Source organism: Pseudomonas sp. XS1P51 (assembly GCF_054897845.1).
In genome coordinates, this window is sequence record NZ_CM142707.1 from 4,732,358 (window position 1) to 4,790,028 (window position 57,671).

The 57,671-nt window shown below is 59.7% G+C and carries 47 protein-coding genes and 1 pseudogene (2 of these 48 running past the window's edge); 15 read left to right on the plus strand and 33 right to left on the minus strand.

Translation table 11 applies throughout. From position 1 onward, the window contains the following. From mdoH to hutC, 17 genes are all read right to left on the minus strand, one after another. Nucleotides 1-1,874, minus strand: the 5' portion of a protein-coding gene (gene mdoH, locus ACYZUD_RS21940) for a glucans biosynthesis glucosyltransferase MdoH (protein ID WP_462020116.1). 697 nt of this gene lie to the left of the window's left edge; the window shows 1,874 of its 2,571 coding nt (coding positions 1-1,874); it begins with the start codon at nucleotides 1,872-1,874; the stop codon falls past the left edge of the window. Continuing rightward, a complete protein-coding gene (locus ACYZUD_RS21945; RefSeq protein WP_462020117.1) occupies nucleotides 1,867-3,678 on the minus strand; it encodes a glucan biosynthesis protein G in 1,812 nt (603 codons plus the stop codon). Before ACYZUD_RS21945 ends, mdoH begins: the two co-directional genes overlap by 8 nt. A gap of 321 nt (nucleotides 3,679-3,999) precedes the next feature. Beyond that, entirely contained in the window at nucleotides 4,000-4,437 is a 438-nt protein-coding gene (gene dtd / locus ACYZUD_RS21950; RefSeq protein ID WP_008149496.1) for a D-aminoacyl-tRNA deacylase, read from the minus strand. Further along, a complete protein-coding gene (gene pip, locus ACYZUD_RS21955) occupies nucleotides 4,434-5,405 on the minus strand; it encodes a prolyl aminopeptidase (protein ID WP_462020118.1) in 972 nt (323 codons plus the stop codon). The genes dtd and pip overlap by 4 nt, the downstream gene beginning before the upstream one ends. A gap of 104 nt (nucleotides 5,406-5,509) precedes the next feature. After that, on the minus strand, nucleotides 5,510-6,427 hold the full coding sequence (locus ACYZUD_RS21960) for an alpha/beta hydrolase (RefSeq protein WP_462020119.1): 918 nt from the start codon (nucleotides 6,425-6,427) through the stop codon (nucleotides 5,510-5,512). 196 nt (nucleotides 6,428-6,623) lie between these two features. Further along, a complete protein-coding gene (locus tag ACYZUD_RS21965) occupies nucleotides 6,624-7,571 on the minus strand; it encodes a choline ABC transporter substrate-binding protein (RefSeq protein ID WP_462020120.1) in 948 nt (315 codons plus the stop codon). Between the two features lie 234 nt (nucleotides 7,572-7,805). After that, entirely contained in the window at nucleotides 7,806-8,609 is an 804-nt protein-coding gene (gene hutG, locus ACYZUD_RS21970) for an N-formylglutamate deformylase (RefSeq protein WP_462020121.1), read from the minus strand. 10 nt (nucleotides 8,610-8,619) lie between these two features. After that, entirely contained in the window at nucleotides 8,620-9,825 is a 1,206-nt protein-coding gene (gene hutI / locus ACYZUD_RS21975) for an imidazolonepropionase (RefSeq protein ID WP_462020122.1), read from the minus strand. 101 nt (nucleotides 9,826-9,926) lie between these two features. Continuing rightward, the gene (gene hutH, locus ACYZUD_RS21980) at nucleotides 9,927-11,459 is read right to left on the minus strand and encodes a histidine ammonia-lyase (protein ID WP_462020123.1); all 1,533 of its coding nucleotides are present in this window, start codon (nucleotides 11,457-11,459) and stop codon (nucleotides 9,927-9,929) included. A gap of 125 nt (nucleotides 11,460-11,584) precedes the next feature. Then, nucleotides 11,585-13,108 (minus strand): histidine ammonia-lyase, encoded by a 1,524-nt coding sequence (hutH, locus tag ACYZUD_RS21985; RefSeq protein WP_462020124.1) that lies wholly within the window; start codon nucleotides 13,106-13,108, stop codon nucleotides 11,585-11,587. Between the two features lie 140 nt (nucleotides 13,109-13,248). After that, on the minus strand, nucleotides 13,249-14,079 hold the full coding sequence (locus ACYZUD_RS21990; protein ID WP_462020125.1) for a quaternary amine ABC transporter ATP-binding protein: 831 nt from the start codon (nucleotides 14,077-14,079) through the stop codon (nucleotides 13,249-13,251). Further along, the gene (locus ACYZUD_RS21995) at nucleotides 14,076-14,927 is read right to left on the minus strand and encodes an ABC transporter permease (RefSeq protein WP_438658885.1); all 852 of its coding nucleotides are present in this window, start codon (nucleotides 14,925-14,927) and stop codon (nucleotides 14,076-14,078) included. The genes ACYZUD_RS21990 and ACYZUD_RS21995 overlap by 4 nt, the downstream gene beginning before the upstream one ends. A gap of 70 nt (nucleotides 14,928-14,997) precedes the next feature. Further along, a complete protein-coding gene (locus ACYZUD_RS22000) occupies nucleotides 14,998-15,966 on the minus strand; it encodes an ABC transporter substrate-binding protein (protein WP_462020126.1) in 969 nt (322 codons plus the stop codon). 228 nt (nucleotides 15,967-16,194) lie between these two features. After that, nucleotides 16,195-17,883 carry a urocanate hydratase gene (hutU, locus tag ACYZUD_RS22005; protein WP_462020127.1) on the minus strand — a complete coding sequence of 563 codons (1,689 nt, stop codon included), beginning with the start codon at nucleotides 17,881-17,883 and terminating at the stop codon, nucleotides 16,195-16,197. 448 nt (nucleotides 17,884-18,331) lie between these two features. Beyond that, a complete protein-coding gene (locus ACYZUD_RS22010; protein ID WP_462019512.1) occupies nucleotides 18,332-19,303 on the minus strand; it encodes an IS110 family RNA-guided transposase in 972 nt (323 codons plus the stop codon). Nucleotides 19,304-19,578: 275 nt separating this feature from the next. Beyond that, complete coding sequence (locus ACYZUD_RS22015) at nucleotides 19,579-20,148, minus strand: HutD/Ves family protein (protein WP_462020128.1); 570 nt, start codon at nucleotides 20,146-20,148, stop codon at nucleotides 19,579-19,581. A 10-nt stretch (nucleotides 20,149-20,158) separates the two neighbouring features. Next, nucleotides 20,159-20,869, minus strand: coding sequence for a histidine utilization repressor (gene hutC, locus ACYZUD_RS22020; protein ID WP_462025090.1), 711 nt, complete (start codon nucleotides 20,867-20,869; stop codon nucleotides 20,159-20,161). Between the two features lie 146 nt (nucleotides 20,870-21,015). Between hutC and ACYZUD_RS22025 the strand changes: the two genes are divergently transcribed. Then, nucleotides 21,016-22,380 carry a formimidoylglutamate deiminase gene (locus ACYZUD_RS22025; RefSeq protein ID WP_462020129.1) on the plus strand — a complete coding sequence of 455 codons (1,365 nt, stop codon included), beginning with the start codon at nucleotides 21,016-21,018 and terminating at the stop codon, nucleotides 22,378-22,380. Between the two features lie 130 nt (nucleotides 22,381-22,510). On the opposite strand, the gene ACYZUD_RS22030 is transcribed toward ACYZUD_RS22025, so the two are convergent. Further along, complete coding sequence (locus tag ACYZUD_RS22030) at nucleotides 22,511-23,080, minus strand: lipocalin family protein (protein ID WP_462020130.1); 570 nt, start codon at nucleotides 23,078-23,080, stop codon at nucleotides 22,511-22,513. 31 nt (nucleotides 23,081-23,111) lie between these two features. Next, nucleotides 23,112-23,366, minus strand: coding sequence for a hypothetical protein (locus tag ACYZUD_RS22035; protein WP_462020131.1), 255 nt, complete (start codon nucleotides 23,364-23,366; stop codon nucleotides 23,112-23,114). A 418-nt stretch (nucleotides 23,367-23,784) separates the two neighbouring features. Here ACYZUD_RS22035 and ACYZUD_RS22040 point away from each other — a divergent pair. Then, nucleotides 23,785-24,636: pseudogene (locus ACYZUD_RS22040) on the plus strand (cache domain-containing protein); the annotation flags it as partial. Nucleotides 24,637-24,777: 141 nt separating this feature from the next. Beyond that, the gene (locus ACYZUD_RS22045) at nucleotides 24,778-25,542 is read left to right on the plus strand and encodes a methyl-accepting chemotaxis protein (protein WP_462025091.1); all 765 of its coding nucleotides are present in this window, start codon (nucleotides 24,778-24,780) and stop codon (nucleotides 25,540-25,542) included. A gap of 117 nt (nucleotides 25,543-25,659) precedes the next feature. Here the strand turns inward: ACYZUD_RS22045 and ACYZUD_RS22050 are convergent, their stop codons facing one another. The 5 genes from ACYZUD_RS22050 to ACYZUD_RS22070 all read right to left on the minus strand — a co-directional run bounded on the left by ACYZUD_RS22050 (nucleotide 25,660) and on the right by ACYZUD_RS22070 (nucleotide 35,205). Beyond that, nucleotides 25,660-26,262 (minus strand): DUF924 family protein, encoded by a 603-nt coding sequence (locus ACYZUD_RS22050; RefSeq protein ID WP_462020132.1) that lies wholly within the window; start codon nucleotides 26,260-26,262, stop codon nucleotides 25,660-25,662. Between the two features lie 3 nt (nucleotides 26,263-26,265). Next, on the minus strand, nucleotides 26,266-27,276 hold the full coding sequence (locus ACYZUD_RS22055; RefSeq protein ID WP_462020133.1) for a class 1 fructose-bisphosphatase: 1,011 nt from the start codon (nucleotides 27,274-27,276) through the stop codon (nucleotides 26,266-26,268). A 272-nt stretch (nucleotides 27,277-27,548) separates the two neighbouring features. Next, nucleotides 27,549-28,913 (minus strand): DUF3999 domain-containing protein, encoded by a 1,365-nt coding sequence (locus tag ACYZUD_RS22060; protein ID WP_462020134.1) that lies wholly within the window; start codon nucleotides 28,911-28,913, stop codon nucleotides 27,549-27,551. Beyond that, the gene (locus ACYZUD_RS22065) at nucleotides 28,910-32,482 is read right to left on the minus strand and encodes a DUF2339 domain-containing protein (RefSeq protein ID WP_462020135.1); all 3,573 of its coding nucleotides are present in this window, start codon (nucleotides 32,480-32,482) and stop codon (nucleotides 28,910-28,912) included. The genes ACYZUD_RS22060 and ACYZUD_RS22065 overlap by 4 nt, the downstream gene beginning before the upstream one ends. 272 nt (nucleotides 32,483-32,754) lie before the next feature. Beyond that, nucleotides 32,755-35,205, minus strand: coding sequence for a glycogen/starch/alpha-glucan phosphorylase (locus ACYZUD_RS22070; RefSeq protein WP_462020136.1), 2,451 nt, complete (start codon nucleotides 35,203-35,205; stop codon nucleotides 32,755-32,757). Nucleotides 35,206-35,464: 259 nt separating this feature from the next. Between ACYZUD_RS22070 and ACYZUD_RS22075 the strand changes: the two genes are divergently transcribed. Next, nucleotides 35,465-35,905 carry a YkgJ family cysteine cluster protein gene (locus ACYZUD_RS22075; RefSeq protein WP_462025092.1) on the plus strand — a complete coding sequence of 147 codons (441 nt, stop codon included), beginning with the start codon at nucleotides 35,465-35,467 and terminating at the stop codon, nucleotides 35,903-35,905. Nucleotides 35,906-36,126: 221 nt separating this feature from the next. Here ACYZUD_RS22075 and typA read toward each other — a convergent pair whose 3' ends face one another. Together typA and thiI are read right to left on the minus strand one after the other, a co-directional pair. Then, on the minus strand, nucleotides 36,127-37,944 hold the full coding sequence (gene typA, locus ACYZUD_RS22080) for a translational GTPase TypA (protein WP_462020137.1): 1,818 nt from the start codon (nucleotides 37,942-37,944) through the stop codon (nucleotides 36,127-36,129). Nucleotides 37,945-38,083: 139 nt separating this feature from the next. Then, the gene (gene thiI, locus ACYZUD_RS22085) at nucleotides 38,084-39,538 is read right to left on the minus strand and encodes a tRNA uracil 4-sulfurtransferase ThiI (RefSeq protein WP_462020138.1); all 1,455 of its coding nucleotides are present in this window, start codon (nucleotides 39,536-39,538) and stop codon (nucleotides 38,084-38,086) included. 330 nt (nucleotides 39,539-39,868) lie between these two features. Between thiI and glnA the strand changes: the two genes are divergently transcribed. The 5 genes from glnA to ntrC all read left to right on the plus strand — a co-directional run bounded on the left by glnA (nucleotide 39,869) and on the right by ntrC (nucleotide 45,448). Beyond that, nucleotides 39,869-41,275 carry a glutamate--ammonia ligase gene (gene glnA / locus ACYZUD_RS22090; protein ID WP_010464555.1) on the plus strand — a complete coding sequence of 469 codons (1,407 nt, stop codon included), beginning with the start codon at nucleotides 39,869-39,871 and terminating at the stop codon, nucleotides 41,273-41,275. A 297-nt stretch (nucleotides 41,276-41,572) separates the two neighbouring features. After that, nucleotides 41,573-42,082 carry a DUF4124 domain-containing protein gene (locus ACYZUD_RS22095; protein WP_462020139.1) on the plus strand — a complete coding sequence of 170 codons (510 nt, stop codon included), beginning with the start codon at nucleotides 41,573-41,575 and terminating at the stop codon, nucleotides 42,080-42,082. Further along, nucleotides 42,079-42,699, plus strand: coding sequence for a DUF4124 domain-containing protein (locus tag ACYZUD_RS22100; RefSeq protein ID WP_462020140.1), 621 nt, complete (start codon nucleotides 42,079-42,081; stop codon nucleotides 42,697-42,699). The genes ACYZUD_RS22095 and ACYZUD_RS22100 overlap by 4 nt, the downstream gene beginning before the upstream one ends. Before the next feature lie 230 nt (nucleotides 42,700-42,929). Continuing rightward, entirely contained in the window at nucleotides 42,930-44,015 is a 1,086-nt protein-coding gene (glnL, locus tag ACYZUD_RS22105) for a nitrogen regulation protein NR(II) (protein ID WP_462020141.1), read from the plus strand. After that, nucleotides 44,012-45,448 (plus strand): nitrogen regulation protein NR(I), encoded by a 1,437-nt coding sequence (gene ntrC, locus ACYZUD_RS22110; RefSeq protein WP_462020142.1) that lies wholly within the window; start codon nucleotides 44,012-44,014, stop codon nucleotides 45,446-45,448. Before glnL ends, ntrC begins: the two co-directional genes overlap by 4 nt. 553 nt (nucleotides 45,449-46,001) lie before the next feature. On the opposite strand, the gene ACYZUD_RS22115 is transcribed toward ntrC, so the two are convergent. Next, nucleotides 46,002-46,442: a hypothetical protein gene (locus ACYZUD_RS22115; protein WP_462020143.1), complete on the minus strand. Its 441-nt coding sequence runs from the start codon at nucleotides 46,440-46,442 to the stop codon at nucleotides 46,002-46,004. Between ACYZUD_RS22115 and ACYZUD_RS22120 the strand changes: the two genes are divergently transcribed. Continuing rightward, nucleotides 46,441-46,896, plus strand: coding sequence for a tRNA (cytidine(34)-2'-O)-methyltransferase (locus tag ACYZUD_RS22120; RefSeq protein WP_007949025.1), 456 nt, complete (start codon nucleotides 46,441-46,443; stop codon nucleotides 46,894-46,896). The genes ACYZUD_RS22115 and ACYZUD_RS22120 overlap by 2 nt on opposite strands. Nucleotides 46,897-47,028: 132 nt before the next feature. Here ACYZUD_RS22120 and secB read toward each other — a convergent pair whose 3' ends face one another. Genes secB through ACYZUD_RS22135 form a run of 3 tightly spaced genes read right to left on the minus strand, consistent with a single transcriptional unit; the run spans nucleotide 47,029 to nucleotide 48,225 of the window. Next, nucleotides 47,029-47,514 (minus strand): protein-export chaperone SecB, encoded by a 486-nt coding sequence (gene secB / locus ACYZUD_RS22125; RefSeq protein WP_007949026.1) that lies wholly within the window; start codon nucleotides 47,512-47,514, stop codon nucleotides 47,029-47,031. Between the two features lie 41 nt (nucleotides 47,515-47,555). Then, the gene (gene grxC, locus ACYZUD_RS22130; protein ID WP_008149430.1) at nucleotides 47,556-47,810 is read right to left on the minus strand and encodes a glutaredoxin 3; all 255 of its coding nucleotides are present in this window, start codon (nucleotides 47,808-47,810) and stop codon (nucleotides 47,556-47,558) included. A 1-nt stretch (nucleotide 47,811) separates the two neighbouring features. Next, nucleotides 47,812-48,225 (minus strand): rhodanese-like domain-containing protein, encoded by a 414-nt coding sequence (locus ACYZUD_RS22135; protein ID WP_462020144.1) that lies wholly within the window; start codon nucleotides 48,223-48,225, stop codon nucleotides 47,812-47,814. Nucleotides 48,226-48,378: 153 nt separating this feature from the next. Here ACYZUD_RS22135 and gpmI point away from each other — a divergent pair, with 153 nt between their 5' ends. The 4 genes from gpmI to ACYZUD_RS22155 all read left to right on the plus strand — a co-directional run bounded on the left by gpmI (nucleotide 48,379) and on the right by ACYZUD_RS22155 (nucleotide 53,571). Further along, nucleotides 48,379-49,908: a 2,3-bisphosphoglycerate-independent phosphoglycerate mutase gene (gene gpmI, locus ACYZUD_RS22140; RefSeq protein ID WP_462020145.1), complete on the plus strand. Its 1,530-nt coding sequence runs from the start codon at nucleotides 48,379-48,381 to the stop codon at nucleotides 49,906-49,908. 241 nt (nucleotides 49,909-50,149) lie between these two features. Further along, nucleotides 50,150-51,442: a murein hydrolase activator EnvC family protein gene (locus tag ACYZUD_RS22145; RefSeq protein ID WP_462020146.1), complete on the plus strand. Its 1,293-nt coding sequence runs from the start codon at nucleotides 50,150-50,152 to the stop codon at nucleotides 51,440-51,442. A 31-nt stretch (nucleotides 51,443-51,473) separates the two neighbouring features. After that, a complete protein-coding gene (locus tag ACYZUD_RS22150; RefSeq protein WP_462020147.1) occupies nucleotides 51,474-52,793 on the plus strand; it encodes a S41 family peptidase in 1,320 nt (439 codons plus the stop codon). A 1-nt stretch (nucleotide 52,794) separates the two neighbouring features. Then, complete coding sequence (locus ACYZUD_RS22155; RefSeq protein ID WP_462020148.1) at nucleotides 52,795-53,571, plus strand: divergent polysaccharide deacetylase family protein; 777 nt, start codon at nucleotides 52,795-52,797, stop codon at nucleotides 53,569-53,571. Between the two features lie 144 nt (nucleotides 53,572-53,715). On the opposite strand, the gene ACYZUD_RS22160 is transcribed toward ACYZUD_RS22155, so the two are convergent. Continuing rightward, a complete protein-coding gene (locus tag ACYZUD_RS22160) occupies nucleotides 53,716-54,471 on the minus strand; it encodes a substrate-binding periplasmic protein (protein ID WP_462020149.1) in 756 nt (251 codons plus the stop codon). Between the two features lie 215 nt (nucleotides 54,472-54,686). Between ACYZUD_RS22160 and ACYZUD_RS22165 the strand changes: the two genes are divergently transcribed. Further along, the gene (locus ACYZUD_RS22165; RefSeq protein ID WP_462020150.1) at nucleotides 54,687-56,216 is read left to right on the plus strand and encodes a trypsin-like serine peptidase; all 1,530 of its coding nucleotides are present in this window, start codon (nucleotides 54,687-54,689) and stop codon (nucleotides 56,214-56,216) included. A 36-nt stretch (nucleotides 56,217-56,252) separates the two neighbouring features. Here ACYZUD_RS22165 and hisF read toward each other — a convergent pair whose 3' ends face one another. Both hisF and hisA read right to left on the minus strand, forming a co-directional pair. Further along, on the minus strand, nucleotides 56,253-57,023 hold the full coding sequence (gene hisF, locus ACYZUD_RS22170) for an imidazole glycerol phosphate synthase subunit HisF (RefSeq protein WP_007972752.1): 771 nt from the start codon (nucleotides 57,021-57,023) through the stop codon (nucleotides 56,253-56,255). Between the two features lie 9 nt (nucleotides 57,024-57,032). Further along, nucleotides 57,033-57,671 carry the 3' portion of a 1-(5-phosphoribosyl)-5-[(5-phosphoribosylamino)methylideneamino]imidazole-4-carboxamide isomerase gene (gene hisA, locus ACYZUD_RS22175; protein ID WP_008149420.1) on the minus strand. Its footprint extends 99 nt past the window's final position, so the window shows 639 of its 738 coding nt (coding positions 100-738); the start codon falls outside the window, past its right edge; the stop codon is at nucleotides 57,033-57,035.

The window sequence follows — 57,671 nt, forward strand, 5'->3', positions numbered from 1 at the left end:
CGCACCGGCGCCAGCAGCATAGAGAACAGCATCTCCAGCAGCATCGACAAGGTCACCTTGAACTTGCCGCCGAACTCTTTCGCGCCCTTGGCCCAGATCAGGATGATGCTCAACAGCTTCGGCAGGAACAGCAGCACGATGGTGGTCGAGAACAGCGCGATCGCCTTGTCCGGGTGCCATTGTGGCCACAGCGGATAGAGCTGGCGCGGTTCGAGGAAGTACTGCGGTTCCATCAGCGTGTTGACCGCCAGCAGCGCTGTCGACAGGACCAGGAAGAAGAACCACAACGGCGCCGACAGGTAAGACATCACGCCGGTCAGGAACACCGCACGGTGCACCGGGTGCATGCCCTTGACCAGGAACAGACGGAAGTTCATCAGGTTGCCGTGGCACCAGCGACGGTCACGCTTGAGTTCGTCCAGCAGGTTCGGCGGCAGTTCTTCGTAGCTGCCCGGCAAGTCGTAGGCAATCCACACGCCCCAGCCGGCACGGCGCATCAGCGCAGCTTCAACGAAGTCGTGGGACAGAATCGCACCGGCGAACGCGCCTTTACCGGGCAACGGCGCCAGGGCGCAGTGCTCGATGAACGGCTTCATGCGGATGATCGCGTTGTGACCCCAGTAATGGGATTCACCCAACTGCCAGAAGTGCAGACCGGCGGTAAACAGCGGACCGTACACACGCGTCGCAAACTGCTGCATGCGTGCATACAGCGTGTCCATGCCCGACGCACGCGGCGCGGTCTGGATGATCCCGGCGTCCGGCGTGGCTTCCATCAAGCGCACCAGACTGGTCAGGCATTCACCGCTCATCACGGAGTCAGCGTCGAGCACGACCATGTACTTGTAGTCACCGCCCCAGCGACGGCAGAAGTCGTCGAGGTTGCCGCTTTTGCGTTTTACGCGACGGCGACGGCGGCGATAGAAAATCTTGCCGAAGCCCTTGGCTTCGCGGCAGACGTCCAGCCAGGCCTGCTGTTCGGCAACACAGATATCGGCGTCGTTACTGTCGCTGAGGACGAAGAAGTCGAAACGATCCAGGTCCCCCGTGGCCGCAACCGACTCGAAGGTCGCCCGCAGACCGGCAAACACCCGTGGCACGTCTTCGTTGCAGATCGGCATTACCAGTGCGGTACGCGCGTCCTTGGCGATCGGCTCAACGCCGGCACTTTTACCGGAAATGCGGTATTTGTCGTGGCCGGTGAGCAACTCGAGGAAGCCCATCAACGCCGTCCAGAAACCAGCCGATACCCAGCAGAACAGAATCCCGAACAGAATCAGGATGCTGGTCTGCAGCGCATACGGCAGGACTTGCGTAACGGTTTGCAGGAACGGCTGATGCAGGACCTCATTCAGGTCGACGAACGACCAGCCCTGATACGGCATGATGCCTTTCATGTACCAGCCGGCGACGATGGTTTGCCCGAGCATCAGTACCAGCAGGATGTAACGTCGGATCGAACCTACGGTGCGCCAGCGGGCCGCCGGCAGCACGTTCTCATCCTTCGGCGGAGCCGGTGGGTTGGTGCGACCGGTCAGACGACGCCAGCCACGCACCAGAATGTTGGTACGCCACGGCTCCGGCACGACCTTGGTCCGGCGGATCGGCGGCGTTGCCTTGAGGCAAACGCGACCGTTGGCGTCGAGTGCCAGCATTTCGGCGTCTGCCAGTTCTTCGGCGGAGCTGAGGGTCAGACGCTTGCCCACCGAAGCCTGGGCGGCTTCGGTCGGAGCGTCGAACGTCGAGGACGACAGGCGTTCGTGCAATTCGCTGAAGGATTTGCAGCCCGCGAGTTCCGCGCGCTGCTCGTCGGTCATCGGCAAATGCGCCAGATACTCCGCAAGAGTTTCTGGCTGTACTTGAGAATTACTCATCGGCAGGCAACTGATAGCTCCAGGTCTCGGTCAGGACTTCTTCAGTCGCTGCCGATTCCGGTGTGGCAGGGGCCGCTTCGGCAGCAGCTAGCTGCTTGGCGTCTTTATTGGCCTCCTTGGCATCTGCAACGGGTTTGGCGTCAGCCTGCTTGGCCTCGGCTTGCTTGGCTTCCTTGTCCGCTTTCTCTTGTTGTCTGGCGGCAACCTTGTCGGCCTTGGCGACAGCCGAGCTGGACGCTGGCACCGAAGACTTGGCCAGGTCGGCAGGCAGGATGTTCTGGACCAGTGCAGCACGCATCTCGGTGGATTTGCCCGGGTCCTTGATCTTCATGCGCAGGGTCAGGCGCCAGCCTTTGGTATCAGGGTTGTAGCGCACGCTGTTCTCGACCAGCTCGGCATTGTCGCCAACGCTGACCTGGCTGCGAACGTCTGCATCTGCCGGCAATGCCGCCAGGGACGGGCCTTCGAAGTCCACCAGATAGGCAACGCTGCCATCCGGCTGACGGATCAGGTTGGACTGTTTAACGTCACCCGTGGAGCGCAGGGTCTGTTTGACCCATGCGCTGTCCGGAGCGTGAAGCGCGGCTTCGTCGATGGTCCAGTGCATGCGGTAGCCGAATTCCAGCGGCTGGCCAGGCTCGGGCAGTTTTTCCGGGCTCCAGAAAGCAACGATGTTGTCGTTGGTTTCGTCGGCAGTCGGAATTTCGACCAGGTCTACAGAACCCTTGCCCCAATCGCCTTTTGGCTCGATCCAGGCACTTGGGCGCTTGTCGTAGCGGTCGTCGAGGTCTTCGTAGTGGCTGAAGTCACGACCACGCTGCAGCAGGCCGAAGCCGCGCGGGTTCTCGATCGAGAAGTTGCTCACCGCCAGGTGCTTCGGGTTGTTCAACGGACGCCAGATCCACTCGCCGTTGCCGGCGTGGATCGACAGACCGCTGGAGTCGTGCAGTTCGCGGCGATAGTTCAGCACTTTCGACGGCTGGTTGGCGCCGAACAGGAACATGCTGGTCAGCGGCGCAACGCCAAGCTTGGTGACCTTGTCACGCAGGAACATCTGCGCCTTGACGTCGACAATGGTGTCGCTGCCCGGACGCACGGTCAGGCGGTAGGCACCGGTGGCGCGTGGCGAATCCAGCAGCGCGAAGATCACCAGGTGCTTGTCACCCGGTTTCGGCTGTTGAATCCAGAACTCACGAAAACGCGGGAATTCTTCGCCGGACGGCAACGCGGTATCGATGGCCATGCCACGAGCGGACAAGCCATAAGTGTGACCCTTGCCGACGACGCGGAAGTAACTCGCGCCGAGCATGGTCATGATTTCGTCTTGCTTGTCGGCCTTGTTGATCGGGTACAGCACACGGAAACCGGCGTAACCCAGTTGTTCGGTGGCTTTAGGATCGAATTTCAAGTCGCCGAAATCGAAACGACTTGGGTCGTACTTGATCTCTTCGACGGTGTTAGCCGTGATTTCGTTGATTTTCACCGGCGTATCGAAATGCATACCCTGGTGATAGAACGACAACTTGAACGGGGTTTTCTGATCGGCCCACTCGGCTTTTTCGGTCAGGAAACGAATTTTTTGATAGTCCGCGAATTTCATCTCACGGAATTCGTTCGGCAGGTTACTGCGCGGAGCTTCGTATTTCTGCCCGGCCAGCTCTTTTGCCTTGACCGATACATCATCCAGACTGAATGCCCAAAGCTGGCCGGCGCTGAGCAGGCAGAGCAGTGCAGAGCCCGCTACCAGAGCGCTTCGGAACCGTTTGGCAGACAATTTTGGTGCATTACAGGGACTAACAATCACGAGCAACCCTCGCCGAAAACAGATCAAAAAACCAACGGCCAGTTAAAGGGCCTGTGAGGTGTGCGGCGTAAAAAAACCGCTCCTACAAACCACTCTTGCCAAGTTGGCGAGCATTGTTCCGACTCCGATGGGGCTAAATGATTCCCCAAACGGTCCAGGACAAGTCTCTACCTAAGTCAAAATGGACCAACGAACGCTGATCCCCGTAGCGCGCGATTATCTAGTAGGCCGCGTTACAACGCATCAGGGGTAACAAAGTATTTATCGCGAAAAACCCCTGTTTTCAGTCGAAAAGGGCTTAAAAAGATGTTTCAAGCACTTTCAGGTCTGTAACAGGAAGGTTACCGGGCCATCATTGACCAGGTGCACCTGCATATCCGCGCCGAATCTACCTGATGCCACAGTGCCATGCACCTGTTTCGCTTTGCCTAATAGATAGTCGAAAAGTTCCTCGCCCAGGGCCGGAGGGGCCGCGGTCGAAAAACTCGGGCGCAACCCGCTTTTGGTGTCGGCGGCCAGGGTGAACTGAGAGACCAGCAGCAACCCGCCACCCACATCTGCCAGGGACAGATTCATCTTGCCCTCGGCGTCACTGAACACACGATAGTTAAGCAGCTTCTGCAGAAGTTTGTCGGCGCTGGCCCGAGTGTCCTCGGGCTCGACCGCAACCAGTACCAGCAAACCCTGATCGACTGCGCCAACCACCTCCCCCGCTACCTCGACTCGCGCGCCACGCACGCGCTGCAACAGGCCCTTCATGCTTCTTCAGGGGACAGATCGAGCAGGCGCCGGGCCATCAGATCGGCGGCGCGCACCAATGCATCGGTAATGCCCGGTTCAGAGGCGGCATGGCCGGCGTCACGGATGACCTGCAATTCACTGTTCGGCCAGTTCTGATGCAGTTCCCAGGCGTTATCCAACGGGCAGATCACGTCATAGCGACCGTGGACGATCACGCCGGGCAAATGGGCGATCTTGCCCATGTCGCGAATCAACTGGTTCGGCTCGAGGAACGCATTGTTGGTGAAGTAGTGACATTCGATGCGGGCGATGGACAGCGCACGCTGAGGCTCGGAGAAACGATCGACCACCAGCGGGTTCGGACGCAGGGTCGCGGTCCGGCCTTCCCAGGTGGACCAGGCTTTGGCCGCATGCATCTGGGCGATCTGATCGTTGCCGGTCAGGCGCTTGTGGAAGGCGTGAAGCAAGTCGTCGCGCTCATCCAGCGGGATCGGCGCGATGTAGTCCTGCCAGTAATCAGGGAACAGACGGCTGGCGCCCGCCTGGTAGAACCACTCGATTTCCTGCGGACGGCAGAGAAATATCCCGCGCAGTATCAGACCGTGCACGCGTTCCGGGTGGGTTTGCGCGTAGGCAAGTGCCAGGGTGGAACCCCACGAACCGCCGAACAACACCCATTTGTCGATGCCCAGGTGCTTGCGAATCCGCTCAAGGTCGGCAACCAGATCCCAGGTGGTGTTGTTTTCGAGATTGGCGTGGGGCGTGGACCGTCCACAACCGCGCTGGTCGAAGGTCACAATGCGATACAGGTTCGGATCGAAATACCGACGGCTCTGGGCATCACACCCGGCGCCGGGGCCGCCGTGGATGAACACCACCGGCAAACCTTCCGGTGAACCGCTTTCGTCGACGTACAGCGTGTGGGTTTCATCGACGGCCAGATCGTGCCGGGCGTGAGGTTTGATCTGCGGGTACAAAGTCTGCATTGCGCGCTCCGTAAGGGGTCGAGGTCATCCCTGGGGGGACTTCTATTATTCTGCCGTCCGGCATCATAAACCCGAATTACGCCAATGAGCATGCCCTTGCAGAGTCAGAGTTTTGCCATCAGATATCCGAGCAGCGTTTCATAGAGTGCATCGACCTCGGCAACCTGGCCCCGAGCCCGCAGACAGCCGTGGACCAGCCCTTCCCCGTAATAAAGCGTCGCGGCCACGCCCGCGGCGTTCAGTCGCTCAGCGTAGAGCACGCCGTCATCGCGCAGCGGATCGAATTGCGCCACCGCGATCAACGCCGGGGGCAGTCCGCGGAGATCTTCGGCCAGCAACGGCATCGCATAGGCGCCCGGCTGTCGGGTGCCGCGCAAATACAAGGCGTGATAACAGTCCAGATCACTGCTGCTGAGCAGCGGGGCGTCGGTGCACTCGCTGCGTGAAGCCAGACGGTGATCGCCACCAAGGCCCGGATAGATCAGGACCTGCGCAGCCGGCAATGGCTCACCCGCGTCGCGCAATGCCAGACAAAGCGCAGCAGCGAGATTGCCACCGGCGCTGTCACCCGCCACCAGCGTTCGCGCCGGGTCTAGCCGAAACGGTCCGGTGCGCAGGGCTCGCCAGACCTTCAGGCAGTCATCGAACGCCGCCGGAAACGGCTGCTCCGGCGCCAACCGATAATCGACGGCAATCACCAACACACCCAGCGTTGACGCCAGTTCGGCGCAGATGAAGTCGTGGGAGTCCAGGTCCCCCACCACCCAACCGCCGCCGTGCATATACACAATGCACGGGCAACCGCCGGTCGGCGGCGTAACCGGCGGTTGATAAGACCGCACTGGCACGCCAGCCAATTCGAAATCGACCACGTAAAGCCCGGCGGGACGTGGCGGGGTGAACGCCCGGCACATATCGCTGTAGGCCTGACGCAACCCCGCGAGGCTGCTATCGGTGCTGTTGAAGCTGACGGTTTTCTCGATGAACGCCGTCATCTTTTCGGAGAGCGGATAAGGAGCCATGGGTCTGGTGCCGGTCAGTTCAGAGGATGTCGTTTGGAAATGCGGCTTTTGTGGTGAGGGGGCTTGTCGGAACACCGCATCGCCCCGCTGGGCCGCGAAGCGGCTCCAAAATATCGGATTGAGCCGGGATTTTGCGAGCGCTGCGCACCCGAACGGGGGCAAGCCCCCTCGCCACAATGATCTCGTTCGCCCTCGGTCAGTTTTTCAAACTGGCCTGAACGGTTGCGACGCCATCCTTGCCATCAAAACTGGTGACACCGGCGAGCCAGCGTTGCAGATCCTCGGGATGATCACGCAGCCACTGTTTGGCAACCTCCTGCGGCGTCTTGCGCTCCATGATCGGCACCATCAGCTGGCTTTCCTGCGCGGCGGTGAAGGTCAGGTTTTCCAACAGGCGGTTCACGTTCGGGCAACGCTCGGCGTAGTCCGGCGCGGTGACGGTGGAGACGGTCGCGGCACCTTCGTTCGGCCCATAGACGTCTTCGCTGCCGGTCAGGTAGGCGATTTTCATGTTGATGTTCATCGGGTGCGGAGTCCAGCCGACGAACACCACGAACTCCTTGCGATTCACCGCACGCTGCACGGCGGCAAGCATGCCGGCCTCACCGGACTCGATCAGTTTGAAGTCCTTCAAGCCAAAGTGATTGGTCTCGATCATGGTTTTGATGGTGGTGTTGGCACCGCTGCCCGGCTCGATGCCATAGATCTTGCCCCCGAGCTTGTCTTTGAATTTGGCGATGTCGGCGAAGGTTTTCAGGCCCGCCTCCGCCACGTACTCAGGCACGGCGAGGGTCGCCTGGGCGTCGGCCAGGCTTGGTTTTTCCAGGACTTTCACTTGATTGGCGGCCAGGAACGGCGCGATGTTTTTGTCCATCGCCGGTTTCCAGTAACCGAGGAAGATGTCCAGGCGCTTGTCGCGGATACCGGCGAAGATGATTTGCTGTACGGCGCTGGTTTGCTTGCTTTCGTAGCCAAGGCCGTTGAGCAGCACATCGGCCATGCCGCTGGTGGCGATGACGTCGGTCCAGTTGACCACGCCCATGCGCACGGCCTTGCAGGAAGCGTCGTCACTGGCCAGCACACTGGTGCTCAGAAGAGCCGTGCCGCAGAGGATTGAGAGACAGCGGGTGAACAGTCTTTTCATCGGGATGATCTCGTGCGGCAGCAGATTATTGTGGGCTCGGTGTCTTTGTGCACCGTGCCCAGAACATTACGCAGCGTCGAGAGGGTAAAAGCGAACTGTAGCGACCGTGTTTTGCACGGTAGCGACTAAAAGATCGCAGCCTTCGGCAGCTCCTGCAAGACCGTGTTTCAACGCAAGTCGTGTGTCTGGCGCAAGCCCAATGTAGGAGCTGCCGAAGGCTGCGATCTTTTGATCTTATTCCCCGTAACGCTGCCGCCCCCACGCCAGCAGCCCTAGCAGCAATTCCCTGAGCACCACCTGAGTCGGCGCCGCGAGGTCAGGGCGATAACGGAACGGCTCAAACTCTTCCATATAAGTGCACTGGCCCAACTCCAGTTGCACGGCGTGGATGTTTTGCGCCGGGTTGCCGTAGTGCCGAGTGATGTGGCCGCCCTTGAAGCGACCGTTCAGCACATGACTGTAATCGGTGTGCTTCGCGCAGATTGCTTCCAGCTGAGTGGCCAACTGAGGATCGCAACTGGCGCCGTTGAAGGTGCCGAGGTTGAAGTCCGGCAGTTTGCCGTCGAACAGGTGCGGGATGATCGAACGGATCGAGTGCGCATCGAACAGCAGCGCGTAGCCGAACTCGGCTTTCAAGCGCGCCAACTCGTTCTGCAACGTGCTGTGGTATGGCGTCCAGACCTGCTCAAGATAAGTCGCCCGTTCCGCCGCAGAGGGCTCCATTCCTTCGCGGAACAACGGAATGCCGTCGAACAGCGTCGCCGGGTACAGGCCGGTGGTCGCGCCAACATACAAAGGTTTGTCGTCGGACGGGCGGTTCAGATCGATGACAAACCGCGAGTACTCGGCAGCCAACGTACTGGCGCCCAGTTCGGCGGCGAACTCATAAAGCGTGGGGATGTGCCAATCGGTGTCCGGCAAGCTTTTCGCGTCGGGGATCAACCCCGCTTCTACCGCCGGGGTCAGGCGCAGGCCAGCATGGGGCATGCTGATCAGCAGCGGCACGCGGCCTTGTTTGAAGTTCAGAACCTTATCCACAACTGCTCTCCTAAACGCTCGTTTCGACGCCGTGACGCACGACGCGTTTTTCCAGATCACCGCCCAGCCAGTACGACAGGTCGGCCGGGCGATCGATTTGCCAGACGACAAAATCCGCGACCTTGCCGGCTTCCAGCGAACCGTGAGTCTCGGCCATGCCCAATGCGGTGGCGGCATGAATCGTCGCGCCCGCCAGGGCTTCTTCCGGGGTCATGCGGAAACAGGAGCAGGCCATGTTCAACATCAGGCGCAGCGACAGCGCCGGTGAGGTACCAGGGTTGAGGTCGCTGGCGATGGCAATTTTCACGCCGTGTTTGCGCAGGGCATCCATCGGTGGCAATTGGGTTTCCCGCAGGAAGTAGAAAGCGCCGGGCAATAACACCGCGACGGTGCCGGACTTGGCCATGGCCATGGCGTCGTCTTCGGTCATGAATTCCAGGTGATCGGCCGACAGTGCGTGGTAACGCGCCGCCAGACTCGAACCGTGCAGGGACGACAACTGCTCGGCGTGCAGCTTCACCGGCAAGCCCAGTTCCTGTGCGGTGATGAACACCCGCTCGACCTGCGCCGGCGAAAACGCCAGGTATTCGCAGAACGCATCCACCGCATCCACCAGCCCTTCAGCGGCCAGGGCCGGGAGCATGTCGGCGCAGATGTGGTCGATGTAGTCGTCGGCACGGTCGGCGTATTCCGGGGGCAACGCGTGAGCAGCCAGGCAGGTGCTGCGCACACTGACCGGCAATTCGGCGCCGAGGCGGCGGATGACCCGCAGGATCTTGCGTTCGCTGGCCAGGTCGAGTCCGTAGCCAGATTTCATTTCGACAGTGGTCACGCCGTCGCGCATCAGGCTTGTCAGACGCTTGGCGGCGCTGGCGAACAGCTCATCTTCAGTCGCCGCACGGGTGGCGCGCACGGTGCTGGCGATGCCGCCACCGGCTGCTGCGATTTCCGCGTAGCTCACACCCTGCAAACGCTGTTCGAATTCACCGCTGCGATTACCGCCGAACACCGTGTGGGTGTGGCAGTCGATCAGGCCCGGGGTAACCCAGGCCCCTTTCAAATCATTGACGGCCGGGTACTCGCCCGCCGGCAGTTCAGCGCGTGGGCCGATCCACTCAATGTGCGCACCGGACGTCACGATGGCCGCATCCTCGATGATCGAGTAGACGCCTTGCGCCATGGTTGCGACGTGGCAGTGTTGCCAGAGAGTTTTCATCCCGAATTCCTCGTCTTGTTCAATATCGATTCGCGAGCAGGTTCGCTCCCGCAGAGGTTACGCAATCCAATGTGGGAGCGAGCCTGCTCGCGAAGGGGCCATTACAGGCTAGGCAGCAACTTCGTCGACACCAGTTCATTCAGGCAACGCGTGGCCAACAGCTCAGTCGCCGCATTGATGTCCGGTGCAAAGAAGCGGTCCTTCTCATAGAACGGCACTTCGGCACGCAGGATCGCGCGAGCCTTCTCCAGTTTCGGCGAGGTCTTGAGACCGTCGCGCAGGTCCAGCCCCTGAACTGCCGCCAACCACTCAACGGCCAGAACACCACGAGTGTTTTCGGCCATTTCCCACAGACGCTTGCCAGCCGCCGGCGCCATGGACACGTGGTCTTCCTGGTTGGCCGAAGTCGGCAGGCTGTCCACCGAATGAGGGTGGGACAGCGCCTTGTTTTCACTGGCCAGTGCCGCCGCCGTCACCTGGGCGATCATGAAGCCGGAGTTCACGCCGCCATTGGCCACCAGGAACGGCGGCAGTTGCGACATGTGCTTGTCCATCATCAGCGAGATACGGCGCTCGCTCAGGGAGCCGATTTCGGCGATGGCCAGGGCCATGTTGTCAGCCGCCATGGCCACCGGTTCGGCGTGGAAGTTACCGCCGGAGATCACATCGCCTTCAGCGGCGAAGACCAGCGGATTGTCGGAAACGGCGTTAGCTTCAACGGCTAGCACTTCGGCGGCCTGACGGAACTGGGTCAGGCAGGCGCCCATGACTTGCGGCTGGCAGCGCAGGGAGTAGGGGTCCTGGACCTTTTCGCAGTTCTCGTGCGAGTCGGACACCTCACTGCGTTCGCCCAGCAGATCGCGGTAAGCGGCAGCGGCGTCGATCTGGCCTTTCTGGCCACGAGCGGCGTGAATCCGTGCATCGAACGGCGAGCGCGAGCCCAGCACGGCTTCGACCGTCAGGGCACCCAGCGCCACGGCACCGGCGAACAGATCTTCGCCTTCGAACAGACCACGCAACGCATAAGCGGTGGAAACCTGAGTACCGTTGAGCAGCGCCAGACCTTCTTTCGCGGCCAGCGTCAGCGGTGTCAGACCGGCGACTTTCAGCGCTTCGGTCGCTTCCATCCATTCGCCTTTATAGCGAGCCTTGCCTTCGCCCAGCAGCACCAGCGACATATGGGCCAATGGCGCCAAATCACCGGAGGCACCGACCGAACCTTTCAATGGAATGTGCGGGTAAACCTCAGCGTTGATCAGGGCGATCAGCGCGTCGATGACCACGCGACGAATGCCGGAGAAACCACGGCTCAGGCTGTTGACCTTGAGCACCATGACCAGTCGAACCAGCGCATCGCTGATCGGCTCGCCGACACCGGCGGCGTGGGACAGCACCAACGAGCGCTGCAGGTTTTCCAGGTCTTCGCTGGCGATGCGGGTCGAGGCCAGCAGGCCGAAACCGGTGTTGATGCCGTACGCGGTGCGGTTCTCGGCGAGGATCTGTTCCACGCAGGCGACACTGGCTTCGATCTGCTTTGATGCACTGTTGTCGAGGGTGATTTTGACCGGCTGCTGATAGATATCACGCAGTTGGGCAAGGCTCAGTTGGCCGGGAATCAGGTTTAGCGCAGTCATTTTGTGCTCCTTTTGAGAGTTTTCTTCTTAAATGAAGAGTACTCACCAGACGCTCCGGAGATGTCCGTTGTCCGTCGCGTCTCACTTTTGGGGAGCCGCGCCTTGGCACGCTGGTGTTGTGGAAATCAGTTCAGGTTCGGTAAAGCCGTGTGCAGCAAATTCGAATCTTTCAAAACCCCGGCAGCCGCAGCGATATCCGGTGCCAGCCAGCGGTCCTGATCGTAGGCAGGGACACGCTCGCGCAGCAGACGCCACGCGGTATCGGTGCCCGCGCCGAAGCGTTGCTCTTTGAGGAATTCAAACGCCTGAGCCGCCAGCAGGTACTCGATGGCGAGGATTTGCGTGCAGTTTTCCAGCGCGCGATGCAGCTTCAGCGCGGCGTTGGTGCCCATGCTCAGGTGGTCTTCCTGCAGGCCCGACGTGACGTAGTTGTCGAGCACTGCCGGTTGCGCCAACTGACGGTTTTCCGCACACAGCGAAGCGGCGACGTACTGGACGATCATCATCCCGGAATTCACCCCCGGATTGGCCACCAGAAACGCCGGCAGAGCACTGACGTGCGGGTTGATCAGACGGTCGAGGCGACGCTCGGCGATGGAGCCGATTTCGGCCATGGCGATGGCCAGCAAGTCAGCGGCCAGCGCGACCGATTGGCCGTGCGGGTTGGCCTGGGACATCACGCGATAGTTGTCCGGCGTGCCCAGCAGCAACGGGTTATCGGTGCAGCCATTGAGCTCGGTTTCGATCTGTTGAATCGCGTGCGCCAGCTGATCCCGTGCAGCGCCATGGACTTGCGGGATCGAACGAATGCTCAGCGCATCTTGCGTGCGGATGCCTTTGCTCGAAGCGATCACTTCACTGCCATCGAGCAACGCCCGCAGGTTGATACCCACCTGCTGCATGCCAGGATGCGGCTTGAGCGCGATGATCTCGGCATCGAACGCCGCGATCTGGCCGCGCTGGGCTTCGAAGCTCATGGCGCCGATCACGTCGGCCCATTGCACCAGACGCGTCGCATCGGCAATCGCCAGGCAGCTGAGGCCGCTCATGCATGGTGTGCCATTGACCAGGCACAAACCGTCTTTGGCACCAAGTTGAACCGGTTGCAAACCTTCTTCGGCCAAGGCCTGTTGCGCAGAAACGATCTGCCCGCGGTAGCTGACATTGCCGACACCCAGCAGCGCGATGCCGATGTGCGCCATGTGGGTCAGGTAACCGACCGAACCCTGGGACGGCACCTGCGGGGTGATACCGCAATTGAGCAGCGCCAGCAGGGCTTCGACCACCCGACGGTGAATGCCGGATTTGCCTTGGCTGTAGTTGCGGATCGCTGCGCACATGATCGCGCGGGTCTGCTCGTCGGCCAGTGGCGCGCCAACGCCACAGGCGTGACTGAGCAAGGTGTTGCGCGACAATTGGCTGAGTTGTTCGTCCTTGAGCGAGACGTTGCACAACGCACCCAGGCCGGTATTGACGCCATAGGCGCGTTCGCCGCTGACGACAATGCGCTGGACGATCGCCTGTGCATTCTCGATACGCGCCCAGGTCTGAGGCGACAGCTCAAGTTGCGCGCCATGACGGGCTACCGCGACCACATCCTGCCAACGCAAAGGGGCGTCGGCGATTACGATTTTTTCAGCCTGGGACATCTTTGACCTCGTGCGTACCACTTGAATATTGATGCAGCATCAGCAGCGCTATCGCGAGCCGGCTCGCTCCCACAGGGGTACGCATTCCAATGTGGGAGCGAGCCGGCTCGCGATGAGGCCAGCACAATCACCGCAAACCTTTAAACCACCGCCGCCCGCCGCTGTACGAACCGATCGACATACTCATCTGCCGGCGAATGCAGAATCTCTCGCGGCGTACCCACCTGAATCAGGCGGCCATCCTTGAGGATCGCAATGCGATTGCCAATGCGCACAGCCTCGTCGAGGTCGTGGGTGATGAAAACGATGGTCTTGTGCAGGGTCTTTTGCAGCTCCAGCAACTGGTCCTGCATTTCGGCGCGGATCAACGGGTCGAGCGCGCTGAAGGCTTCGTCCATCAAGATGATGTCAGTGTCCGCCGCCAATGCGCGAGCCAGGCCCACACGCTGGCGCATGCCGCCGGAAAGCTGATGCGGGTACTTGTTTTCGTAACCCTTGAGGCCCACGGTGTTGATCCAGTGCAGCGCACGTTCGGCGCACATTTGCTTGGTCTCGCCGCGCACCTTCAGGCCGTAGGCGACGTTATCCACCACGGTTTTGTGCGGCAGCAGGCCGAAGCTCTGAAACACCATGCTGATCTTGTGCCGGCGAAATTCGCGCAGGGCTTCCATGTCGTATTGCAGGATGTCCACGCCGTCCACCAGGATCGCGCCGCTGGTCGGGTCGATCAGGCGATTGAAGTGGCGCACCAACGTGGATTTGCCGGAACCGGACAGGCCCATGATCACGAAGATCTCGCCGGTGCCGATGCTCAGGGACAAATCGTTCACGCCGACCACGCAGCCGGTTTCGGCCAGCACCTGGTCCTTGGTTTTGCCCTGGCCAATCATGCCCAGCGCGTCCTTGGAACGGTTGCCGAAAATCTTGAAGACGTTTTTGACTTCGATCTTGCTGATGGCTTCGTTGCTCATTTGCTCACCTCATGCCGTGGCCGACCATACGCCTGAGTAATGCGGTCGATGACCACTGCCAGAATCACGATCGCCAGACCCGCCTCAAGACCGCGTCCAACGTTGAGGGTCTGAATCCCCACCAACACGTCTTCACCCAGGCCACGTGCACCGATCATCGAGGCAATCACTACCATCGACAGGGCCATCATGGTGGTCTGGTTGATCCCGGCCATGATGCTCGGCAGGGCCAGCGGCAGTTGCACGCCGAACAGTTGCTGCCAGCGGTTGGCACCGAAAGCGTTGATCGCTTCCATCACTTCACCGTCGACCTGGCGAATGCCCAGATCGGTCAAGCGGATCAGCGGCGGCGCGGCGTAGATCACGGTGGCGAAAATCGCCGGGACCTTGCCCAGGCCGAACAACATCAGCACCGGGATCAGGTATACGAAACTCGGCATGGTCTGCATGATGTCCAGCAACGGCATCAGCACCGAACGCAGACGATTGCTGCGCGCCGAGAGAATGCCCAGCGGAATGCCGATCAGCACCGAAATGACCGTCGCTACCATCATCAGCGCCAGGGTCTGCATCAGCTTGTCCCAGAGGCCGACTGCGCCCACCAGGAACAGCAGGCCGACGATCACCGAAGTGGTCACGATTTTACGGGTCGCGTGCCAGGCCACGCCCGCCACGATCGCCAGCATCAGCCACCAGGGCGCCGCACGCAGCAACCCTTCAAGATTGACGATGGCCCACAACAGGGTGTCGGAGATATGCCGGAACACGTCGCCGTAGTTGGTGACCAGCGAATCGACCCAACTGTTGACCCAGTCGGCGATGGAAAAGGTAAAGCTTTCGGGAAACATAAGAGACTCTCAATCAAGGGGTTGCGATCAAGCATCCGACTGCCGCGGAGGGCAGTCGGAGAGGCTTGACCTACAAGGCCGCGTCGATCTTTTTGGCTGCGTCTTCGCTCACCCATGCGTGCCAGACTTCAGGATGTTCCTTGAGGAAGATTTTCGCCAGTTTTGGCGACTCGATCCGCTCTTTGGCCATGCGCCCGAGGTTCTGGTTCAGCAGGTCGATTGGCAGGTTGACCTTTTCCAGCACGGCCACCAGTTCCGGGGCTTGCTCGTGGAAGGTCTTGGACAGGCCGACCTTGATGGTCACGCGCTTGTCCACGCCTGGTTTTTCTTCGAGTTTGACCAGGTCAACCTGGCCCATCAGCGGGGTTGGCGACCAGTAGTAGAACAGGATCGGCTCGCCACGCTTGTAGCTCGACAGTACAGCCGCATCCAGCGCCGGGCCGGTGCCTGGGCGGAAGTTGGTGTAGCTGCTTTCCAGGCCGTAGCTTTTCAGCATTTCGCTGTTGTCGAGCTCACAGGTCCAACCGGCCGGGCAGTTGTAGAAACGGCCCTTGGATGGCTCTTCCGCGTCCTTGAATACAGCCGAATATTTGGCCAGGTCAGCAATGTTTTTCAGGTCCGGCGCCTTGGCTTCCAGCTTGCGCTTGGCGTCGCCTTCGATCACGTAGCGCGGCACGTACCAGCCTTCGACAGCACCCACGACAGGCGCGCCGACACCGACGACCTTGCCGGCCTTCTCGGCCTTGTTCCAGACTTCGCTGCGGCCGACCCACTCTTCGGCAAACACTTGGATGTCATTGCTGCTCAGGGCGTTTTCCATGGTGATGGAATTGCCCGGCAGGCTGTCGGTCTTGCAATCGTAGCCTTTCTCCAACACGACTTGCAGCACGTCGGTCAGCAGCATGGCGCTTTCCCAGTTCAGCCCGGCGAATTTCACCGGTTTGCCCGACTCGCACCAACCGGCGGCCTGAGTGGCACCGGCACTGGCCAGCAGGCCCATGGAAAGCAATGTGGTCAGCAGGGTCTTGTTCGATTTCATTGTGTGACGCTCCTAATCATGAATTGGCTTACGGCAGTCAAGAGGCATCCAGCCCTGTCCACGTCCAATCAGGCCTGCGCAACCGCGCGACCAGCCCCGCTTGTTGTTAGGTCTGCAACATCGTGACCTCTGTAGGAGCTGCCGCAGGCTGCGATCTTTTGATCTTCGGTGCCGGTGATGGCGCCAAAAGATCGCAGCCTGCGGCAGCTCCTACAGCGGCCTTTTCTCCTATTTGCCGGTAATCATCGGCAGGTTCAGCCCTTGCTCTTTGGCGCAGTCGATTGCGATCTGGTAACCGGCATCGGCGTGACGCATGACACCGGTCGCCGGGTCGTTGTGCAGGACGCGAGCGATACGCTCGGCTGCTTCGTCAGTGCCGTCGCAGACAATCACCATGCCCGAATGCTGGGAGAAGCCCATGCCGACGCCGCCGCCGTGGTGCAGGGAAACCCAGGTCGCGCCGCTCGCGGTGTTCAGCAGAGCGTTGAGCAGTGGCCAGTCGGACACCGCATCGGAACCGTCCTGCATCGATTCGGTTTCGCGGTTCGGGCTGGCTACCGAGCCGGAGTCCAGGTGGTCGCGACCGATCACGATTGGCGCGGACAACTCACCGCTGCGCACCATTTCGTTGAACGCCAGACCGAGTTTGGCGCGCAGGCCCAGGCCAACCCAGCAGATACGGGCCGGCAGACCCTGGAAGCTGATGCGCTCGCGCGCCATGTCCAGCCAGTTGTGCAGGTGAGCGTCGTCCGGGATCAGCTCTTTGACTTTGGCGTCGGTCTTGTAGATGTCTTGCGGATCGCCCGACAGTGCAGCCCAACGGAACGGACCGATGCCGCGGCAGAACAGCGGACGGATGTAAGCCGGTACGAAGCCTGGGAAGTCGAACGCGTTTTCCACGCCTTCTTCTTGCGCCATCTGACGGATGTTGTTGCCGTAGTCGAAGGTCGGAATGCCCATTTTCTGGAAGGCGAGCATGGCTTTAACGTGTACGGCCATGGATTGCTTGGCGGCCTTGACCACGGCAGCAGGCTCGGTCTTGGCGCGAGCGCGGTATTCGTCCCAGGTCCAGCCGGCTGGCAGGTAGCCATTGAGCGGGTCGTGGGCGCTGGTCTGGTCGGTGACCATGTCCGGGCGCACGCCGCGCTTGACCAGTTCTGGCAGGATTTCAGCCGCGTTGCCCAGCAAGGCGATGGAAATCGCTTTGCCTTCCTTGGTGTATTTGGCGATGCGGGCCAGCGCGTCGTCGAGGTCGGTCGCTTGCTCGTCGACATAGCGGCTGTTCAGGCGGAAATCGATGCTGACCTGCTGGCATTCGATGTTCAGCGAGCAAGCACCGGCCAGGGTGGCGGCCAGAGGCTGGGCGCCGCCCATGCCGCCGAGACCTGCGGTCAGGACCCAACGACCTTTCAGGTCATCGTTGTAGTGCTGGCGGCCGGCTTCGACGAAGGTTTCGTAGGTGCCTTGAACGATGCCTTGGCTGCCGATGTAGATCCAGCTGCCGGCGGTCATCTGGCCGTACATGGCCAGGCCTTTGGCGTCGAGTTCGTTGAAGTGCTCCCAGCTCGCCCAGTGTGGCACCAGGTTGGAGTTGGCGATCAGTACGCGCGGGGCGTTGCTGTGGGTCTTGAACACGCCGACCGGCTTGCCGGATTGCACCAGCAGGGTCTCGTCGTCGTTCAGGTTGGTCAGGCTTTCGACGATCTTGTCGTAGCATTCCCAATTACGCGCCGCACGCCCGATACCACCGTAAACCACCAGTTCTTTAGGGTTCTCGGCGACTTCCGGGTCGAGGTTGTTCATCAACATGCGCAGCGGCGCTTCAGTCAGCCAGCTCTTGGCGGTCAGCTTGTTACCGCGGGCAGCGCGGATTTCGACGTTACGGTACTTAGTAGGTTTCTGGGTATTGTCAGTCACGAAAAAGACTCCTCAGCGATCAATCCAAACCAACCCTGGCGGTGGGCAAGCCAGCCTGTGCGCGTCAAAGCGCCACAAGCGAATCAGTGGACGCTGCGGAGAGTCTCGGTCGACTCATACGCATACGTCTTTACTTGTACATACAAGCATATGCAATCAAGCGGCCAACTTGTTGGATAGGCGTTCAAGAAAAGTTTTTGAAGGGCTGGAGGGTGCCTGGATCAAGGGTTTCGGCGCAGATGAATTTTTTCAGGAGGATTTTGCGAGGGCGTGACGGCTGTTACTTGAGCGTGGTTTTGCGCCACGCTGGGGCGTTCGGTAACAAGTTGGTGCGCGATGGGGAACGTCGGAAAGCAAAAAGATCGCAGCCTTCGGCAGCTCCTACAGGTTCAGTGTCCATCCGCGATATATGCGGTGAACACGATCAATGTAGATACCGTCTTGACTCTCACCGAGCAAGCGCAAGTTTCGGGTCGAAGGGTTGACCCGACTTGAGCACGCCATAGACGAAGTGCAGCAGCTTGCGCATCGCGGCACAGATGATTTGCTTGGGAGCCTTGCCGTTGGCCTTCAGGCGGTCTTTGAGGGCGATGATTGCTTCGTTGTGTTTCAGCGCCACGATTCCTGGCATGTAGAGGCTGGCGCGCAGTCGTACCGAGCCGATTTTCGAGATCGGGGTGCGGCCCTTGAGCATGCCCGAGTCATGCAGCTTCGGGTTGAGTCCCGCAGCAGCCACCAGTTTGCGCGGATCGTCGTATTTGCGCAGGTCGCCCAGTTCGGCCAGTAGTCTCTCAAGTGTTTTTTCGCCGATGCCATCGATGGTCACGATCAAGTCGCGCATCTGACGCATGTCGGGGTCGTCATCGATGTGTTGCTTGATTACCTTGTGCGTCTCAGCGATCTCTTTTTCGACGTGGCGCAGTACCGACTGGATCGAGTCTTTGACGCTTTCGTCGGACACGTCCAGACGATTACGCTCCATTTGCTGCATTTCCTGAAGATCATCGAGGCGGCGAACCATCGCCTTCAGTTGGCGAAACTTCAGCGGTTCCGGGGCCCAGAGCGACAGTTTTTCATGTTTTTCTCTGGCGAAGTCAGCGATCAGCTTGGCGTCGCTTTTATCGGTTTTGACTCGACGCAGTTCGCTGTTGGCATAGGCATGGGTCGTAGCCGGGTTGACCACACAGACCCGATAACCCTTGTTGTAAACAAACTCGGCGAGCGCCAGGTGGTAGACGCTGGTGGCTTCCATCACGATCAGGGCCGAAGGCTCGGCCTGCTTGTGCAACCAAGCCTCAAGTTCCTTGAAGCCCTTGGCATCGTTAGCGAGTTTGGCCTTGGTTTTGTGTTTGCCATTAGGCAGATGAGTGGCGATATCAAAAGTATTTTTTGCGACATCGACGCCAACGAAACTGGACATGAATACCTCCAATCAGATCAATTGCGATCATCACTGCACTCTGTCCAACCTTGCAAATGCGGGCTCTCGCCGAAGACGGGCCCAAGATACCGTTCGAACTATACGAGTGAGTGTGGAGGGTTGGAGCACCATCTACATTGCAGGCATAACGCCTAAGGAGCTGCGCGTCTTCCAGATCCCTCCCTCGATGATCAGTCGAGAACTATCGCTCCTGACGGAGCGATAGTCGAGATACAAGGAGCTGCCGAAGGCTGCGATCTTTTAGGGATTTTGAATCAGCGTGCGATCAGCTCGATCACACAGCACGGCCCGTTACTGGAGACTTCCAGCAGACCGGTATTACCGTCCAGTTGCAGGCAATCATGACGCCCGAGTTGTGAAGCGCTGTTACCTACCGTCACTTCAAGTGCTTCGCTGATGCTGAACACCAGCACGGTACCCGCCGAGCTGAAGAACCGTTGCCCGCCCGCCAGCCACTGCAACCGCGCGCTATAACGCTGCGGCGCATAAATCAGGTTGAAGTCGCGAATCGGCCCACCGAGCAAGGTGCAGGCGACCTGGCTCTCGCCGCTGAAGGTAAACGGGTCCAGCGGTAACAACCGCCGGGTGTCCTGGCCGTCGACGCGCAAGGTCATGCCGTCGCCTTGCAGCACGGTGATCACCCGCTCGTAACCGACGAAAGTGGAAAACCCGCCCGACTCGCCAATATCGGCAATCGACAGGCGCCAGCCGAAACCATCAAGGCCGGCACCACCATCACGCGTGATTTCTTCAGTGCTGCCGCCGCCGTTTTTCCACGGCATGCGCGGGTAATCGACCGCGCGTAAAACCTTCAACTGACTCATTGCTGTCTCTTTATTTGTGGAATCGTCCTTCCAGACGATGACGGGAACCAGGGTGGATCAAACGGGCGGCGGTCACCGGCTGACGGCCGGACCAGGTACGGCGGCGAATCAGCAGGCACGGCTCGCCTTTTTCAATCTGCAGCAATTTGCATTCGGACGGCTCGGCCAGAATCGCCTCAACCACGTGCTCGCCTTCGGTCAGCGGTGCGACCTGGTTCAGATAGGCGTAGGGCGTTTGCAGGGTAAAGTCCTGCTTGAGGTAGTCCGGGGCGACGAGCGCGTTGACGAAGCGGTCTTCGATTTGCACCGGAATATCGTTTTCGAAATGCACGATCAGCGAGTGGAACACCTTCTGGCCTTCGCGCATGTCCAGGGCCAGGGCGCGCTCGGAACCGGCGGCCTCTTCTTCGAGGGTGATCACCTTGCACGTGTGGCGATGGCCACGGGAGGCGATTTCGTCGGCGATGTTGTGCACTTCAAACAGTGCGGACTGGCTTTTCGGCTCGGCGACGAACGTGCCGACGCCTTGCATGCGCACCAACAGTCCGTCGGTGGTCATTTCGCGCAACGCGCGGTTGATGGTCATGCGGCTGAAACCCAGTTGGCTGACCAGCTCGCTTTCCGACGGAACGCGGTAGTGCGGCGGCCAGTTTCCACTGTCGATTTGCTGGGTGATCATCTGTTTGACGCGGGCGTACAAGGGCGCCGGACTGTCGCCCATGTTCGCGGCCAACGGTGACACTGCAGGCGGAGTCGGCACGGTTAATCCTTGTTCATTTGGTAGAGGTTGCTAGCTTGCCGGAGTTTACCGAGCAGGCAAACGTCTGTATATGTATATACAAATAACACACGATGGGGTGCTGAACCATGTCCGCCTTCTTTGCCGAACGCGCGCTGCTGCCTAGTGGATGGGCCAACAATGTACGTCTTGAGGTCAGCGCCGACGGCGTTTTGACCCATATCCAGGCCGATTCCCACGCAGATGGCGCCGAATGGCTGAGCGGTCCGCTGCTGCCGGGCATGCCCAATTTGCACTCCCACGCGTTCCAGCGGGCGATGGCAGGATTGGCAGAAGTGGCCGGTAACCCGAACGACAGTTTCTGGACCTGGCGCGATTTGATGTATCGCCTCGTCGGAAAAATCAGCCCGGACCAGCTCGGGGTCATCGCCCGTCAGCTGTACATCGAAATGCTCAAGACCGGTTACACCTCGGTGGCGGAATTCCATTACGTACACCACGACACGAGCGGCCAGCCCTACGCAGATCCGGCCGAACTGGCGCTGCGCATCAGTCAGGCCGCCAGTTCCGCTGGTATTGGTTTGACCCTGCTGCCGGTGCTTTACAGCCATTCCGGTTTCGGCGGCCAGGCCCCGAACGACGGTCAGCGCCGTTTTATCAACAGCACCGAGAACTACCTCAAGCTTCAGTCGCGCTTGCAGCCGATCCTGGCGCAGCAACCGGCGCAGTCGCTGGGTTTGTGTTTCCACTCGTTGCGTGCGGTAACACCGCAGCAAATCAGCGAAGTGCTCGCGGCCAGCGACAAGCATTGCCCGGTGCACATTCACATCGCCGAACAGCAGAAAGAAGTCGATGACTGCCTGAGCTGGAGCGGTCGCCGCCCGCTGCAATGGCTGTACGAAAACACCGAAGTCGACCAGCGCTGGTGCCTGGTCCACGCGACCCACGCCAACCCGGAAGAGGTCACACTGATGGCCAAGAGTCGCGCCATCGCCGGATTATGCCTGACCACCGAAGCCAACCTCGGCGACGGGATTTTCCCGGCGGCGGACTTCCTCGCTCAGGGCGGGCGCATGGGTATTGGTTCCGACAGCCATGTGTCACTGAGCGTGGTGGAAGAATTGCGTTGGCTTGAATATGGCCAGCGGTTGCGGGATCAACGACGTAATCGGTTGTATGGCGCGGATCAGCCAATGGTTGGCCGCACGCTATACGACGCAGCGCTGGATGGCGGGGCTCAGGCGCTGGGTCAGCCGATCGGTGCGCTGGAAGTCGGCAAGCGTGCGGATTGGCTGGTGCTGGACGGCAGCGATCCTTACCTGGCAACGGCCAGTGGCGACGGGATTTTGAATCGTTGGCTGTTTGCCGGCGATGATCGCCAGGTGCGGGATGTGCTGGTTAATGGCCAGTGGGTCGTGCGGGACGGGCGTCATGCCGGGGAGGAGGAAAGCAACCGCGCCTTCACCCAGGTCCTGCGCGATCTCCTGGGCTGACACAAAAAAATGTGGGAGCGAGACCGGCTTGCCGGCGATAGGGTCGTCAAATTCAACAGAAGTGTTGACTGACGTTCCGCTATCGCCGGCAAGCCGGTCTCGCTCCCACAGTTTTGATCTTTAGCGGCCGTTAGTTCGAGGTCTTGGCCATCTGCGTATCCGTCGCACGCCAGATCAACCGCGTGGTGTCGTAGCCCTGCTGACGTGCTTTACTCAGCAATTCTTCACGCACTACACCATTGACCGTCGGGGTCCGTGACAGCAGCCAGAGGTAACGGCGGCTCGGGTCGCCGACGATGGCGGTCTTGTAGTCTTCGCTGACGAACAACACCCAGTATTCGCCCTTCGCCACGCCCGGCAACAATCGCGAGAACCAGGTATCGAACTCGACCCACAATTTGTCGGTCTTGCCCGGCACCTGTGGGTAAGCCGTGCCCCTGGCCTCTTCCCATTGCCAGTCCGCCGTCAGGCAGCGGTTCAGCACCAGCACGTTGCCGTCAGGCTTGAGGGTGTAACGGGCTTCGGATTGCGCGCAGTTGCGCTGGAAATACATCGGCAGGCGAGCCAACTCGTACCAGGTACCCTGATACTTCTTGAGATTGACGCTGTTGACGGTTTTCGGCGCCAACGGATCTTCGCCAGAAGTGGCGCAGCCGGCCAATACCAGGCCGGCAAAAAGTAGAATCAATAACTGCTTCATTGTTTTTCTCCCGTGGGCGCGTAGCCCCGGATCACTTCAGGCCTTGGCCGGAAAACATCAGCACTTTGTCACCGGCGTATTGCACGCTGATAAAGCTGTTCTTGTCACCCCAGGTGCAACTGGACATGCCGAGCGCGCCCGAACAGTCGGTGGGTTTGCCCAGTAAGGTTTCAACCTCGGCCTTGGGCATGCCTGTCGACAGCTTCGAGTAGTTTTCTTGATTGATCTTGCCGCATGCGACCAACAACACGCAGAACGAGAGCAAGGCGATAGATCGCAGCGACATTGTGTAGCTCCTGGGGCGAAGGGGAATGGCATGGCTGCCAAGCAGAAGCTTAGAAGAGAAAACCCCTGTCTGGTTCCCTGAGCGCCCGGCTATTTATCAGGCCGCTCGTCTGCCTTTTTACGAAAAATCAGCCACTTTCTTTTGCTATTGAGTATTTCGTCGGTTTTCGCAAAAACCGCCTAATCTTTGGCGCTGGCCAGTCGACATAAAAGCAGCATAAAACCCACGACTGTGGCAAATTGACGCCCCTTTGTAGACCAGCCCCTCCGCGGTAGCTCATTTAATGACCAGAAACATGAAGTTCAGCCACAAGATCTTGTTGGCTGCTGCCCTTGTGGTGGCCGTTGCATTCGCCTGTTTCATCCTGTTCAACGACTACCGCCAGCGCCAGACCCTGCGCAGCAGTACTGAATCTTCGATGCAGGAACTCGGCAGCCTGACTACCAGCAACATCCAGACCTGGCTGGAAAGTCGCATCCAGTTGTTGCAATCGCTGTCCCAGCAGATCGCCGTGGACGGCAGCGCCCAGCCCAGCCTCAAGCGCGCCATCGACCTGCCGGCCTACACCAGCAATTTCCAGCTGAGCTACTTCGGTGGCACTGACGGCGTGATGTTCTCGGTTCCGGCCGGCAATCGCGCCGCAGACTACGACCCCCGGGCCCGTGGTTGGTACAAGGCTGCCAACGGCGCGCAACAGACCATCGTGACCGAACCTTACATCGCCGTCTCATCCGGCAAGCTGGTGATCACCGTTGCCACCCCGGTGAAGCATCAGAACCAGATGATCGGCGTTGCCGGCGCAGACATTGATCTTTCAAGTGTCAGCGCGATCATCAACTCGCTGAACTTCGGCGGACACGGCCACGCGTTTATCGTCAGCGCCGACGGCAAGATCCTGATCCACCCGGACAGCAAACTGGTGCTCAAGAGCCTGACCGACGCCTACCCCAACGGTGCGCCGAAAGTCAGCCCGGGCATGAAAGAAGTCGAGATCGACGGCAAACGCCAGTTCATCTCCTTCACCCACGTCAACGGCGTGCCGTCGGCGGACTGGTATGTCGCGCTCGTGCTCGACCAGGACACCGCCTTCTCGATGCTCAGCGAATTCCGCACTTCGGCGATCATCGCCATGGTGATTGCGGTGGTGATCATCATCGCGCTGCTGGGCATGCTGATCAGCTTCCTGATGCAGCCGCTGCTGACCATGGGCCGCGCCATGCATGACATCGCCGAAGGCGAAGGCGACCTGACCAAACGCCTGACCATTCATGGTCACGACGAATTCGGCGCGCTGGGCACCTCGTTCAACCGCTTCGTGGAACGTATTCATACGTCGATCCGGGAAGTAGCCTCGGCCACCGGCCAGGTCAACGAAGTCGCCTTGCGTGTGGTTGCCGCGTCGAACTCGTCGATGTTCAACTCCGACCAGCAAGCCTCACGCACCAGCAGCGTGGCTGCGGCGATCAACGAACTGGGCGCCGCCGCCCAGGAAATCGCCCAGAACGCTGCCCTCGCCTCCCAGCATTCGAGCGATGCCCGCAGCCTGGCCGAAGACGGCCAACAGGTGGTGGATAAAACCATCGCAGCGATGCAGCAGCTCTCGGCGAAGATCAGCGATTCGTGCGGCAACATCGAAACGCTCAACAGCAACACGGTCAACATCGGGCAGATTCTGGAAGTGATCACCAGCATCTCGCAGCAGACCAACCTGTTGGCCCTCAACGCGGCCATCGAAGCGGCCCGTGCCGGCGAAGCCGGTCGTGGTTTCGCGGTGGTTGCCGATGAAGTGCGCAACCTGGCCCACCGCACTCAGGATTCGGCGCAGCAAGTGCAGAAGATGATCGAGGAACTGCAAGTCGGCGCCCGGGAAGCGGTCAGCACCATGACCGACAGCCAGCGTCAGAGCGAAAGCAGTGTCGGCATCGCCAACCAGGCCGGCGAGCGCCTGGGCAGCGTGACTCAGCGGATCGGCGAGATCGACGGGATGAACCAATCCGTGGCGACGGCGACGGAAGAGCAGACGGCTGTGGTGGAGTCGATCAATGTCGACATCACCGAGATCAACACGCTGAACCACGAAGGGGTGGAGAACTTGCAGGCGACCTTGCGTGCGTGTGCCGACCTTGAACAGCAGGCGGCGCGGTTGAAGCATCTGGTGGGTAGTTTCCGGATCTAACGCGCTTTTAAAGGCCTCATCGCGAGCAGGCTCGCTCCCACAGTGGATCTGTGTCGTTCACAAATCCCATGTGGGAGCGAGCCTGCTCGCGATGGCGGCATCAGCCATGACTAAAATCTAAAACCGTGACCCAGGCCCCGAAAGAAACGCCAATTCCTCAGCCGTTGACGCCCTTCCCAACACCGCATTCCTGTGCGGAAACCGTCCAAACCGCGCAATCACCTGCTGATGCTTCTCGGCATAGTTCAGATAATCGGTAAACAGCGTCCGATCGGCCTCCGGTTGTTGTGCAACCAGATCGATGTATCTCGAGACAGCTTCATTCTGCACCGCCAGATTCTCGCAATGCTCAAACACCAGGTAGATGAACACCCGCTGGATGGACCGTAACTGCCGGTCGAAATCCGCAGCAATGCCTTGAGCCACCAGCGCCTGAGCCCTGAGATCGCCTGCAAAGGATTTGGGAGTGTCGCGAAAGATCATTCGCGGGAGTTGATCAAGCAACAGCACCAGGGCCAGCCAACCTTCGGGGCGTTGCGCCCATTCGGTCAATCCGCCGGCCAGTGCCTGCTCGACCCAGTCCCCGAAACGCTCGAACGCTTCGAGGTCCTGGCTGTCGCGCTTGCCGAACCATAACTTGCCCCTCTCAGCCGCTACTTCGTTGGGTGCTTCGGCTGAACCGAACCACCATTCGAGCAACGGCTGCCAGGGCGCGGTCATGGTTTATTCCTTGTGGTAACCCGTGACGCGTTCGACTTCTTCTTTCGAACCGAGGAACACCGCGACACGCTGGTGCAAACCGTCAGGCTTGATGTCGAGGATGCGCTGATGGCCGTCGGTGGACACGCCGCCCGCCTGCTCAACCAGGAACGACATCGGGTTGGCTTCGTACATCAAGCGCAGTTTGCCTGGCTTCGATGGCTCGCGGCTGTCGCGTGGGTACATGAACAGACCGCCACGGGTCAGGATGCGGTGTACATCGGCGACCATCGCGGCGACCCAGCGCATGTTGTAGTTCTTTTTCAGCGGACCTTCATCGCCCGCCAGCAATTCGCCGACGTAGCGTTGTACCGGCGCTTCCCAGTGACGCTGGTTGGATGCGTTGATCGCGAACTCCTGAGTGGACTCCGGGATCTTGATGTCTTCGTGAGTCAGCACAAAGCTGCCCATTTCACGGTCCAGGGTAAAGCCTTTCACGCCATCGCCCAAGGTCAGCACCAGCATGGTCTGCGGGCCGTAGATGGCATAACCGGCAGCGACCTGCTCGGTGCCTGGCTGCAGGAAGGCCTTTTCGTTCAAGGCTTCGTTCTGGCTCAGGTATTCGCTCGGGCAACGCAGCACCGAGAAGATAGTACCGACCGGTGCGTTGATATCGATGTTCGACGAGCCGTCCAGCGGGTCAAAAACCAGCAGGTACGCGCCTTTCGGGTATTTGCCCGGGATCTGGTAGGCATTGTCCATTTCTTCGGACGCCATGCCGGCCAGGTGACCGCCCCATTCGTTGGCTTCGAGCAGGATCTCGTTGGAGATCACGTCGAGTTTCTTCTGCACTTCGCCTTGGACGTTTTCGGTGCCCATGCTGCCCAGAACACCACCGAGGGCGCCCTTGGACACCGCGTGGCTGATCTCTTTGCAAGCACGCGCCACCACTTCGATCAGGAAACGCAGATCGGCAGGAGTGTTGTTGCTACGGGTCTGCTCAATCAAATAGCGACTCAGGGTAACGCGGGACATGGAAGGCTCCGGTGGAATGGGGGGCTAAAAACCCGCGCAGTTTAACGCGAGTCGGGGCGCATTTCCTCCTATCAGACGTGTTACACCCGATAGAGTTCATGTGCCGGGTTGAGCGTAGTTCGAAACGGACGGGATGTGGTCCGGGGAATAGCCGCTATTTCAGCATTTTTGTTGACTGATCGACCGCTATCGCGAGCCGGCTCGCTCCCACAGATGTGCGCATTCCAATGTGGGAGCGAGCCTGCTCGCGATCGGGTGCGCAGCACCCGTTTTCAGGTATTGGCAGGTGGCTTGCGCAACAAGCTGAACGCCATCGCTGCCAGGAACACAACACTCAACAGCAACACCGCCCACAACCCGAACTTCTTCCAGTTCGTGTCCGTCGCCGCCGTTGTCACGGTCGACGCCGGTGTCGCCACCGCCCCGCCATCCACCGTAGCCTTGCCCAACGCCGCCAACTTCGCCGCGCTGTAATCCGGAATCAACGTCGCCAACGGCAGGTTCGCCGCCTTCACCGTCGCACTCCCCAGCGCCAGTGTATAAGGCCCGGCCCCGCGCGCCAGAAACACCAATTGCGTCGAACGCACGGCAAACCGCACCGTCGGCGCTTCGGCTCCCAGACCGCCGCCACGCTCGTCCACCGTCAGCTTCAACTGCTGCACGGTTTGCCCTGGCAGCTGCAATTCGTTCTGCACCACGTCCTGGCCATTCTGGGTCAGTCGATACAGCAAACCGGTGCTCAGCGTCTGCCACGGCAAGCTGCTTTCTCGACGGCCGGACAAGGTCACGGGCGCCAGACTGTTGGGCTGGCTCAACTCGACCTGCACGCGCTCGACGTTCAGTCCCATCGGCAATTGCCAGGTGTATTCACCGCCCTTCGCGCTGCTACCGGCCAACGGTTGCGACCAGACCAACGGCAGCGGCAGGCTTCGAGTGCTTTCCAGTTGTGCCGACGTCAGCACGGGTGCCGATTGCGGCGTGTTCCACAGCAAGCGCAGATAGCGTGCCGATTGCCCCGGCAGGCCGATTTCATGCTGTTCGACCCGTTCGTCGGCAAACGTCAACCGCGCCACCTGCCCATCACCCCACGACTGCCAATGCTGCAAGTCGTCACTGGCTTCAATGCTGAAGCGCTGGAAGCCATCGCGCTCGCTGGTCCAGTCGAGAATCAATTGCTGCAACGGCGCCTTGATGCCGCTGGCGTCGAGCAACCAGCCGCGCAGCACTTCTTCGCCAGCTTCCAGCTGACTGGACGGCTGCACTTCGACCAGCGTGCCGTTGGCGCTCGATTGCACCCGCACGCTCGGCGCGCGCTCGGTGGCGTCCGCCGAGTTGTACAGCGGGAACCACTTCACATCGGTCAGGGTACGGTTTTCGCGGGTCTGCGCGGGTTCCCGAGCCAGAGCGTAGGCCTGAGCCTCACCCGCAGCATTGAACACACGCACATCACTCAGATCGGTTTGCCGCGCGTTCAATTGCACAGCCAAGGGCAATTCGAGGCGATACCACGGGCCCTCACCGCTCACGGACAACGGCACTTGCGTGGCGAAGTCCGCCGGTTTTTCCTGGGCGCCGGCCGACAACGTCATACCCAGCGCAACAGCGCCCAACCAGCCCAGGTTCAGCTTCTGACTCAAGACGACACTCCTTCGGTTTCCGGGGCCGGTTTTTCAGCATCCGGCACAGCCTCAAAGCGCTTGGGCGGCAACGGGGCGAAATAGCCCACCACCAACAGCAACACGCCAACGCCGATAAACGACACGATCCGGGCGAGTCCGCCGCGGTTACTCAATTCGACAAAGAACAGTTTGGCCACGACCACGCCAATCAGCACCGCGCCGATCAGCCAGACTTCACGGCGATGACGAAGATGGCCGCCGATCATCAGACTCAGTGCCATCAAGGTCCAGACGATGGACAGACCGGCCTGCACCCGCATGGATTCGAGCAACGCATCCAGCTCGAATGGCACGCCGCCCCAATGATGAGCCGTGCGCATCACCAACGCGGTGAAGAAGGCGAACAGTGAGACGCCAGCGATCAGTTGCGTAGCGTGATCAAAATAATCCTTGCGGATCGCCAGTTGCATCACGGCGCTGCGCGACCACACGTAAACGCCGAACAATGCAAACAGCAGGCCCAACTCCAACGGATTGATCAGCGGCACGTAGGGCAGCGGTTCGGCGGTGCCGTCGCTGACGACGTTCGCCAACCAGAACCAGCCGAGCATCAACAACGCCAGAGGCGCCGCGGCATAGAGCCGGTACTCGCGGGAATACGCCGACACCGGCCAAGGCCAGGCGCGTGGCGCAGCCATCAGCACCAGATACAGGCTCGGCAGAATCGCCCAACCCAACCAGCGCCAGGCATTGTACTGCTCGGACAACAGCAACAGGCCGTAACGCAACTCCAGGGCCAGCACGCCGATCAACAGCCAGCAGCCGAGCACATGGGCGGTGCTCAAGGCACGCGCCGGCAGTATCGGCGCCAGACGTTGCAGTGAGATGAAATGCACGACGAACACAGCCGTCCACGCTAACCAACCGAAATGGGCCGCCGGGTGATAACGCGAATGCCAAGCGGCAAGCAACACGACGCCGGTAGCGGGGATCAGCAACGTACAAAGTAATCCCAGCGACGGCCATTTCAGGCGCAGCGCCAACACCATCCACAGCGCAACGCTCACCGCCGCGACGACCAGCAACAAGGTTGCCTGCAGGCTCAACGGTGCAAAACGCAGCACTTCACTGACCCACGCCAGCGCCCACCACCCCGCGCCCCACACCAGCAAGACTTCGGACAAGCGCTGCAAGCTCAACGCATCAAACGCCGAAGCATGGTTGCCAAGCTGCAAGCGCCAGGCCCCGACCATCGCGGCCAGGCCCAACACCCACGGCGTCCAGAAACCGCTGTGAGCCAGTGGTTTCAGACCGTCGCTGGTCAGCGGCCCGAGCCAATCAGGCCCGGCCAACAGGAACGCCGCGCCACCGATCAGTTGCAACAACAGACCGAAGACAAAACTCACGCGCTGCTTCAAGTACAGGCTGAGCCAAATGATGAACAGCCCGCTGGCCGCCCACACCGCGCTCGCGGTTTGCCACGGCAGCACGAACAGCACAGCGAGATTGATCAGCACCAGACCGGCCAGCAACACCACCGACAAGCCGCGTATTAACCGAACGTCGCTGCGCACCATCTCATCGCGAGCGGCCAGGAGCATGCCGGCAATCAACGCCAACCCGATCAGGGAGACGCTCAGCAAACCGCTCCAACCGGCGCTGAACACCGCCGCGGACTCACTGCTGGAACCTTGCAACCGCAGCAGAAACAACGCGCCGCCCAGCAACTGCACGGCAAATGCCGTGAACAGGAAGGTGCGCGATTGCAGACGCAGGCCGACAAACAAGGTTGCCAGCCCGGCCAACGCCCAACTGATCGCGGTACCGTGAGTGAAGAAGAACAGTGGCGCCAGCAGATAAAGGAAGGTCAGGCCCAGGCAGGCCAACACCGGCAAGCCTTTGCGCTCCCACTCCGATGCCTGCTCGGGCAAGGCGTTGCGCAACTGGTAGAAGCTGAACAGCAGCGCCACACCGAGCATCAACGCACCGAGCGGTGCGCCTTCGAGCAGACTGCTCTCGCCAAACCGCAGCTCACCCAGAAACGCCAGCGCCGAGCCCAGTTGCAGCAGCAACGCGAAGGCTCGGGCCAATGGGCGTTGCTGACGCAAACCGAGCCAAAAGATACCGGCACCTTCAACGGCCCAGGCGGCCGCCGTCCAACGAGCGTCGAGCCCCAGCGGAATGGCCAGACTGGCGAAGATCACCCCCAGTGCCAGGCACGTTTCCGCCAGCAGCAGCGCTCGACCACCCATCAGCAGGCGCGCCAGGCCCATGTAGATCATGCCCAGCGCCAATGCACTGAACGCCGCGGCGAACTCCAAATGCTGGACCAACGCGAACTGCAACCCGAAGCCCACCAGCGGCGGCCCGAACAGCATCGTGCCGTCGACATAGTCACCCTTGCGCGCCGACCAACGCAGCAGCGCTTCGCGGCTGTCGTCTTCGGGTGCGTCGCTCATTTCCAGCAACTTGCGCCGGGCGAACAACAAGCCGATGGCCAGGTACATCAGGAAGAACAGGATCAGGAACGGCTCGGTGCTCCACAACAGTTCCGGGGTATAGGAGCGCAGGCCCCAGGCGAAACCGATGCCGAAGGTGCCGACAAAACCGATCAGATTGAGCAACCGCCAGGCCTTGAACCACGCGATGGCGAGAATGCCGGCGTTGAGCAAGGCGAAGTAGCTGAACAGCGCGACATGGTTACCGGCGCCGGTGGAGGTCAGGATCGGCGCGGCAAACCCGCCGAGTGCAGCAGCAGCGGCCAGGCCCAACGCGTCCTGAGTGATGGCGAGAATCGCCGAGAACACCGTCACCGCCACCAGCAACCCTAACGCCGCCGTGGGATCGAGCAGCGGATGCAGACGCATCGCGGCAAACACCGTCAGGTACAGCACGGCGATCCCGGTGCCTTGCAGCATCAATGCGTAATTAGCGTTGCGTGTTCTGAGCCACCAACCCAGACCCAGCAGGCCCAATGCTGCCGCCGCAACACCGGCGTAACGCAATTCGATCGGCACCACCATGCCTTCGGTGGCGTAACGCAGCAGGAACGCCAGGCCGAGGAACAACAGCACCACGCCGACCCGCAGCACGGTGTTGCCGCCAAACAGCCAGTTGCGCGCAGCGCTGATGGCCCGCTCGATAAAATTGGGGCCGCGAGGGATCGCGGGTTGTTGCGGTTCGCGGGTAACCGGTTCGGGTTTCCAGGCATCCGCAGGCGGCGCACGACCGGTTTCGGCGGCAGCCACCGGAATCGGTTCGACTTCGGGGGGGAGTTCCCAGATCAGTTCCGGGGTCTCGGCAGGGATTTCGTCGAGCGTGAACTCAGGGGATGGCACGAGTTCATGGGTTTCCGACGTTGTAACGCCTGACACTTCCAGCAATGACAGCCGTTGCTGTACCGCATTCAGCGCGACTTGAGCCTGACCAAGTAACTGACGTTGCTCGGCAACCTGTGAACCCAAGCGGCCAATGCGAATGGCCTGGCCAATACCCAACCCGAGCAGCGCGCCCAACAGCGCATCGCTGAACGACTCGTCGAGTATCCAGCCCAGCACCAGCCCAATCAGCATGAACATCCATTGCATGGTCGATATCCCTAAGCGGCCCCGCTGCGGGGCGAATCCGGGCAAAGCAGCATTTGGCTGAGTCTAGTGTGAAACCACACAAACCTGTGGGAGCGAGCCTGCTCGCGATGGGGCCATTTACATTCAGCAGTAATGTTGAATGTAAGTCCGCTATCGCGAGCAGGCTCGCTCCCACAATGAATTGCCAGTGCGTGCTGCCCGGTGAAACTGGGGCTTAGTATATCGACCAGACCCAATAACCGCCGGGCCTGGCTCGCAATTATTGCTAAAAGTTATTCCAGCGCTTTCCAGATCTCCGTGGCGTACTCACGAATGGTCCGGTCAGACGAGAACCACCCCATCCGGGAGGTGCTCAACACCGCCGAACGCCACCATGCTTGAGAATCGTGCCAATGGGCTTCAACGCGCATCTGCGCGTCCCAGTAAGAATCGAAGTCGGCGCAGACCAGGAAGCGGTCGTAGTCAATCAGCGAATCGATCAATCCTGCGTAACGGGACGGATCATCCGGCGAGAACACCCCGCCGCGAATCGCCTGCAGCACGTCATTGAGCCGATGGGACGCGGCAATGTCCGGCGTCGCGTTGAACTCATGGTTCTGCTTACGCGCCTCAACCTGCTGCGCGCTGAGGCCGAAGATGAACATGTGTTCGACGCCGATGCGCTCGCACATTTCCACGTTGGCGCCGTCCAGAGTGCCAATGGTCAACGCCCCGTTGAGGCCGAACTTCATGTTACTGGTGCCCGAGGCCTCGAAGCCGGCGGTGGAAATCTGCTCCGACAAATCCGCCGCCGGAATGATGCTCTCAGCCAGGCTGACGTTGTAGTTGGGCAGGAACACCACTTTGAGCAAACCGTGCACGGTCGGGTCGTTGTTCACCACCCGGGCGATGTCGTTGGTCAGCTTGATGATCAGCTTGGCCTGGTGATAACTGGCCGCCGCTTTACCCGCAAAGATCTTCACTCGCGGCACCCAGTCGATTTCCGGCTCGGCGCGAATCGCCTGATACAGCGCGACGGTGTGCAGCAGGTTGAGTAATTGACGTTTGTATTCGTGGATCCGCTTGACCTGCACGTCGAACATTGCGGCCGGGTTGACCGCGACGCCCAGTCGTTCATGAATGATGTACGCCAGGGCTTTCTTGCTGTGCAGGCGCTGCTCGGCGAAGGCCTTGCGGAACGCGGCTTTCTCGGCGAACGGTTCCAGGTCGAGCAGGCGTTCTTCAGGGTTGTCCAGCAGATCAGGGCCGAGGGCGTCGACTATCATCGACGTCAGTTCCGGGTTGGCCTGATAGAGCCAGCGGCGGAAGGTGATGCCGTTGGTCTTGTTGTTGATCCGGTCCGGGTAGAGTTTGTGCAGTTCCGAGAACACGGTTTTGCGCATCAGTTGCGTATGCAGGCCGGATACGCCGTTGACGCTGTGCGAACCGAGGAACGCGAGGTTGCCCATGCGCACGCGGCGGCCGTTGTCTTCCTCGATCAGCGACACCGCGCGCAGCACGTCGAAGTCATGCACGCCCTTGGCGCGCAACGAGTCGATGTGCTGGGCGTTGATCAGGTAAATGATCTGCATGTGCCGCGGCAGCATCCGCTCCATCAAACCGACCGGCCAGGTTTCCAGCGCTTCCGGCAACAGCGTGTGGTTGGTGTAGGAGAGCGTGTCGACGGTGACCTGCCACGCCGCGTCCCACGCGACGTCGTACACATCGACCAACTGGCGCATCAGCTCGGCCACGGCAATCGAGGGGTGAGTGTCGTTGAGCTGAATCGCTGCATGATCGCCCAGGGTCAGTACCGAGGTGTGCATGTTGCGATGGCGGCGCAGCAAGTCCTGCAAGGACGCGGCGACGAAGAAGTATTCCTGACGCAGACGCAGTTCCTGGCCGGCTTCGGTACTGTCCGCCGGGTAGAGGACGCGCGAGATACTTTCTGCTCGGGCCACTTCTGCGACAGCGCCCAAATGGTCACCGGCGTTGAAGCGTTCAAGGTGCAAGTCTTCCATCGCACGGGCGCGCCACAGGCGCAGCGTATTGACGCTCGCCCCGCGCCAGCCGACCACAGGGGTGTCGTAAGCAATGGCACGCACGGTTTCCGCCGGGGACCAGACCTGCTTGGACTTGCCGCTTTCGTCGGTGACGGTTTCGACACTGCCGCCAAAGCCGATCGGGTAGACGACCTCTGGCCGTTCGAACTCCCAAGGGTTACCGAAATCCAGCCAGTGTTCGGTCTGCTCCTGCTGCCAGCCATCGACGATGGCCTGACGGAACAAGCCGTGTTCATAACGAATGCCGTAGCCGTGGCCGGCGATGCCAAGCGTCGACATGCTTTCCATGAAGCACGCGGCCAGACGACCCAGGCCGCCGTTGCCCAGGGCCGCGTCGGGCTCCAACAGGCGGATGCGTTCCAGGTCGACGCCGAGTTCGGTCAGCGCCTCGCGGGCCACGTCGAGCAGGCCAAGGTTGCTCAGGCTGTCGTAGAGCAGCCGGCCGATGAGAAATTCCAGGGAGAGGTAGTAAACCCGTTTCTGACCTTTGCGATAGATCTGCCGGGTGTGATCCATCCAGTGCTCGACCATGTGATCGCGCGCTGCCAACGCAATGGCTTCGAACCAGTCGTGGTCGAAGGCGTGATCCGGGTCTTTGCCCACCGCGTAGGTGAGTTTGGTCAAGACGGCGTCGCGGAATGCGGCCACCTCTGCTTCGCGAACAAGTGGTTCTTGAGTCATCGATAGGACCTCGAGCGAGCTTTGAGTTGTCTGAGCCTAGACGGTCTGACAGGCGTTAGAGGCTCTGGTTCGGCAGTTTTTCCTGTTAGTGCGAGATAGGCCGGCATTACATTGTCATGTGTCTGAATCAATGCAGGGGCCGTGCCGGATTAACGATGTTATTGGGCGGCACAGAAAAAAACTGGCGAAAGGTTGTTCAAAAATCCACCAGTCCCGGTATGATCGCGCGCCCTGATGCACACGCTGGTAACAACCGATGATGAAGTCCAACCTGATCGCTGCCGCAGAGATCGATCGCCTCGATACCTGGGCCAAGTACTCTGCGCCGATGTGCGGTTCCTGCGTGTCCAGCTGCTGCACGTTGCCGGTCGAGGTCAAGATCAAGGACCTGATCCGTATCGGCATCGTCGACGAATTCGAGCGCGGCGAACCGGCGAAGAACATCGCCAAGCGCCTGCAGAAGGAAGGGATCGTCGAGCGTTACAACCAGAAGTCCGAGATCTTCACCCTCCAGCGCATGAGCAACAACGATTGCCTGTACCTGGATCGTAAGAGCCGTCTGTGCACTATTTATGATAAGCGCCCGGATACTTGCCGCAACCATCCGAAAATCGGCCCACGGCCGGGGTATTGCGCGTACAAGCCCAAAGAAGTGGCGCGCGAGACCAGCAATAGCCGTCGCACGCTCGAGAAGTTCTGATCCGGAATCTCGCTGCCTGACAGAACCCCTTCGCGAGCAGGCTCGCTCCCACAGGGGATTCGTGGCGGACACTTAATCTATGTTCAACACCTATCCAATGTGGGAGCGAGCCTGCTCGCGAAAGGGCCCGAACAAGCGCGGCACAAACCACAGACAAACAAAAACGCCCCCGACCTTGCGGTCGGGGGCGTTTTTTTTTCAGACGCTAACTAAGTCGAAACTCAGTTGGCCTTTTTCGCAGCGCGGGTACGCTCGCTTTCGCCCAGGATCTTCTTGCGAAGACGGATGGACTTAGGAGTGACTTCGCACAATTCGTCTTCTTGAACGAATTCCAGCGCTTGCTCCAGAGTGAAACGGATAGGCGGAACCAGAGCGATGGTTTCGTCTTTACCCGAAGCACGCATGTTGTCGAGCTTCTTGCCTTTGGTTGGGTTGACGCCCAGGTCGTTGTCGCGGCTGTTGATGCCGACGATTTGACCTTCGTACACGTCTTCACCGTGACCCAGGAACAGTTTGCCGCGAGCTTGCAGGGTTTCCAGCGAGTAAGTCAGAGCCTTACCGGTAGCTACCGAAACCAGCACGCCGTTCTGACGGCCGGACATGTCGCCGGACTTCATCACGTCGTAACGGTCGAAGATCGAGGTCAGGATGCCTGCACCGGAGGTCAGGGTCAGGAACTCGTTACGGAAACCGATCAGGCCACGAGCCGGGATGTTGTACTCAAGGCGCACACGGCCCTTGCCATCCGGAACCATGTTGGTCAGGTCGCCTTTACGGTTACCCATTTGCTCCATGATCGCGCCCTGGGATTCTTCCGGCAGGTCGATGGTCACGTTTTCGTACGGTTCGTGCTTCACGCCGTCAACCAGACGGATGATCACTTCCGGACGACCAACACCCATTTCGAAGCCTTCGCGACGCATGGTTTCGATCAGTACCGAGAGGTGCAGCTCACCACGGCCGGAGACTTTGAACTTGTCGGCGGTGTCGCCTTCTTCAACGCGCAGGGCAACGTTGTAGAGCAGTTCCTTGTCCAGACGCTCTTTGATGTTACGGCTGGTGACGAACTTGCCTTCACGACCGCAGAACGGCGAGTCGTTCACCTGGAAGGTCATGGAAACGGTTGGTTCGTCAACGGTCAGCGGCTTCATCGGCTCGACGTTCAGTGGGTCGCACAGAGTGTCGGAGATGAACAGCTGGTCGAAGCCGCTGATGCAGACGATGTCGCCGGCAGCTGCTTCTTCAACGTCGATACGGTGCAGACCGTGGTGACCCATCAGCTTCAGGATACGACCGTTACGCTTCTTGCCGTCAACGTCGATAGCCACAACTTGAGTGTTCGGCTTGACGCGACCACGAGCGATACGACCAACGCCGATAACACCCAGGAAGCTGTTGTAGTCCAGTGCCGAGATTTGCATCTGGAACGGGCCTTCACGGTCAACTTTTGGAGCTGGAACGTGGTCAACGATGGCCTGGTACAGCGGGGTCATGTCTTCCGCCATGGCGGTGTGTTCCAGACCGGCAATACCGTTCAGGGCCGAAGCGTAAACAACCTGGAAGTCCAGTTGTTCTTCGGTAGCGCCCAGGTTGTCGAACAGGTCGAAGATCTGATCCAGAACCCAGTCCGGACGTGCGCCCGGACGGTCAACCTTGTTGATGACCACGATTGGACGCAGGCCGGCTTCGAAAGCCTTCTTGGTCACGAAACGGGTTTGCGGCATAGGGCCGTCTTGAGCGTCAACCAGCAGCAGAACGGAGTCAACCATCGACATTACGCGTTCAACTTCGCCGCCGAAGTCGGCGTGGCCCGGGGTGTCCACGATGTTGATGTGGTAGCCGTTCCAGTTGATGGCGGTGTTTTTCGCCAGAATGGTAATACCGCGCTCTTTCTCCTGGTCGTTGGAGTCCATCACGCGCTCGTCGTTGAGCTCGTTGCGCTCCAGGGTGCCGGATTGACGCAAGAGTTTGTCTACCAGGGTGGTTTTACCATGGTCAACGTGAGCAATGATGGCGATGTTGCGTAGATTTTCGATCACTTGTGTATCTCGATCAGAGGATTCGGTGTGCTGACAAGTCTTGGCAGCGATTAACAGTAGAGTCCGGCAAAGCCGTTACAGCTTGACGGCGGCGTCGGGGGGCCGGTGACGCAGGCCACAGGCAAACAGCCCCGGGCACTTAGCTCGGTCGATAAACGCGCACATTGGCATGCCCCTCACTGAGCAAATGGTGGGCATGCAGGCGACTCATCACGCCTTTGTCGCAATACAACAGGTACTGGCGAGTAGGGTCCAGTTCCTTGAAACGAGCGTTCAATGCATAAAACGGCATCGTCTGTACCTCAATGCCAGCGAGTTCCAGCGGCTCGTCTTCAGCGGCATCCGGGTGACGGATGTCGATGATGATCTGGCCCGCCAGCGCTTCGCTGACTTCTTCGATCTGCAAGTCCTGGCCCAATTCGTCGATCACGCGATCGATCGGCACCAGTTTGGCGTTCTCGAGCGCACGCTCAAGTACCGCCATGTCGAATTCTTTCTCTTCATGCTCCACGCGCGGACGCTTGGCGTGGGTCTTGGGGTTCACCGAGATGACCCCGCAGTATTCCGGCATGTGCTTGGCGAAATCGGCGGTGCCGATTTCGTTGGCCAGGTCGATGATGTCCTGCTTGTGACTGGCGATCAGCGGACGCAAGACCAGCTTGTCGGTCACGCAGTCGATCACGGACAGGTTCGGCAGCGTCTGGCTCGACACCTGGGAAATCGCTTCGCCGGTGACCAGCGCTTCGATCTCCAGCCGATCGGCAATACGGGAAGCAGCGCGCAACATCATACGCTTCAAAACCACACCCATATGACTGTTATCGACTTTCCCGAGAATTTCTCCCAGTACTTCCTCGAACGGCACACTGACAAATAACACGCGTTGGGAGCTGCCGTACTTCTTCCAGATGAAGTGCGCGACTTCCATGACGCCCAGTTCGTGGGCACGTCCGCCCAGATTGAAGAAGCAGAAATGGCTCATCAACCCGCGGCGCATGATCTGGTAAGCGGCAACGGTGGAGTCGAACCCGCCGGACATCAGCACAAGCGTCTGTTCCAGGGCACCCAGCGGATAACCGCCGATGCTGTTGTGCTGGCTGTGGATCACGAACAACCGTTTGTCGCGAATTTCGATGCGAACTTCGATTTCCGGCTCTCTGAGCGAGATTCCGGCGGCGCCGCATTGACGACGCAGTTGGCTGCCGACGTATTTCTCGACGTCCATCGAGCTGAATTCATGCTTGCCGGCACGCTTGCAGCGCACCGAAAAGATCTTCCCGGCCAACGCATCACCGAAGTGCTGCTTGCATTTGGCGACGATGTCATCGAAGTCACCCAGCGGGTATTCGTCGACCTGCAGGAAATGCGCGATGCCCGGCATGCAGCTCAGGCGCTCGGTCATCTCCTTCAAGGCTTTGGGCTCGCTGACGCGGGTTTCCAGCTCGAGATTGTCCCACACACCGTTCACCACCACGGCCGAGTCCAGGTCGCGGAGCACGGTGCGGATATTTTTGGCCAACTGGCGGATGAAACGCATCCGTACCGGGCGGCTCTTGATGGTGATCTCGGGGAAGACTTTTACGATTAGTTTCATGAAAACAGCGCGCGCTGGGCCAGCCGAAAAAGGGGGGCGCGGATTATAGCGGAAATTGCTCAAGGTTTAACCAGTTAATGTGCAGAAGGTTTTTAGTGCACCAAAACAGGTCATTTATCGATTTAAGCGCTACATTACAGGGCGGTATTTTCAGCCTGGTGCCGCTTTGCACCTTTATAAGCGTGATATTGGGGCAAAAAACCCATGGTGGGGCACTGGCATGCAATTTGCTCCCTTGTGAGGCAGGTTGCCATGGCAGAGTATTCGCGCCGGCATCACCCACATTCTAAGGGCATCCACTACTAAGCCCGAAGCCACCCGGAGGACACTATGTCGAAGTCGGTTCAACTCATCAAAGATCATGACGTCAAGTGGATTGATCTGCGCTTCACGGACACCAAAGGCACTCAGCACCACGTGACCATGCCGGCTCGCGACGCGCTGGATGAAGCTTTCTTCGAAGAAGGCAAAATGTTCGACGGTTCCTCCATCGCTGGCTGGAAAGGCATCGAGGCTTCCGACATGATCCTGATGCCGGACGACTCCACTGCCGTCCTCGACCCGTTCACCGAAGAGCCGACCCTGATCCTGGTTTGCGACGTGATCGAGCCTTCGACCATGCAAGGCTACGACCGTGACCCACGCGCGATCGCCAAGCGCGCCGAGGAATACCTGAAGTCGACCGGTATCGGTGACACCGTATTCGTTGGTCCGGAACCAGAATTCTTCATCTTCGACGAAGTGAAGTTCAAGTCCGACATCTCCGGTTCGATGTTCAAGATCTACTCCGAACAAGGTTCGTGGATGTCCGACCAGGACGTGGAAGGCGGCAACAAAGGCCACCGTCCAGGCGTCAAAGGCGGCTACTTCCCGGTTCCGCCGTTCGACCACGACCACGAAATCCGTACCTCCATGTGCAACGCCATGGAAGAAATGGGCCTGGTCATCGAAGTTCACCACCACGAAGTGGCAACTGCCGGCCAGAACGAAATCGGTGTGAAGTTCAACACCCTGGTCGCCAAGGCTGACGAAGTTCAGACCCTGAAGTACTGCGTACACAACGTTGCCGATGCATACGGCCGCACCGCGACCTTCATGCCTAAGCCGCTGTACGGCGATAACGGTTCGGGTATGCACGTTCACCTGTCCATCGCCAAAGATGGCAAGAACACCTTCGCTGGCGAAGGCTATGCCGGCCTGTCCGATACCGCTCTGTACTTCATCGGCGGCATCATCAAGCACGGTAAGGCACTGAACGGCTTCACCAACCCGTCGACCAACTCCTACAAGCGTCTGGTCCCAGGTTTCGAAGCTCCAGTGATGCTGGCCTACTCGGCTCGCAACCGTTCCGCTTCGATCCGTATTCCTTACGTGTCCAGCCCTCGCGCTCGCCGCATTGAAGCTCGCTTCCCGGATCCAGCAGCTAACCCGTACCTGGGCTTCGCTGCACTGTTGATGGCTGGCCTGGACGGCATCCAGAACAAGATCCACCCTGGCGACGCAGCTGACAAAAACCTGTATGACCTGCCGCCTGAAGAGGCGAAAGAGATCCCACAAGTTTGCGGCAGCCTGAAAGAAGCCCTGGAAGAGCTGGACAAAGGTCGTGCGTTCCTGACCAAAGGTGGCGTTTTCAGCGACGACTTCATCGACGCTTACATCGCCCTGAAAAGCGAAGAAGAAATCAAGGTTCGTACCTTCGTACACCCACTGGAATACGAGCTGTACTACAGCTGCTGATCCGGTAGCGCCTGCGCAAGCGGCGTGACAAAAAAGAGGCCTCCTTCGGGAGGCCTTTTTTATGCCCGGGATTCAGCGGCACGCCGCACTCCTGTGGGAGCGAGCCTGCTCGCGATAGCGGTCTTTCAGTCAACATCTCTATCGACTGACACGGCCTCATCGCGAGCAGGCTCGCTCCCACAGGGGATCTGTGGTGTTTGGGGGATCTGGGAAATCATTCCCAAATGTTTACAACTTGGGTCAACCGCCGCCCCTGACCTATGCTGCAACCCAATGCTTTCGCTTTTGGTCGATGTTATGGGTCGTGGTTTTCTCTTGATGTTGCTGCTGATCGCCCTGCCCGCCGCAGCGCAGATCTATAAGTACACCGACGCCGCCGGCAATACCGCTTACAGCAATCAACCGCCGGACGGCGTGAAGGCGCAGCCGGTCGAACTGCCACCGCTCAATAGTGTTGAACCCCAGGCACCTGCCGCCCCATCTCCCGAAGCCATCACCACCGAGCAACCCCGCAGCGCCTACGAGGTACTGGAACTGTCCGGCCTGCCCACCACCGAAGCCCTACGCGCCAACAACGGCACTTTCACCGTCAATGTACTGATCAAACCGCGCCTGCAAGGCCCACATCTGTTTCGGCTATTGCTGGACGATCAGCCTTACGGCCAGCCGAGCAATGTGCCGATCCTGCAACTGGTCAACATTGATCGCGGCACCCATAGCCTCGCGGTGCAGGTGATCGATGGGGAAGACATCGTTCAGCAGAGTCCGAGCGTGACCTTCACCGTACAACGGGTGCATAAGCCGTGAAACTTTGGTTGCTGATCGCGTGCTTGATCGCCCTGCCCGCGTCGGCCGAGGTCTTTACCTACGTCGACGCCCAGGGCAATCGGGTCTTCACCGATCAGCCGGGCTCCGGGAACGCCAAGCGTGTGCCGATGGGGACAAGCAATCGCATGTCGGCCAACCCGACCGGCGCAACCCCGATGGCGGCGGCGAAAGAAACCGAAGCCAAACCACTCTTCCACTACGACATGCTCCGCGTTTTGGTGCCGGAGCCCGATGCCACAATTCACAGCAGCGGCGGCGAACTGATCGTCAGTGTCACCAGCGAACCCGGCCTGCAACGCGGCCACCGCTACCGATTGTTACTGGACGGTCGACCCACCGCCGAACCCGGCCCCAGCCCAGTATTCGCCCTGAGCAACATCGATCGCGGCAGCCACAACCTGTCGGTGGAAATCCTCGACGAACAGGGCCGCACTGTCGAACGCACAGCCAATCAACCGCTCCAAATGCTGCGTATCTCCCTCGCGCAGAAACGCCAAATCAAACCCTGTGCGCTCACCGACTACGGCCAACGGCCGGAATGTCCGCTCAAAGACAAACCCGTCGAGAAAAAAAATCCCTTCTTGCGCTTCTTCTAACCTCGCCCAGGCTTTCGCACTATATTGGTGCAATGAGTTGCACCGTACCCACATCTCAACCCATTTTGGTTCGAAAGTACCCGCCAAAGCTGGCAGAACGCCACGCAAACGAGCGTCAAACGCCCGTTTTAGGCCTTTCACGCTTCTTTTCGGAGCCTTGGTTTGGTTTTTGCATTTTCCTCGTATCAGCGCGTTATTCACGCGCATGCCCTGCTCCAAAAGAGGTCCTAATGACCATCAGTGACGCACTGCACCGTCTGTTACTCGACAACCTGACCACCGCAACCATTCTGCTCGACGCCGAACTGCGCCTCGAGTACATGAACCCGGCGGCGGAGATGCTCTTGGCCATCAGCGGCCAGCGCAGCCATGGGCAGTTCATCAGTGAGTTGTTCACCGAATCCACCGAGGCGCTCAATTCCTTGCGCCAGGCGGTCGAGCAGGCGCACCCGTTCACCAAGCGCGAAGCGATGCTCACCGCCCTCACCGGCCAGACGCTGACCGTCGATTACGCGGTAACGCCGATCCTGGCCAACGGCGCCACCATGCTTCTGCTGGAAGTCCATCCCCGTGACCGCCTGCTGCGGATCACCAAGGAAGAGGCTCAGCTGTCGAAGCAGGAAACCAGCAAGATGCTCGTGCGCGGCCTCGCTCACGAAATCAAGAATCCGCTCGGCGGGATTCGCGGCGCGGCCCAGTTGCTCGCCCGCGAACTGCCGGAAGAAAGCCTTCGCGACTACACCAACGTCATCATTGAAGAAGCCGATCGCCTGCGAAACCTGGTGGATCGCATGCTCGGCTCCAACAAGCTGCCGTCGCTGGCCATGTGCAACGTCCACGAAGTGCTGGAACGCGTCTGCCATCTGGTAGAGGCCGAAAGCCAGGGCTGCATCACTTTGGTGCGCGACTACGACCCAAGCATTCCCGACGTATTGATCGACCGCGAGCAAATGATTCAGGCGGTCCTGAACATCGTGCGCAACGCGATGCAGGCCATCAGCAGCCAGAACGAGCTGCGCCTGGGCCGCATCAGCCTTCGCACCCGCGCCATGCGCCAGTTCACCATCGGCCATGTGCGCCATCGCCTGGTGACCAAGATCGAAATCATCGACAACGGCCCAGGCATTCCCGCGGAGCTGCAGGAAACCATCTTCTTTCCCATGGTCAGCGGCCGTCCGGACGGTACCGGGCTGGGCCTGGCCATTACCCAGAACATCATCAGCCAGCACCAGGGCCTGATCGAATGTGAGAGCCATCCAGGCCACACCACCTTCTCGATCTTTCTGCCACTGGAACAAGGAGCCACATCGACATGAGCCGTAGTGAAACCGTGTGGATCGTCGATGACGACCGTTCTATCCGTTGGGTCCTGGAAAAGGCCTTGCAACAAGAAGGCATGACCACGCAAAGCTTCGACAGCGCCGATGGCGTGATGAGCCGCCTGGCGCGCCAGCAGCCGGACGTGATTATCTCCGACATCCGCATGCCCGGCGCCAGCGGCCTGGACCTTCTGGCGCGGATTCGCGAACAACACCCACGGCTGCCGGTGATCATCATGACCGCGCACTCCGATCTGGACAGCGCTGTCGCGTCCTATCAGGGCGGTGCATTCGAATACCTGCCCAAGCCGTTCGATGTCGACGAAGCGGTGTCCCTGGTCAAGCGTGCCAACCAGCATGCTCAGGAACAGCAAGGCATGGAAGTCGTTCCACCCCTGACCCGCACCCCGGAAATCATCGGCGAAGCGCCGGCGATGCAGGAAGTGTTTCGCGCCATCGGGCGCTTGAGCCACTCCAACATCACCGTGCTGATCAACGGCGAATCCGGTACCGGTAAAGAACTGGTGGCCCACGCCCTGCACCGTCACAGCCCACGGGCGGCCTCGCCGTTCATCGCGCTGAACATGGCGGCAATCCCGAAAGACTTGATGGAATCCGAGCTGTTCGGCCATGAGAAAGGTGCGTTCACCGGCGCGGCCAACCTGCGCCGCGGGCGTTTTGAGCAGGCAGACGGCGGCACGCTGTTCCTCGATGAAATCGGCGACATGCCAGCGGATACCCAGACCCGTTTGCTGCGAGTGCTGGCGGACGGCGAGTTCTATCGTGTTGGCGGTCATACGCCGGTGAAGGTCGATGTGCGAATCATCGCCGCGACTCACCAAAATCTCGAAACCCTGGTGCATGCCGGGAAATTCCGTGAGGATTTGTTCCACCGCCTCAACGTGATCCGTATCCATATTCCACGGCTGTCGGACCGTCGCGAAGACATCCCGACCCTGGCCAAGCACTTCCTCAGCCGCGCTGCGCAAGAACTGGCAGTCGAGCCGAAGCTGCTGAAAAGTGAAACCGAGGAATACCTGAAGAACCTGCCGTGGCCCGGCAACGTGCGTCAACTGGAGAACACCTGCCGCTGGATCACGGTGATGGCTTCAGGTCGCGAAGTGCACATCAGCGACTTGCCGCCTGAGCTGCTGAGCTTGCCGCAGGATTCGGCACCGGTGACTAACTGGGAGCAAGCGTTGCGCCAGTGGGCCGACCAGGCTCTGGCACGCGGGCAATCGAGCCTGCTCGACAGCGCGGTGCCGGCGTTCGAACGAATCATGATCGAGACCGCCCTCAAACACACCGCTGGTCGCCGCCGCGACGCTGCGGTTTTGCTGGGTTGGGGCCGTAATACCCTGACGCGCAAGATCAAGGAATTGGGGATGAAGGTTGATGGTGGGGATGATGATGAGGGGGAAGAAGGCTAAGCAGCCTTTAGATCTTCGCTGACCGTTACATCCAATCGCGAGCAGGCTCGCTCCCACAGGATTCAATGGTGTTCGCACATTGGCGGAACACTGAAAATCCACTGTGGGAGCGAGCCCTGCTCGCGATGCTTTTGGGGGCCTTGTGCACCGCCGCAATGCACCGTGAACCGCAATCGCGCACGACAACTGAGCCGAAATCCCGCCAGCATTCGCAATCGAACCCCTATCGAAAAAACACGAAAGCCCCGAGTTACGGGGCTTTCGGCGTGTCAAAACGGGTTTCTGTTTCAACTTGTTAAAACCTGGCACGCCCCCTGCAATAGTCCATTCAGTGATTCAGTTCACTACCCAGTTTCGGGGACCTTGGTACAGGCAGGCCGGGGATTCCCCTCTTTACACCGGGCTCACACCGCACAAGCGACGAGCCCACCCAGTTTTGGGGCCCTTGATACAGGCAGGTCAGGGGTTCCTTCTTTACACCGGGCTCACGACGCAATGCGCGAGCCCTCCCGTTTTGGGAACCTTGGTACAGGCAGGCCGGGGATTCCCTCTTTTATTCCTCTCGGAGATGGATCTCCAGCCGCCAGCGGTCGTCGACCTCGCTGCCGGCCCACTCGCCTTGCAGCGGCCGGGCCGCCACCACCGTCAGCAACAACCCCCCATCACTCAAACGCACCCGCCAGTTCACGCTCTTGTCGTTGAGCTTGAGCTGACCTTTCTGCGCCTTGCCCTCAGCGTCGAACAGCAGCGCCAGGCTGCCGTCCACGACTTCGCCGTGGGTCTTGGGTTCGTTGTTGAACCACACCACCAGACCATCGTTCGTCACCTCGACCTGCTGCAATTCGCTGGGGTCGGGCGTGGTCAGGCGACCGATCATCAACCCCACCATCAGCCCGACAATCGCCAGCGAAGCCATCACTCGCGGGAATAGCTTCGAACGCGGATCCGCTTCCGGCGTAGAATGCCGGTCATCTTTACCTTCGGAGCCGTGCATGTTTCACGTCATCCTTTTTCAACCAGAAATTCCGCCGAATACCGGCAACGTTATCAGGCTGTGCGCCAACAGTGGCTGCCACCTGCATTTGATCGAACCGCTGGGCTTCGAGATGGATGACAAGCGCTTGCGCCGGGCCGGCCTCGATTACCATGAGTATGCCACCCTGCAACGCCACGCGGACCTCGCCAGCTGTCTGGAGAGCCTTGGTCATCCACGGCTGTTCGCCTTCACCACCAAGGGTTCGCGGCCATTCCACGATGCCAGCTTCGCCGAGGGCGACGCGTTCCTGTTCGGTCCGGAAAGCCGTGGTCTGCCGGCAGAAGTGCTCGATGCGCTGCCCGGCGAACAACGCCTGCGCTTGCCGATGCGTGAAGGCTGCCGCAGCCTGAACCTGTCGAACACCGTGGCCGTTGCTGTCTACGAAGGCTGGCGCCAACTCGGTTTCAAGTAACACCGCATAACAAATGTGGGAGCGAACCTGCTCGCGAAAGCGATGTGTCAGGCGACATTGATGTCATCTGACACTCCCTATTCGCGAGCAGGCTCGCTCCCACATTGGAATTGCTGTGTTGCCTGGAAACGCTTACTGAACGGTCGGAGTTTCGCCCGCAGCCTGCATGCGTTGCAGTTCTTGTGCGTAGAGCGCGTCGAAGTTCACTGGAGCCAGCATCAGGGCCGGGAACGAACCGCGGGTCACCAGGCTGTCCAGGGTTTCGCGAGCGTACGGGAACAGGATGTTCGGGCAGAACGCGCCGAGGGTGTGGCTCATCGAAGCGTCGTCCAGGTTCTTGATCAGGAAGATCCCGGCCTGTTGCACTTCAGCGATGAACGCCACTTCGTCACCGTTTTTCACGGTCACGGACAAGGTCAGTACGACTTCGTGGAAGTCGCCTTCCAGAGCCTTTTGACGGGTGTTCAGATCCAGACCGACGCTCGGCTCCCACTGCTGGCGGAAGATCGCCGGGCTTTTCGGGGCTTCGAAAGACAAGTCACGTACGTAGATGCGCTGCAAGGAGAATTGCGGTGCGGTTTCTTCTTCGCTAGCTGCAGTGTTCTGTTGGTCAGTCATCTCAGATCCTTTCTGATCTTGGGTCTTGTAGGTGGGTGAATTCAGGCCTTGAGCATGGCGTCGAGCTTGCCGGCGCGCTCCAGGGCAAACAAATCATCACAGCCGCCAACGTGGGTGCTGCCGATCCAGATCTGCGGCACGGACGTACGTCCGGCTTTCTGAGCCATTGCGGCGCGCACCTGTGGCTTGCCATCGACCTTGATCTCTTCGAAGGCCACGCCTTTGTTCTCGAGCAGGTACTTGGCTCGCGAGCAATAAGGGCAGTAATCGCTGGAATAGACGACGACGTTGCTCATATCACTTCACCAGCGGCAGGTTGTCGCCCTTCCAGCTGGAGATACCGCCGGAAAGCTTCGCGGCGGTGAAGCCGGATTTCATCAGTTCGCGGGCATGCGTGCCAGCGGTCTGGCCCATGGCGTCGACCAGGATGATGGTCTTGGCCTTGTGCTTTTCCAGTTCGGCAATGCGAGCGGTCAGTTTGTCGTGAGGAATGTTCAACGCGCCAACAATGTGACCGGCGGCGAAATCCTTGACCGAACGGATGTCGATGACCACGCCTGCGTCCTTGTTGACCAGCCCGGTCAGTTCACCGGTGCTCAGGCTGCGGCCGCCGCCTTGCATCTGATAAGCGATCAGCAACGCCAGCAGTACGACGAAGATACCGACGAGCAGATAGTGGTTAGTGGCAAATTCAATCAGGTGAGCAACCATCGAAGGAGGTTCCAGGGCGTTAAAATGTCGGCCAGTATACACAGCCACTATGGTGGGCCAAACCCCGTCCGGCGGTGACGCCGTCGGAACTTCGCTTTAAACTGCCACTCCCTTTTCCATCGCCCTCTTTTAACTCAGCCACGAGTGGAATCCATGACTACCACGCCTAAACCTTTGGTCCTGATTATTCTCGACGGCTTCGGTCACAGTGAGAGCCCTGAATCCAACGCCATCTATGCGGCGAAGAAGCCCGTACTGGACCGTCTGTGGGCCACCGTGCCGAACGGCCTGATCTCGGGCAGCGGCATGGACGTCGGCCTGCCGGATGGCCAGATGGGCAACTCCGAAGTCGGCCACATGAACCTCGGCGCCGGCCGTGTGGTGTATCAGGACTTCACGCGCGTGACCAAATCGATCCGCGACGGCGAGTTCTTCGAGAACCCGACCATCTGCGCCGCCGTGGATAAAGCCGTCGCTGCCGGCAAAGCCGTGCACTTCATGGGCCTGCTGTCCGATGGCGGCGTTCACAGCCACCAGGACCACCTGGTTGCCATGGCCGAACTGGCCTACAAGCGCGGCGCTGAAAAAATCTACCTGCACGCCTTCCTTGATGGCCGCGACACGCCGCCGAAAAGCGCCCAGTCGTCCATCGAGCTGCTCGACGCGACCTTCCAGGCCCTCGGCAAAGGCCGGATCGCCAGCATTATCGGCCGCTACTTCGCCATGGACCGTGACAACCGCTGGGACCGTGTGTCCCAGGCCTACAACCTGATTGTCGACGGCAACGGCGAATTCAACGCCGCCACCGCCCAGGAAGGTTTGCAAGCGGCCTACGAACGTGGCGAGAGCGATGAGTTCGTCAAGGCCACCTCCATCGGTGAGCCGGTGAAAGTGGAAGACGGCGACGCCGTGGTATTCATGAACTTCCGCGCCGACCGCGCCCGTGAACTGACCCGCGTGTTCGTCGAAGACAATTTCAAGGAATTCGAGCGTGCCCGTCAGCCAAAACTGGCCGGCTTCGTCATGCTGACCCAGTACGCCGCCAGCATTCCCGCGCCATCGGCCTTCGCCGCCGGCAGCCTGGATAACGTGTTGGGCGACTATCTGGCGAAAAACGGCAAGACCCAGCTGCGCATTGCCGAAACCGAGAAGTACGCCCACGTGACCTTCTTCTTCTCCGGCGGTCGCGAAGAACCGTTCCCGGGCGAAGAACGCATCCTGATCCCGTCGCCAAAAGTCGCCACCTACGACTTGCAGCCCGAGATGAGTGCACCGGAAGTCACCGACCGCATCGTCGACGCCATTGAAAACCAGCGCTATGACGTGATCGTGGTCAACTATGCCAACGGCGACATGGTCGGCCACAGCGGAATCTTCGACGCAGCCGTCAAAGCCGTTGAATGCCTGGACCTGTGCGTCGGCCGCATCGTCGACGCACTGGAAAAAGTCGGCGGCGAAGCGCTGATCACCGCCGACCACGGCAACGTCGAGAAAATGTCCGACGAAACCACGGGCCAGGCTCACACTGCTCACACCACCGAGCCGGTGCCGTTCATTTATGTCGGCAAGCGTGACCTCAAGGTTCGCGACGGCGGTGTGCTGGCGGACGTGGCGCCGACCATGCTGATGCTGCTGGGCCTGGAAAAACCGGCTGAAATGACGGGCACTTCGATACTGGTGTAATCAGCCCGTTCAAACACCGCCAAACCCTGTGGGAGCGAGTCTGCTCGCGATAGCAATCTGACAGCCAACATCCCTGTTGAATGTCAGGACGCCATCGCGAGCAGGCTCGCTCCCACAGTGGTTTTTGGGTGTTTTTAGATGCAACTCAGCTCCGGTTATCACACAGCCCCAATTGGGCGTTTTTTTTGCAGCGTGGGGCGGGCATACTAGGACGTCCCTTTCCCTGGTGTCGCCCGCCTTTATGCTTCGCGTCCTGATAGCCCTTGCTCTGACTTGCCTGCTCCAACCGGCCTTTGCTGACGAGCGCACGCAAACCCAACAACAGTTGGACGCCACGCGTCAGGACATTGCCGAGCTGAAGAAACTGCTGGGCAAGTTGCAGGAAGAGAAATCCGGTGTACAGAAAGACCTCAAAGGCACCGAGACCGAAATGGGCAAGCTCGAGAAGCAGGTCGAGGCCCTGCAAAAAGAGCTGAAGAAAAGCGAATCCGAGCTGCAGCGACTCGATACCGAGAAAAAAAAACTCCAGAGCGCGCGCATTGAACAGCAGCGACTGATCGCCATTCAGGCCCGCGCGGCCTATCAAAACGGCCGTCAGGAGTATCTGAAGCTACTGCTCAACCAGCAGAACCCGGAAAAATTCGCCCGTACCCTCACTTATTACGACTACCTGAGCCAGGCTCGCCTGGAGCAGCTGAAGAATTTCAACGAAACCCTGCGCCAACTGGCCAATGTCGAACAAGACATCGCCCTGCAACAGGCGCAATTGCTGGTGCAGAAAAGCAGCCTGGACAGCCAGCGCGACGAACTCGACAACGTTCGCAAGGAACGCCAGCAAGTCCTGGCCAAGCTCAACGACGACGTGAAGGCTCGAGATCAGAAGCTGGCCGCCCGCGAGCAGGATCAGGCAGACCTGTCTAAAGTCCTTAAAACCATCGAGGAAACCCTGGTCCGCCAGGCTCGTGAGGCAGAGGAAGCGCGGCAAAAAGCGCTGATCGCCCAGCAGGAAGCCGAAAAAAAGCGTTTACGTGAGGCTCAGGCTGCAGCAGACGCCACTGACGCCCCACGCAAACCCGTTAAATCGACACCCGGCGCCCTGGTTTCAAGTTCAGGCGAAACCTTTGGCGGCCCTTTTGCTTCAACGCGCGGCAAACTTCCATGGCCGGTTGATGGTCGACTGCTGGCACGCTTTGGCGAAACCCGTGGCGACGACGCCCGCACCAAGTGGGACGGCGTGATGATCAGCGCCTCCGCCGGCAGCCAGGTGCATGCCGTTCATGGTGGTCGCGTGGTGTTCGCTGACTGGTTGCGAGGCGCCGGCCTGCTGGTGATTCTCGACCACGGCAACGGTTTTCTGAGTCTTTACGGTCACAACCAGACGCTGCTCAAGTCTGCGGGTGACGTGGTAAAAGCCGGTGAGTCCATCTCCACTGTAGGCAGCAGTGGCGGGCAGGACACACCAGCGCTGTATTTCGCTATTCGTCAGCAGGGTCACCCGAGTGATCCGGCGCAATGGTGTCGTGCGCAAGGATAAGTACGCCATCAACTTCAGGAGTTCGTTAGACATGCTGCATTTGTCCCGCCTTACCTCGCTGGCCCTGACGATCGCCCTGGTGATCGGCGCGCCTCTGGCGTTCGCCGCTCAACCTGCTCCGGTGGTCGCGCCTGCGGGCACTGCTGCGACCACCAAGGCCCCCTTGCCGCTGGAAGAGTTGCGCACTTTTGCCGAGGTCATGGATCGGATCAAGGCCGCCTATGTCGAACCGGTGGACGACAAAACCCTGCTGGAAAACGCCATCAAAGGCATGCTCAGCAACCTCGACCCGCACTCCGCCTACCTGGGCCCGGAAGACTTCGCTGAATTGCAGGAAAGCACCAGCGGCGAATTCGGCGGCCTGGGCATCGAAGTCGGTGCCGAAGACGGTTTCATCAAGGTGGTTTCGCCGATCGATGACACCCCGGCCTCCAAGGCTGGCATCCAGGCCGGCGACTTCATCGTCAAGATCAACGGCCAGCCGACTCGCGGCCAGAGCATGACCGAAGCCGTGGACAAGATGCGCGGCAAGATCGGCCAGAAAATCACCCTGACCCTGGTACGCGACGGCGGCACACCGTTCGACGTGACCCTGGCCCGCGCCATCATTCAAGTGAAGAGCGTGAAGAGCCAGCTGCTGGAGTCCGGCTACGGCTACATTCGCATCACCCAGTTCCAGGTCAAGACCGGCGAGGAAGTCTCCAAGGCCCTGGCCAAGTTGCGCAAGGACAACGGCAAGAAACTCAACGGCATCATTCTCGACCTGCGTAACAACCCGGGCGGCGTGCTGCAAGCGGCGGTGGAAGTAGTCGACCACTTCATCACCAAGGGCCTGATCGTTTACACCAAGGGCCGTATCGCCAACTCCGAGCTGCGCTTCTCCGCCACCGGCAAGGACGAAAGCGAAGCCGTGCCAATGGTCGCGCTGATCAACGGCGGCAGCGCCTCGGCTTCGGAAATTGTCGCCGGCGCCCTGCAGGATCAGAAACGCGCAGTGGTCATGGGCACCACCAGTTTCGGCAAAGGCTCGGTACAAACCGTGCTGCCGCTGAACAATGAGCGTGCGCTGAAGATCACCACGGCGCTGTACTACACGCCGAACGGCCGCTCGATCCAGGCTCAGGGCATCGTCCCGGACATCGAAGTGCGCAAGGCCAAGATCACCAGCGAGCAGGACGGCGAGTACTTCAAGGAAGCCGATCTGCAAGGTCACCTGGGCAATGGCAACGGCGGCGCCGACAAACCGACCGGTTCCAGCAGCAAAGCCAAGCCGATGCCACAGGATGACGATTACCAGTTGGCCCAGGCCCTGAGCCTTCTCAAAGGGCTGAGCATCACCTCTGGCCGCTGAGATGCGGCTGCGGTTCATCCTCGGTCTGCTGTGCTGTCTGGCGGGTGTTGCTCACGCGACGCCCGCCACAACGGCACCTCAAAAGGCCTATCTGAGTCTGATCATCGATGACCTGGGGCAGAACCTGCCTCGGGATCGCCGCGTGCTGGCCCTGCCCGGCCCGGTGACTACGGCGATCATGCCCGACACACCCCACGCCACCGAGTTTGCCCGCGAAGCCCACCGTGCCGGCAAGATCGTGATCCTGCACATGCCCATGGACCCGGCCACCGGCCCGTTCGCCTGGCATCCCGAGTTGTCGATCGAAGAACTCGAAAAACGCCTGAACGCGGCGTTCAAGGCCGTGCCTTATACCGCTGGCATCAACAACCACATGGGCAGTCGCATGACGGCTCAACCGGTAGCCATGACCTGGTTGATGGCGGAGTTACAGCGCCGGCACAAATTCTTCGTCGACAGCCGCACCAGCGCGCAAACCGTCGCGGCGGCCGAGGCACAAAAGATCGGGTTGGCGAGTGTTTCGCGGGATGTGTTTCTGGATGATGAGCGCACTGAAACAGCGATCTTCACGCAGCTGCAGACAGCGATCAGCCTGGCGCGCAAACAGGGGTCGGCGGTGATGATCGGGCATCCGTATCCGCAGACGCTGGCGGTGCTTGAGCGGGAGCTGCCCAAGCTGAAGGCGCAGGGGATTGATTGGATCGACATCAAACAGATGATCAGCGTGCGCAGCAATCGGGCAACGGCTGCACACGGCAAGGATGGCGTGTACCGGTAATTTGCTACACCACCAGAGACTGTGGGAGCGAGACTGCTCGCGATGGCGGCCTGTCAGGCAACATTGATGTCGACTGGCACTCCCTCATCGCGAGCAGGCTCGCTCCCACAATGTTTTATGTTGGATCAGGTTCTGTTGATGGACCTAGAGATACCGCGCCATGATGTCATCCACCACGCCTTCCTTGCGCAGCTGGTCGAGCGCTGCCTGTAGCTTTGCCACAACCTCATCGGGCACATTCTTGTTCAATGCCAGATAAAGCTCTGCGCTGTTGAATCGCAAGACTGTCTTAAGCCCCGTAACCCCGTCCTGTCGCGCCAGATACCGCCCGGCCGGATCGCCCGTCGCCCACAGATCAATCTGACCATTCACCAGTTTCTTGGCGTTGTCCTGATCCCGCAACACAACGATCGGATTCAACCCTTGCTTGGCCAACGTCTCGGCGATCGCATCACCCTTGTACGCACCGATCTTGTACTTGCGAGCCTGATCCAGCGTTTCCAGGCTGATTTTGCTATCGGCCTTGGCCAGCATGATCCAGTCATCCGGGCCAATCGGACCAACCCACTTGAAGAGCTTCTCGCGGTCCGGCAACCGCGCCATCACGAACACACCGTAGCCGGGTTTCTCCAGGGCAAGTTTGTAGATGCGCTCCCAAGGGAAGCGCAGCGTCAGGCTGTAGGTGACGTCGGCGCGCTTGAACATCTCGCGGACGATGTCCACGGCGATGCCATTGATGTTCTCGTCCTGAGCGAAGTTCTTGCCGTTCTTGGCCATGTTGTACGGGGGGAAATTTTCAGTCAGCAACACCAGGTCGGTATCGGGACTTTCTTCGGCGCGCACCCCATTGATGAACAATAGAGAAGCGCTGGCGAGGACAAGAAGAAGGCGTTTAAGCATGTCTGGCTACCGAAATCCATGGCGTACCCAAGAGTGCCTTGAGCCCGCCATACTGTCTACTGGCCTTTTGATAACAACCTTATCGACATCGTTAAAATAATGAGTATCACAGTCACTGCGGTAGATAGTTACCGCCCTTCACCCAGCCTCACCTGATTAATTGCTAATACCCGGCGACAGGCCGGTTTTACCTAATTAATCAGAGGCACCATTCAATGAATTCGATCCCCGTACTTTTTATCAGCGCATTGTGTTCGCTATGTCTACCGTGCTTCGCAGATACCAGAGATTATGGAGAAGGCCTACAAAATCTGGCTGCTTCCAGGATTCTTAAAAACATCGATGGTTCGCAGGACCACTGGCAAGGTATCGGACGCCTGGAAATCAATCGTGCCAGCTGCACCGCAACGCTTCTGGATACGCGCGATGAACTTGAATCCCGACCGACTCCCGCTTACGTGCTCACCGCTGGGCACTGCATCGAATTGACCAACGGAAACATCGTAACTGACAGGCCGGTAAGCGGAACCATGCAGTTCAATTTCTTCGCCGATATTCCCGGATTCAAATCTTATCCGTTGAAAGCGGTGGTATGGCGGAGCATGCAAGGCGTTGATCTGGCTATCGTTGAACTGGAAGTCAGCCTTCAAAAGCTCATCGATGATGGTATACAACCGTTGAAACTGGCCCGGGATACACCGGCGAACGACACCGATGTGTTGATCGTGGGCGCCCCAAAAGGCTTTGAGGAAGTCACATTGCGCATGGCCGCCTGTACCTTACAACCCGCTCTGGAGATTGTTGAAGGTGCATGGGTGTGGCGAAACACATTTATGACTCGCTGTCAGGATATCCGGGGAGGCAGCTCTGGAAGTCCCTTACTGGATCGATACTCCAATGAGATCGTAGGCGTCATAGGAACAGGAAACTTTGATAACAGCATCATTCCATGCCGCGATCATGCCCCTTGCACGCCTGTTGGAAATATCTATCTGGCAGTGCCGGGAAATGTGTATGGCAACCCAACAGCATTTCTCAACGGGTGCTTCTTGCAAGGCCGCATTGCTAAAAACCCGCCGTCGTCTTGCCAGCTCTACCCGGCGTTCACCATCGACACGGGCGCGAATAAGCTGGAAAGATACAAAAGGGTCAAACAGCAGGATAACGGCTCGATTGCCATCCCTACCTGGAACTATCGATTTTCAATAAATACTGCTTTTTACCGTCATAAAAGCGTCCGCATGGCAATGGATTGTGAGAGCCCCCATCACTACAGCGATGCCGTAAGCTCAATTGATGCCTTCATCAATTCCGAGATAGGAACGGAACCCGGATTCTATTTTCTTTGCATTCTCGGTGTTGATTCTTTGGCGCAAGAACCTGAATTGGGGCTTCTAAAAAATGCGCTGTCCCTGCCGGTCGAGGTATTGGAGAACAAGCCAACCTCGCAACCCGATTTATCGATCAAGGCCGACGTCAATGTGACACTGGCGAAAACAGCAGAGCCCTATAGGACCTATTCCATCAAATTTGGTCCCGCAGCAACAACAGACTGTCATCAACCTGACAAATACGTCGACGACATGAACATGGATTTCTGGATTGAAAGCGAGGAACTTCCAGGGAAGCTCTGCTCCATTGCTTATGACAAATCGGGACAGGCTTCCGAACCGAGGACCGACTTACTGAGCCCCGTGACAGGGATTCATAAGGCTACGTCATCCAACGCTCAGGTTGTTCCATAACATCGGCCCGGAACGTATTTTCCGGGCCATGGGCCTTTATCGCATCACGATGCCGCGATGAGCCATGTAGGCCTTGGCTTCCTGCACGGTGTATTCGCCGAAGTGGAAAATACTCGCCGCCAGCACTGCACTGGCGTGGCCTTCGATAATGCCGTCGGCCAAATGCTGCAGGTTGCCGACGCCGCCGGAGGCAATCACCGGTATGCCCAAGGCATCGCTGATGGCGCGGGTGACGCCCAGGTCGAAGCCGTTTTTCATGCCGTCCTGGTCCATGCTGGTCAGCAGGATTTCACCGGCACCAAGGCCTTCCATCTTCTTCGCCCACTCAACGGCGTCGAGGCCCGTTGGCTTGCGACCGCCATGGGTGAAGATTTCCCAGCGCGGGGTTTCACCCGGACCGGAGACCTTCTTGGCGTCGATGGCAACGACGATGCACTGCGAACCGAAATGCTGAGCGGCTTCGCCAACGAATTCCGGGTTGAACACCGCAGCGGTGTTGATCGAAACCTTGTCCGCACCGGCATTCAGCAGGTTGCGAATGTCCTGCACGGTACGCACGCCACCGCCCACGGTCAGCGGGATGAACACCTGGCTGGCCATGCGCTCGACGGTGTGCAGCGTGGTATCGCGACCGTCGACGCTGGCAGTGATGTCGAGAAAGGTAATCTCATCGGCACCCTGCTCGTCGTAACGACGGGCGATTTCCACCGGGTCGCCGGCATCACGAATGTTCTCGAACTTAACGCCCTTGACCACCCGGCCGTTATCCACGTCCAGGCAAGGGATGATGCGTTTGGCCAGCGCCATGGTCAGTCCTCAGCCTTTGTACGAATCGCAGAAAGCTTGCGCTTCAGCGACGTCGAGGGTGCCTTCGTAGATCGCCCGGCCAGTGATTGCACCGATGATGCCCGGCGCCTTGGCGTCGAGCAGCGACTTGATGTCACCGAGGTTGTGGATACCGCCAGAAGCGATGACCGGGATCTTCGTTGCGGCGGCCAACGCAGCGGTGAACGGAACGTTACAGCCCTGCATCATGCCGTCTTTGGCGATGTCGGTATAAACGATCGCGGATACGCCATCTGCTTCGAACTGCCTGGCCAGGTCGATCACCTGAATGGTGCTGATTTCAGCCCAGCCGTCGGTGGCGACGAAACCGTCTTTGGCATCCAGACCGACGATCACCTTGCCCGGGAACGCGCGGCAGGCTTCGGCGACGAAGGCCGGATCTTTCACAGCTTTGGTGCCGATGATCACGTAGCTCACGCCTGCCTTGACGTAATGTTCGATGGTTTCCAGGGAACGGATACCGCCGCCGATCTGGATCGGCAAGTTCGGATAGCGCTTGGCAATGGCGGTAACGACTTCGCCGTTGACCGGCTGGCCTTCGAAGGCGCCGTTCAGGTCGACCAGATGCAGACGGCGGCAACCGCCTTCCACCCACTTGGCAGCCATGCT

Coding starts and splice junctions, on each gene's coding strand:
- dtd (WP_008149496.1), bottom strand. CDS start 4,437: ATGAAGGGCCTGTTGCAGCGCGTGCGTGGCGCGCGAGTCGAGGTAGCG.
- pip (WP_462020118.1), bottom strand. CDS start 5,405: ATGCAGACTTTGTACCCGCAGATCAAACCTCACGCCCGGCACGATCTG.
- ACYZUD_RS21960 (WP_462020119.1), bottom strand. CDS start 6,427: ATGGCTCCTTATCCGCTCTCCGAAAAGATGACGGCGTTCATCGAGAAA.
- ACYZUD_RS21965 (WP_462020120.1), bottom strand. CDS start 7,571: ATGAAAAGACTGTTCACCCGCTGTCTCTCAATCCTCTGCGGCACGGCT.
- hutI (WP_462020122.1), bottom strand. CDS start 9,825: ATGAAAACTCTCTGGCAACACTGCCACGTCGCAACCATGGCGCAAGGC.
- hutH (WP_462020123.1), bottom strand. CDS start 11,459: ATGACTGCGCTAAACCTGATTCCCGGCCAACTGAGCCTTGCCCAACTG.
- hutH (WP_462020124.1), bottom strand. CDS start 13,108: ATGTCCCAGGCTGAAAAAATCGTAATCGCCGACGCCCCTTTGCGTTGG.
- ACYZUD_RS21990 (WP_462020125.1), bottom strand. CDS start 14,079: ATGAGCAACGAAGCCATCAGCAAGATCGAAGTCAAAAACGTCTTCAAG.
- ACYZUD_RS21995 (WP_438658885.1), bottom strand. CDS start 14,927: ATGTTTCCCGAAAGCTTTACCTTTTCCATCGCCGACTGGGTCAACAGT.
- ACYZUD_RS22000 (WP_462020126.1), bottom strand. CDS start 15,966: ATGAAATCGAACAAGACCCTGCTGACCACATTGCTTTCCATGGGCCTG.
- ACYZUD_RS22010 (WP_462019512.1), bottom strand. CDS start 19,303: ATGTCCAGTTTCGTTGGCGTCGATGTCGCAAAAAATACTTTTGATATC.
- ACYZUD_RS22015 (WP_462020128.1), bottom strand. CDS start 20,148: ATGAGTCAGTTGAAGGTTTTACGCGCGGTCGATTACCCGCGCATGCCG.
- hutC (WP_462025090.1), bottom strand. CDS start 20,869: ATGGGCGACAGTCCGGCGCCCTTGTACGCCCGCGTCAAACAGATGATC.
- ACYZUD_RS22025 (WP_462020129.1), top strand. CDS start 21,016: ATGTCCGCCTTCTTTGCCGAACGCGCGCTGCTGCCTAGTGGATGGGCC.
- ACYZUD_RS22030 (WP_462020130.1), bottom strand. CDS start 23,080: ATGAAGCAGTTATTGATTCTACTTTTTGCCGGCCTGGTATTGGCCGGC.
- ACYZUD_RS22035 (WP_462020131.1), bottom strand. CDS start 23,366: ATGTCGCTGCGATCTATCGCCTTGCTCTCGTTCTGCGTGTTGTTGGTC.
- ACYZUD_RS22045 (WP_462025091.1), top strand. CDS start 24,778: ATGTTCAACTCCGACCAGCAAGCCTCACGCACCAGCAGCGTGGCTGCG.
- ACYZUD_RS22050 (WP_462020132.1), bottom strand. CDS start 26,262: ATGACCGCGCCCTGGCAGCCGTTGCTCGAATGGTGGTTCGGTTCAGCC.
- ACYZUD_RS22055 (WP_462020133.1), bottom strand. CDS start 27,276: ATGTCCCGCGTTACCCTGAGTCGCTATTTGATTGAGCAGACCCGTAGC.
- ACYZUD_RS22065 (WP_462020135.1), bottom strand. CDS start 32,482: ATGCAATGGATGTTCATGCTGATTGGGCTGGTGCTGGGCTGGATACTC.
- ACYZUD_RS22070 (WP_462020136.1), bottom strand. CDS start 35,205: ATGACTCAAGAACCACTTGTTCGCGAAGCAGAGGTGGCCGCATTCCGC.
- ACYZUD_RS22075 (WP_462025092.1), top strand. CDS start 35,465: ATGAAGTCCAACCTGATCGCTGCCGCAGAGATCGATCGCCTCGATACC.
- thiI (WP_462020138.1), bottom strand. CDS start 39,538: ATGAAACTAATCGTAAAAGTCTTCCCCGAGATCACCATCAAGAGCCGC.
- glnA (WP_010464555.1), top strand. CDS start 39,869: ATGTCGAAGTCGGTTCAACTCATCAAAGATCATGACGTCAAGTGGATT.
- ACYZUD_RS22095 (WP_462020139.1), top strand. CDS start 41,573: ATGGGTCGTGGTTTTCTCTTGATGTTGCTGCTGATCGCCCTGCCCGCC.
- glnL (WP_462020141.1), top strand. CDS start 42,930: ATGACCATCAGTGACGCACTGCACCGTCTGTTACTCGACAACCTGACC.
- ntrC (WP_462020142.1), top strand. CDS start 44,012: ATGAGCCGTAGTGAAACCGTGTGGATCGTCGATGACGACCGTTCTATC.
- ACYZUD_RS22120 (WP_007949025.1), top strand. CDS start 46,441: ATGTTTCACGTCATCCTTTTTCAACCAGAAATTCCGCCGAATACCGGC.
- ACYZUD_RS22115 (WP_462020143.1), bottom strand. CDS start 46,442: ATGCACGGCTCCGAAGGTAAAGATGACCGGCATTCTACGCCGGAAGCG.
- secB (WP_007949026.1), bottom strand. CDS start 47,514: ATGACTGACCAACAGAACACTGCAGCTAGCGAAGAAGAAACCGCACCG.
- grxC (WP_008149430.1), bottom strand. CDS start 47,810: ATGAGCAACGTCGTCGTCTATTCCAGCGATTACTGCCCTTATTGCTCG.
- ACYZUD_RS22135 (WP_462020144.1), bottom strand. CDS start 48,225: ATGGTTGCTCACCTGATTGAATTTGCCACTAACCACTATCTGCTCGTC.
- gpmI (WP_462020145.1), top strand. CDS start 48,379: ATGACTACCACGCCTAAACCTTTGGTCCTGATTATTCTCGACGGCTTC.
- ACYZUD_RS22145 (WP_462020146.1), top strand. CDS start 50,150: ATGCTTCGCGTCCTGATAGCCCTTGCTCTGACTTGCCTGCTCCAACCG.
- ACYZUD_RS22150 (WP_462020147.1), top strand. CDS start 51,474: ATGCTGCATTTGTCCCGCCTTACCTCGCTGGCCCTGACGATCGCCCTG.
- ACYZUD_RS22155 (WP_462020148.1), top strand. CDS start 52,795: ATGCGGCTGCGGTTCATCCTCGGTCTGCTGTGCTGTCTGGCGGGTGTT.
- ACYZUD_RS22160 (WP_462020149.1), bottom strand. CDS start 54,471: ATGCTTAAACGCCTTCTTCTTGTCCTCGCCAGCGCTTCTCTATTGTTC.
- ACYZUD_RS22165 (WP_462020150.1), top strand. CDS start 54,687: ATGAATTCGATCCCCGTACTTTTTATCAGCGCATTGTGTTCGCTATGT.
- hisF (WP_007972752.1), bottom strand. CDS start 57,023: ATGGCGCTGGCCAAACGCATCATCCCTTGCCTGGACGTGGATAACGGC.